General features: G+C 72.8%; 54 protein-coding genes and 1 tRNA gene (2 of these 55 only partly in view). 23 read left to right on the top strand and 32 right to left on the bottom strand.

The annotated features are described in order from the left end of the window. Positions 1 to 485 carry the 3' portion of an ABC transporter ATP-binding protein gene (locus Q6350_RS01920; RefSeq protein WP_304606714.1) on the top strand. The gene continues 295 nt to the left of window position 1, outside the view, so only the last 485 of its 780 coding nucleotides appear in the window; its start codon lies beyond the left edge, outside the window; it ends in the stop codon at positions 483 to 485. A gap of 126 nt (positions 486 to 611) precedes the next feature. Beyond that, positions 612 to 1109 carry an ATP-binding protein gene (locus Q6350_RS01925; RefSeq protein WP_305064887.1) on the top strand — a complete coding sequence of 166 codons (498 nt, stop codon included), beginning with the start codon at positions 612 to 614 and terminating at the stop codon, positions 1107 to 1109. Positions 1110 to 1258: 149 nt separating this feature from the next. On the opposite strand, the gene Q6350_RS01930 is transcribed toward Q6350_RS01925, so the two are convergent. The 3 genes from Q6350_RS01930 to Q6350_RS01940 all read right to left on the bottom strand — a co-directional run bounded on the left by Q6350_RS01930 (position 1259) and on the right by Q6350_RS01940 (position 4584). Beyond that, complete coding sequence (locus tag Q6350_RS01930; RefSeq protein WP_305064889.1) at positions 1259 to 2035, bottom strand: LPXTG cell wall anchor domain-containing protein; 777 nt, start codon at positions 2033 to 2035, stop codon at positions 1259 to 1261. A 282-nt stretch (positions 2036 to 2317) separates the two neighbouring features. Continuing rightward, positions 2318 to 3889 carry an LPXTG cell wall anchor domain-containing protein gene (locus Q6350_RS01935; RefSeq protein WP_305064891.1) on the bottom strand — a complete coding sequence of 524 codons (1572 nt, stop codon included), beginning with the start codon at positions 3887 to 3889 and terminating at the stop codon, positions 2318 to 2320. A 260-nt stretch (positions 3890 to 4149) separates the two neighbouring features. Continuing rightward, positions 4150 to 4584: a hypothetical protein gene (locus Q6350_RS01940; protein ID WP_305064893.1), complete on the bottom strand. Its 435-nt coding sequence runs from the start codon at positions 4582 to 4584 to the stop codon at positions 4150 to 4152. Between the two features lie 325 nt (positions 4585 to 4909). Between Q6350_RS01940 and Q6350_RS01945 the strand changes: the two genes are divergently transcribed. Continuing rightward, a complete protein-coding gene (locus tag Q6350_RS01945; RefSeq protein ID WP_370375354.1) occupies positions 4910 to 5911 on the top strand; it encodes an NAD-dependent epimerase/dehydratase family protein in 1002 nt (333 codons plus the stop codon). Positions 5912 to 5927: 16 nt separating this feature from the next. Beyond that, a complete protein-coding gene (locus Q6350_RS01950) occupies positions 5928 to 6647 on the top strand; it encodes an HAD hydrolase-like protein (RefSeq protein ID WP_304602622.1) in 720 nt (239 codons plus the stop codon). Positions 6648 to 6739: 92 nt separating this feature from the next. On the opposite strand, the gene Q6350_RS01955 is transcribed toward Q6350_RS01950, so the two are convergent. After that, complete coding sequence (locus Q6350_RS01955; protein ID WP_171246465.1) at positions 6740 to 9307, bottom strand: ATP-dependent Clp protease ATP-binding subunit; 2568 nt, start codon at positions 9305 to 9307, stop codon at positions 6740 to 6742. Positions 9308 to 9511: 204 nt separating this feature from the next. Between Q6350_RS01955 and Q6350_RS01960 the strand changes: the two genes are divergently transcribed. The 4 genes from Q6350_RS01960 to Q6350_RS01975 all read left to right on the top strand — a co-directional run bounded on the left by Q6350_RS01960 (position 9512) and on the right by Q6350_RS01975 (position 12583). Continuing rightward, a complete protein-coding gene (locus Q6350_RS01960) occupies positions 9512 to 10174 on the top strand; it encodes a hypothetical protein (protein ID WP_304606709.1) in 663 nt (220 codons plus the stop codon). A gap of 57 nt (positions 10175 to 10231) precedes the next feature. Then, a complete protein-coding gene (locus tag Q6350_RS01965; RefSeq protein WP_304606708.1) occupies positions 10232 to 11095 on the top strand; it encodes a universal stress protein in 864 nt (287 codons plus the stop codon). Between the two features lie 41 nt (positions 11096 to 11136). Further along, positions 11137 to 11715, top strand: coding sequence for an alpha/beta family hydrolase (locus Q6350_RS01970; protein ID WP_305064907.1), 579 nt, complete (start codon positions 11137 to 11139; stop codon positions 11713 to 11715). Between the two features lie 106 nt (positions 11716 to 11821). Then, positions 11822 to 12583, top strand: a complete 762-nt coding sequence (locus Q6350_RS01975; protein ID WP_305064909.1) for a hypothetical protein — start codon at positions 11822 to 11824, stop codon at positions 12581 to 12583. A 6-nt stretch (positions 12584 to 12589) separates the two neighbouring features. Here the strand turns inward: Q6350_RS01975 and def are convergent, their stop codons facing one another. Then, positions 12590 to 13276, bottom strand: coding sequence for a peptide deformylase (gene def / locus Q6350_RS01980; protein WP_304602627.1), 687 nt, complete (start codon positions 13274 to 13276; stop codon positions 12590 to 12592). Positions 13277 to 13436: 160 nt separating this feature from the next. Between def and Q6350_RS01985 the strand changes: the two genes are divergently transcribed. Both Q6350_RS01985 and Q6350_RS01990 read left to right on the top strand, forming a co-directional pair. Next, positions 13437 to 13895 carry a DUF6325 family protein gene (locus tag Q6350_RS01985; RefSeq protein WP_304602628.1) on the top strand — a complete coding sequence of 153 codons (459 nt, stop codon included), beginning with the start codon at positions 13437 to 13439 and terminating at the stop codon, positions 13893 to 13895. A gap of 30 nt (positions 13896 to 13925) precedes the next feature. Beyond that, positions 13926 to 14231: an SHOCT domain-containing protein gene (locus Q6350_RS01990; RefSeq protein ID WP_304602629.1), complete on the top strand. Its 306-nt coding sequence runs from the start codon at positions 13926 to 13928 to the stop codon at positions 14229 to 14231. A gap of 12 nt (positions 14232 to 14243) precedes the next feature. On the opposite strand, the gene Q6350_RS01995 is transcribed toward Q6350_RS01990, so the two are convergent. Then, a complete protein-coding gene (locus Q6350_RS01995; RefSeq protein WP_304602630.1) occupies positions 14244 to 15647 on the bottom strand; it encodes a glutamate decarboxylase in 1404 nt (467 codons plus the stop codon). Between the two features lie 98 nt (positions 15648 to 15745). Here Q6350_RS01995 and Q6350_RS02000 point away from each other — a divergent pair, with 98 nt between their 5' ends. Further along, on the top strand, positions 15746 to 16558 hold the full coding sequence (locus tag Q6350_RS02000; RefSeq protein WP_304602631.1) for a DUF4239 domain-containing protein: 813 nt from the start codon (positions 15746 to 15748) through the stop codon (positions 16556 to 16558). A gap of 14 nt (positions 16559 to 16572) precedes the next feature. Here the strand turns inward: Q6350_RS02000 and Q6350_RS02005 are convergent, their stop codons facing one another. Both Q6350_RS02005 and Q6350_RS02010 read right to left on the bottom strand, forming a co-directional pair. Next, a complete protein-coding gene (locus Q6350_RS02005) occupies positions 16573 to 16956 on the bottom strand; it encodes a DUF1622 domain-containing protein (RefSeq protein WP_304602632.1) in 384 nt (127 codons plus the stop codon). A 32-nt stretch (positions 16957 to 16988) separates the two neighbouring features. Continuing rightward, positions 16989 to 17657: a GAP family protein gene (locus tag Q6350_RS02010; protein ID WP_304602633.1), complete on the bottom strand. Its 669-nt coding sequence runs from the start codon at positions 17655 to 17657 to the stop codon at positions 16989 to 16991. Positions 17658 to 17778: 121 nt separating this feature from the next. Here Q6350_RS02010 and Q6350_RS02015 point away from each other — a divergent pair, with 121 nt between their 5' ends. The 3 genes from Q6350_RS02015 to Q6350_RS02025 all read left to right on the top strand — a co-directional run bounded on the left by Q6350_RS02015 (position 17779) and on the right by Q6350_RS02025 (position 19367). Next, a complete protein-coding gene (locus Q6350_RS02015; RefSeq protein WP_304606701.1) occupies positions 17779 to 18174 on the top strand; it encodes an ester cyclase in 396 nt (131 codons plus the stop codon). 19 nt (positions 18175 to 18193) lie between these two features. Beyond that, complete coding sequence (locus tag Q6350_RS02020; protein ID WP_305064912.1) at positions 18194 to 18691, top strand: DUF2127 domain-containing protein; 498 nt, start codon at positions 18194 to 18196, stop codon at positions 18689 to 18691. Positions 18692 to 19016: 325 nt separating this feature from the next. Next, positions 19017 to 19367, top strand: a complete 351-nt coding sequence (locus Q6350_RS02025) for an STAS/SEC14 domain-containing protein (RefSeq protein ID WP_304602636.1) — start codon at positions 19017 to 19019, stop codon at positions 19365 to 19367. 40 nt (positions 19368 to 19407) lie between these two features. Here the strand turns inward: Q6350_RS02025 and Q6350_RS02030 are convergent, their stop codons facing one another. Beyond that, positions 19408 to 20115, bottom strand: a complete 708-nt coding sequence (locus Q6350_RS02030; RefSeq protein ID WP_305064914.1) for a VOC family protein — start codon at positions 20113 to 20115, stop codon at positions 19408 to 19410. 284 nt (positions 20116 to 20399) lie between these two features. On the opposite strand from Q6350_RS02030, the gene Q6350_RS02035 reads away from it, so the two are divergent. After that, positions 20400 to 21683: an ankyrin repeat domain-containing protein gene (locus Q6350_RS02035; protein WP_304602638.1), complete on the top strand. Its 1284-nt coding sequence runs from the start codon at positions 20400 to 20402 to the stop codon at positions 21681 to 21683. A gap of 76 nt (positions 21684 to 21759) precedes the next feature. Here Q6350_RS02035 and Q6350_RS02040 read toward each other — a convergent pair. The 4 genes from Q6350_RS02040 to tmk all read right to left on the bottom strand — a co-directional run bounded on the left by Q6350_RS02040 (position 21760) and on the right by tmk (position 25660). Next, positions 21760 to 21832: transfer RNA gene (locus Q6350_RS02040), tRNA-Thr, on the bottom strand. 278 nt (positions 21833 to 22110) lie between these two features. Beyond that, positions 22111 to 23688, bottom strand: coding sequence for an alpha/beta hydrolase (locus tag Q6350_RS02045; protein WP_304602639.1), 1578 nt, complete (start codon positions 23686 to 23688; stop codon positions 22111 to 22113). 89 nt (positions 23689 to 23777) lie between these two features. Beyond that, positions 23778 to 24914, bottom strand: coding sequence for a DNA polymerase III subunit delta' (locus Q6350_RS02050; RefSeq protein WP_304602640.1), 1137 nt, complete (start codon positions 24912 to 24914; stop codon positions 23778 to 23780). Beyond that, positions 24911 to 25660: a dTMP kinase gene (gene tmk, locus Q6350_RS02055; protein ID WP_304602641.1), complete on the bottom strand. Its 750-nt coding sequence runs from the start codon at positions 25658 to 25660 to the stop codon at positions 24911 to 24913. The genes Q6350_RS02050 and tmk overlap by 4 nt, the downstream gene beginning before the upstream one ends. A 127-nt stretch (positions 25661 to 25787) precedes the next feature. Here tmk and Q6350_RS02060 point away from each other — a divergent pair, with 127 nt between their 5' ends. Then, complete coding sequence (locus Q6350_RS02060; RefSeq protein WP_171246481.1) at positions 25788 to 26186, top strand: pyridoxamine 5'-phosphate oxidase family protein; 399 nt, start codon at positions 25788 to 25790, stop codon at positions 26184 to 26186. A gap of 64 nt (positions 26187 to 26250) precedes the next feature. On the opposite strand, the gene Q6350_RS02065 is transcribed toward Q6350_RS02060, so the two are convergent. Both Q6350_RS02065 and Q6350_RS02070 read right to left on the bottom strand, forming a co-directional pair. Beyond that, complete coding sequence (locus tag Q6350_RS02065; RefSeq protein ID WP_304602642.1) at positions 26251 to 27321, bottom strand: Gfo/Idh/MocA family protein; 1071 nt, start codon at positions 27319 to 27321, stop codon at positions 26251 to 26253. Next, the gene (locus Q6350_RS02070) at positions 27318 to 27791 is read right to left on the bottom strand and encodes a MarR family winged helix-turn-helix transcriptional regulator (protein ID WP_305064918.1); all 474 of its coding nucleotides are present in this window, start codon (positions 27789 to 27791) and stop codon (positions 27318 to 27320) included. The genes Q6350_RS02065 and Q6350_RS02070 overlap by 4 nt, the downstream gene beginning before the upstream one ends. An 81-nt stretch (positions 27792 to 27872) precedes the next feature. Between Q6350_RS02070 and Q6350_RS02075 the strand changes: the two genes are divergently transcribed. Both Q6350_RS02075 and Q6350_RS02080 read left to right on the top strand, forming a co-directional pair. After that, on the top strand, positions 27873 to 28091 hold the full coding sequence (locus Q6350_RS02075; protein WP_304602644.1) for a hypothetical protein: 219 nt from the start codon (positions 27873 to 27875) through the stop codon (positions 28089 to 28091). Positions 28092 to 28107: 16 nt separating this feature from the next. Then, positions 28108 to 29175, top strand: a complete 1068-nt coding sequence (locus Q6350_RS02080; protein ID WP_305064920.1) for a hypothetical protein — start codon at positions 28108 to 28110, stop codon at positions 29173 to 29175. Positions 29176 to 29178: 3 nt separating this feature from the next. On the opposite strand, the gene topA is transcribed toward Q6350_RS02080, so the two are convergent. The 8 genes from topA to Q6350_RS02120 all read right to left on the bottom strand — a co-directional run bounded on the left by topA (position 29179) and on the right by Q6350_RS02120 (position 41743). Beyond that, the gene (gene topA / locus Q6350_RS02085; RefSeq protein ID WP_305064922.1) at positions 29179 to 31956 is read right to left on the bottom strand and encodes a type I DNA topoisomerase; all 2778 of its coding nucleotides are present in this window, start codon (positions 31954 to 31956) and stop codon (positions 29179 to 29181) included. A 152-nt stretch (positions 31957 to 32108) separates the two neighbouring features. Continuing rightward, positions 32109 to 33104: a phosphatase PAP2 family protein gene (locus tag Q6350_RS02090; RefSeq protein WP_304602647.1), complete on the bottom strand. Its 996-nt coding sequence runs from the start codon at positions 33102 to 33104 to the stop codon at positions 32109 to 32111. A gap of 75 nt (positions 33105 to 33179) precedes the next feature. Then, complete coding sequence (locus Q6350_RS02095; RefSeq protein ID WP_304602648.1) at positions 33180 to 34268, bottom strand: ABC transporter ATP-binding protein; 1089 nt, start codon at positions 34266 to 34268, stop codon at positions 33180 to 33182. Further along, positions 34265 to 35311 (bottom strand): ABC transporter permease, encoded by a 1047-nt coding sequence (locus Q6350_RS02100; protein ID WP_304606693.1) that lies wholly within the window; start codon positions 35309 to 35311, stop codon positions 34265 to 34267. Before Q6350_RS02100 ends, Q6350_RS02095 begins: the two co-directional genes overlap by 4 nt. A 3-nt stretch (positions 35312 to 35314) precedes the next feature. Then, positions 35315 to 36295: an ABC transporter permease gene (locus Q6350_RS02105; RefSeq protein WP_171246490.1), complete on the bottom strand. Its 981-nt coding sequence runs from the start codon at positions 36293 to 36295 to the stop codon at positions 35315 to 35317. Continuing rightward, on the bottom strand, positions 36292 to 37371 hold the full coding sequence (locus Q6350_RS02110; protein WP_304602651.1) for an ABC transporter ATP-binding protein: 1080 nt from the start codon (positions 37369 to 37371) through the stop codon (positions 36292 to 36294). Before Q6350_RS02110 ends, Q6350_RS02105 begins: the two co-directional genes overlap by 4 nt. A gap of 50 nt (positions 37372 to 37421) precedes the next feature. Beyond that, positions 37422 to 39116, bottom strand: a complete 1695-nt coding sequence (locus Q6350_RS02115; protein WP_304602652.1) for an ABC transporter substrate-binding protein — start codon at positions 39114 to 39116, stop codon at positions 37422 to 37424. Continuing rightward, on the bottom strand, positions 39113 to 41743 hold the full coding sequence (locus Q6350_RS02120; RefSeq protein ID WP_305064924.1) for a beta-glucosidase: 2631 nt from the start codon (positions 41741 to 41743) through the stop codon (positions 39113 to 39115). Before Q6350_RS02120 ends, Q6350_RS02115 begins: the two co-directional genes overlap by 4 nt. Before the next feature lie 98 nt (positions 41744 to 41841). Between Q6350_RS02120 and Q6350_RS02125 the strand changes: the two genes are divergently transcribed. Next, positions 41842 to 42501 (top strand): TetR/AcrR family transcriptional regulator, encoded by a 660-nt coding sequence (locus Q6350_RS02125; RefSeq protein WP_305064926.1) that lies wholly within the window; start codon positions 41842 to 41844, stop codon positions 42499 to 42501. Between the two features lie 12 nt (positions 42502 to 42513). On the opposite strand, the gene Q6350_RS02130 is transcribed toward Q6350_RS02125, so the two are convergent. From Q6350_RS02130 to Q6350_RS02140, 3 genes are read right to left on the bottom strand one after another with little or no spacing between them, the layout of a single operon-like run. Beyond that, entirely contained in the window at positions 42514 to 42849 is a 336-nt protein-coding gene (locus tag Q6350_RS02130) for a YnfA family protein (protein ID WP_171246494.1), read from the bottom strand. Between the two features lie 40 nt (positions 42850 to 42889). Continuing rightward, on the bottom strand, positions 42890 to 43684 hold the full coding sequence (locus Q6350_RS02135; protein WP_304602655.1) for a CAP domain-containing protein: 795 nt from the start codon (positions 43682 to 43684) through the stop codon (positions 42890 to 42892). 51 nt (positions 43685 to 43735) lie between these two features. Further along, on the bottom strand, positions 43736 to 44677 hold the full coding sequence (locus tag Q6350_RS02140; RefSeq protein ID WP_305064929.1) for a LysR family transcriptional regulator: 942 nt from the start codon (positions 44675 to 44677) through the stop codon (positions 43736 to 43738). Positions 44678 to 44809: 132 nt separating this feature from the next. Between Q6350_RS02140 and Q6350_RS02145 the strand changes: the two genes are divergently transcribed. Both Q6350_RS02145 and Q6350_RS02150 read left to right on the top strand, forming a co-directional pair. Beyond that, positions 44810 to 45571 (top strand): S9 family peptidase, encoded by a 762-nt coding sequence (locus Q6350_RS02145; RefSeq protein WP_304602657.1) that lies wholly within the window; start codon positions 44810 to 44812, stop codon positions 45569 to 45571. Between the two features lie 48 nt (positions 45572 to 45619). Beyond that, a complete protein-coding gene (locus tag Q6350_RS02150) occupies positions 45620 to 47044 on the top strand; it encodes a TrkH family potassium uptake protein (RefSeq protein ID WP_304606689.1) in 1425 nt (474 codons plus the stop codon). A gap of 17 nt (positions 47045 to 47061) precedes the next feature. On the opposite strand, the gene Q6350_RS02155 is transcribed toward Q6350_RS02150, so the two are convergent. From Q6350_RS02155 to Q6350_RS02165, 3 genes are all read right to left on the bottom strand, one after another. Then, on the bottom strand, positions 47062 to 48633 hold the full coding sequence (locus tag Q6350_RS02155; protein WP_305064931.1) for a methyltransferase: 1572 nt from the start codon (positions 48631 to 48633) through the stop codon (positions 47062 to 47064). Beyond that, positions 48630 to 49175 (bottom strand): hypothetical protein, encoded by a 546-nt coding sequence (locus tag Q6350_RS02160; protein WP_305064933.1) that lies wholly within the window; start codon positions 49173 to 49175, stop codon positions 48630 to 48632. Before Q6350_RS02160 ends, Q6350_RS02155 begins: the two co-directional genes overlap by 4 nt. A 147-nt stretch (positions 49176 to 49322) precedes the next feature. Further along, complete coding sequence (locus Q6350_RS02165; protein ID WP_304606686.1) at positions 49323 to 50180, bottom strand: hypothetical protein; 858 nt, start codon at positions 50178 to 50180, stop codon at positions 49323 to 49325. A gap of 125 nt (positions 50181 to 50305) precedes the next feature. Between Q6350_RS02165 and Q6350_RS02170 the strand changes: the two genes are divergently transcribed. After that, the gene (locus Q6350_RS02170; RefSeq protein ID WP_171246501.1) at positions 50306 to 50827 is read left to right on the top strand and encodes a DinB family protein; all 522 of its coding nucleotides are present in this window, start codon (positions 50306 to 50308) and stop codon (positions 50825 to 50827) included. Positions 50828 to 50909: 82 nt separating this feature from the next. Here the strand turns inward: Q6350_RS02170 and Q6350_RS02175 are convergent, their stop codons facing one another. From Q6350_RS02175 to Q6350_RS02185, 3 genes are all read right to left on the bottom strand, one after another. Further along, positions 50910 to 51698, bottom strand: a complete 789-nt coding sequence (locus tag Q6350_RS02175) for a nucleotidyl transferase AbiEii/AbiGii toxin family protein (RefSeq protein ID WP_305064936.1) — start codon at positions 51696 to 51698, stop codon at positions 50910 to 50912. Beyond that, entirely contained in the window at positions 51691 to 52356 is a 666-nt protein-coding gene (locus Q6350_RS02180) for a hypothetical protein (protein WP_304602663.1), read from the bottom strand. Before Q6350_RS02180 ends, Q6350_RS02175 begins: the two co-directional genes overlap by 8 nt. Before the next feature lie 272 nt (positions 52357 to 52628). Continuing rightward, positions 52629 to 54926 (bottom strand): sodium-translocating pyrophosphatase, encoded by a 2298-nt coding sequence (locus Q6350_RS02185; RefSeq protein ID WP_305064938.1) that lies wholly within the window; start codon positions 54924 to 54926, stop codon positions 52629 to 52631. A 204-nt stretch (positions 54927 to 55130) separates the two neighbouring features. Here Q6350_RS02185 and Q6350_RS02190 point away from each other — a divergent pair, with 204 nt between their 5' ends. Next, positions 55131 to 56142 carry the 5' portion of a carbon starvation protein A gene (locus Q6350_RS02190; RefSeq protein ID WP_305064940.1) on the top strand. It continues 713 nt past the right edge of the window, so only the first 1012 of its 1725 coding nucleotides appear in the window; its start codon is at positions 55131 to 55133; its stop codon lies beyond the right edge, outside the window.

Here is a 56142-nt window from a genome sequence, read left to right on the forward strand (position 1 = left end):
CCGACGCCCGCTGGACCGTCGACCGCGTGCTCGGCAAGGCCCTGACCGACGCCCGCAAGGCCGGCCGCCCCTCGGGCCGCACCGTCGAGGAGCTGCTGGCCGACGTCGCCCTCGAGCCGCGTTTCGCGCCCCGGCAGATCGGCACGCTCTCCGGGGGCGAGAAGCAGCGCGTCGCGCTCGCCTCCGCGCTGGCGACCCGCCCGGACGCCCTCCTGCTGGACGAGCCCCTGACCGCCGTCGACCCGGCGATGCGCGGTGAGGTCGTGCGCCGGCTGGGCGAGGCAACCTCGGCCCAGGGCACCGCCGTGCTGCTGGTGACCCACGACCTGGAGCTGGTGGAGCGACTCTGCCCGACGGTGCACGTGCTCGCCGACGGCACTTTCGTGACCTCCGGGAGCCTCTCGCAGGTGCTGGCGACCGCGACGCACCCGGTGGTGCAGGAGCTCGCCGAGGCGGCACCGCAGGCGGTCCAGCGGTTCCGCTGAGTCCGCCGACTCGGCGAAAGGCCGTCAGGCGGTCCCGTCCGGCGCATTGTAGGCTCGACGGCGGGTCAGTCTCGAAGTCCGCCAATCGTGAGGGGTAGCAATGCTCGTCCGGGGCGGTGTCACGGGATGACGAGCGGATCCCCGAACACGGTCATGGCCCGATGGGCGATCGACTCCCCGGAAGACCTCGCGCGTATCCGCACGGACCTCGACCGCGCCCTGCAACGGATGGAAGCGGTGGACTGCGACTGCTTCGCCCCCTCGGGTGCGAGCCCGGACCACGTGGTCCTCATCGCCAACGAGCTGGCGTCCAACGCGCTGGAGCACGCGGACGGGCCGGCACGGGTCGAGCTGCGCTGCGACGGCGCGACCGTCGTCGTCTCCGTGACGGACCAGCGCCCCGACCTCCCGCCCGTGCTCAGCCCGCACCGCGATCTGGGTGAGGGCGGATTCGGCCTCCAGCTGGCGCTGCGTGTCGCCGACGAGGTCGGCTGGTACCGCGACTCCGCCTGGGAGAAGCGCGTGTGGGCGCGGTTCACGCTGGCCGCGCGAGACCGGTCGCGGGGCGGTTCCGGGTCCGCACGCCACGCCGCGCCGGAGACGCGGACGCCCGTCGGCCGCTGACGAGCGACGGCTCGTCGCGGCGTTCTGCGTGCCGTCGGCCGTAGCACCCCCAGGTCACGTCTGGAACGCCGCGTCGCCCCGCTCCGAGGACAGACGGCGAGGGCCCGACCGGGAAGCTCCCGGTCGGGCCCTCGAAGAACGTCAGGCGATCAGGCCCGGCGGCGCATCCAGAGGAAGGTGCCACCGGCGGCGATCAGCGCGAGCGCCCCGATCGCGATGGCCGTGACCTCGGAACCGGTCTGCGGCAGCTCGTCCGTGGTGGGCTCCATGCTGTCGCCCGGGGACGGCTCGTCGGAGACGTCGGTCGAGGGCTCGGTGGACGGCTCCTCCGACGGCTCCGTCGACGGCTCGGTCGAGGGCTCCTCCGACGGCTCCATCGACGGCTCGGTCGAGGGCTCCTCCGACGGCTCCATCGACGGCTCGGTCGACGGCTCCTCCGACGGCTCGGTCGAGGGCTCCTCCGACGGCTCCGTCGACGGGGAGGGCGACATCGAGGGCGAGGGGGACACCGACGGCGACGTCGACGGGGCCGGCGAGTGCGACGGCGACGGCTCGATCTTGACCTCCAGGACGGAGACGTGGCTGATCTCCTGCACCTGGCCGTTGGTGTTGGTTGCCGGGGACTCGACCAGGTACTCCGCGACCGGCTGGTCGAACGTGATGTAGGTGACCCCGTCGTTCGCCGCCTTCACGCAGATCTTCTTGATCAGGGAGCCGTCGGACGCCGTGACCTTGTACGTCGTCTTGTCGATGTCCTCGGTCTTGATCCATCCGGTCTTCTCGTCCGGGCAGACCTGCTCGTCGCTGGTCGTGATGGTGGCGCCCGGCGTGGCCGTGGCCACGGGAAGCCCCACGAGGGCACCGAGGAGGAACAAAGCGGCGGCGGCGATCAACGCGATCGGCAAGCGGAATCGAGCAGCGGTCATCGCTGGTGTCTCACTCTCAGGCTGGTCGTGACGAGGCGGCGCTTGGCAGCCTAGGGGAGTCCGTGCCATGTCGGAAGGCCCGTCCGCGGACCGTTACCCCCTGGTGATATCGCGGACTCAGGACTTCTGTCCGTTCTGCCCGATCTTCCCGGCCCATCATGATCCGGGCCTCGGGGTCGCCGATCCGGGGGCCGCCGAGCGGATGCCGGACGAAGCCAGGTGCCGGACGGCAGAAGGCCCGCCCGGGGGGTCCCGGGCGGGCCTCCGTGCGAACCCCGCGGATCAGGCCCGGCGTCGCAGCCAGACGATGGCCCCGCCCGCGCCGATCAGCACGAGCGCGCCGATCGCGATCAGCGTGACCTGCGCGCCGGTCTGCGGGAGCTCGTCGGCGCCGGACTCGACCTCGTCGCCGGACACCGGCGTCGGGTCGACGGTCGGCTCCTCCTCGGGAGTCTCCGAGGCGTCCTCCGAGGGCTCGACGGACGGCTCCGGCGTCGGCTCGGTCTGCGGCGGCGCGGCGGCGCAGTTCGGCGTGGCCGGCGGGTAGACCAGGTCGACGGAGATCTCCGGGTTCACGACGAGCGTCGCCTCGATGTCCCCGCGCGTCCAGGCGTCGTTGCCGTTGGTCGGCACCCAGGTACCGTCCTCGAGCTGCGCCCAGCCCGGCCAGGCCGTCGGGGTCTCCCCGTCGTCCGCCACCGCGGCTCCGGGCCACAGCGTGCGACCGGACAGCGTGCCGTCCTCACCGAGGGTGCCGAGCTGAAGCGTCTCCGTGTGCGTCCCGTCGGTGAGCACGAGGGTCACGGCGCGCTCGGGAGACAGGCCGTCCGGGTCGGTCAGGACCACGTCGAAGGAGATCCACGGCGCGTTCGCGACGCACTCGCCGACGGCGACCGAGCCGGCCAGCGAGGGCTCGATCGGAGCGGACGTCGGCTCCTCCGACGGCTCCACGCTCGGCTCGACGGACGGCTCCTCGCTGGGCTCCTGGGAGGGCTCGACGGACGGCTCCTGCGAGGGCTCAGCGCTCGGCTCGACGGAGGGCTCCTCCGACGGCTCGACCGACGGCTCCTCCGACGGCTCCGTGCTCGGCTCGACGGACGGCTCCTCGCTGGGCTCGGCCGAGGGCTCGACCGAGGGCTCGACGGAGGGCTCGTCCGACGGCTCCGTGCTCGGCTCGACGCTCGGCTCCGGCGTCGGCTCCTCGCACTCCACGAGGCCTTCCCAGTGGTAGTTCGTGCCGTCGACCTGCACCCACTCGTAGGCGTAGCGGGCCCAGCCGGGCCACTGGTCGAGCGACGTCGGGTCGAAGCTCTCCACACCCGTCCACCGGCCGGTGTCGTGGTGGAAGTTGAACGTCTCCACCGCGTCGGTGTCGAGGTTGCGGACGCGGACGTTGACGTCGTTGCCGGACACGCCGTCCGGGTAGGTCACCGTCAGGCCGGCCTCGCAGGTCGGCGCGGGGTACGGCCAGCCACCGTCGTCCGCGACCTCGCGGATCGAGACGTGGCTGATGTCCTGGATGCTGCCCTTGCCGTTGTCCGACGGCGAGACGATCAGGAAGGTCTTCGCCGGGGGGTCCACCCGGAGTCGCTCGACGGTGCGCGCGGACTTCACGCACACCTCGGCGATGAGGTGGCCCTCGCTCGCCTCGGCGAGGTACTCGGTCCCGGTGAGGTCGTCGATCTTGGACCACTCACCGTCGGCGGGGCAGGTCGCCTGGCCGTTGCCGTTCCCGGCAACAGCGGCACCTCCCGCGGGCAGGGCGGCGCCGGGCAGGGCCACGAGGGCGCCGAGCAGCATCAGCACGGCGGCGGCGATCATGGCGATCGGTAGGCGTAGGCGGGCAGCGGTCATCGCTGGGAGCTCACTCTCGGGGGATCGGCGTGGAGACGGCCTGGGAAGCCTAGAGCACCCGTGACCTGCGACGGGACACCGACCGCACCCGGGGCCGGACCGTGCGGCCCCGTCCGACACGTCCCCTGTGCACCGCTGGCCCGCTTTTCGGCCTGTTCAGGGCTTCCTTGCCGGTTCCGCCTCCTGTTCACCGGCAGAACGAATTCACCCGGTGTGTCCTCGTCGGGGCGACCCGCGGTGCACGCCGGGACGCGAACGGTTCAGGAGTCGTCCGCGACGAACCGCTGCCGGGTCTCGGCGAGCAGGGGCCGGTCCGCGCGCAGCACGGCCGCGACCCACAGGATGCCGAGCAGGGCGAGCAGCGCCGGGGACATCAGCCACCCGACGGCACCGGCGAGCACGACGGCGACGAGCACCACGAGGGTCGACCGCGGCAGCCGTCCGAGGAAGTACAGGGCGAGCTTGGCGGTGTCCCGGGCACGGAAGGAGAAGAACGACGCGATCACGGTGGCCTGCACCAGCCAGAGCAGCAGGAGCACCGCGGCACCGATCCCGACACCGGTCGCCCAGGCGGGAGCCGTGCCGATCCCGGAGGCCACGGCGAGCGTCAGTCCCGCGAGCGCCAGCACGCTGGGCACCCACAGCACGAGGGCGTCCATCGCGTTGATCCGGTAGCCGCGCCCGAACGCCGCCACGGGTCCGAGACCCTCCTCGATCGCCTGTCCCCCAGCGCGAACGCCGCCGCGGAGAACGCCGGACCCACGAACACCAGCGCGAGCGCCACGAGCGCCGTCCCGGCCGCTCCGGCGCCGCGCAGTCCGAACAGCAGCACGGCCGGCGACACGGCGAGCGCGAAGAGGACACCGACGACCAGGAGCCGCACCGCGGTCGGGGTGTCGTCCGGGGACGAGGCGGAGGGTTCGGTCGAGGCCACGGCCCCACCGTACCCAGCCCGGCCACGGCCGTCGGTCAACCGTCGCCACCCGGCGCGGTGTGACGCCGTCGGGCAGCATGACCCCTATGACCCGCAACCCCCTCGACATCCTGTTCCTCGGCGGATCCGGCGTGATCAGCGCCGCGTCCGTCCACCGTGCCGTCGCCCAGGGGCACCGTGTCGCCGTGCTCAACCGGGGCCGGTCGACGCACCGCGAGCTGCCGGCCGAGGTCGAGCAGCTGACCGCCGACGTCTCGGACGACGCCGCCGTGGACGCGGTGCTGGAGGGCCGCGACTTCGACGTGGTCGCCCAGTTCCGCGCCTTCACCCCCGACCACGTCGCCCGGGACATCGCCCGCTTCACCGGCCGTACCGGCCAGTACGTGTTCGTCTCGAGCGCGTCCGCCTACCAGACGCCCCCCGCGCGGCTGCCGGTCACCGAGTCCACGCCGCTGCGCAACCCGTTCTGGCAGTACTCCCGCGACAAGATCGCCGGGGAGGACCTGCTCGTCCGCGCCCACCGCGAGAACGCCTTCCCCGCCACCGTGGTGCGCCCGAGCCACACCTACGACCGCACGCTGCTGCCCACGCTCGGCGGCTGGACCGACGTCGCCCGGATGCGCGCGGGACGGCCCGTCGTGGTGCCCGGGGACGGCACCAGCCTGTGGACCCTGACCCACACCGACGACTTCGCGGTCGGGTTCGTCGGTCTGCTCGGCCACCCGCTGGCGATCGGCGACACCTTCCAGATCATGGGCACCCACGCGCCCACCTGGAACCAGGTCTACACCTGGCTCGGGCAGGCGGCCGGGGTCCCCGACCCGGAGATCGTGCACGTCGCCTCCGAGACGATCGCCCACGTGCTGCCCGACGTCGGGCCAGGTCTGCTCGGCGACAAGGCGCACTCGATGCTGTTCGACTGCGTCAAGCTGCAGGCGCTGGTGCCCGACTTCGCGACGACGGTCACGTACGACCAGGCGGCGCACGAGCAGATCGCCTGGTTCGACGCCCACCGTGCCGCCCAGGAGGTCGACCCGGTGCTCGACGCCGGTTTCGACCGGCTCGTCGAGCATGCCGGGGCGATCTGACCGTAGGCTCACCGGCGTGACCCAGCCCCTCGTCCTCCTCGACCTCGACGGTACCCTGATGGACTCCGCTCCCGGGATCACCGCCTCGGTCGCCCACGCCTACCGCACGATCGGGCTGCCGGTGCCCGACGACGCCACGCTGCGCACGTTCGTCGGCCCGCCGGTCAGCGAGTCCTTCGCGGGCCACGGCGTCCCGGCGGACCGCGCCGACGCCGCGGTGGAGGCCTACACCGAGGCGTTCACCGCCGGCGGGATGTTCGACTGCTCCGTGTTCGACGGGGTGGCGGACGCGCTGGGCGAGCTGCGGGCCGCCGGGTACGAGCTCGTCGTGGCGACCAGCAAGCCCGAGATGTACGCCCGCCCGATCTGCGACCGCTTCGGGCTGAGCGACCTGGTCGACCGCGTGCACGGCTCCGCCGGCGACGGGAGCACCTCGACGAAGGCCGACGTCGTCGCCGCCGCCCTGGCCGGCTCCGGTCGCCTCTCCCCCGTCGACCCCGCCCACGGTCCGGTGCTCATGGTCGGCGACCGGGAGCACGACGTGCACGGGGCCGCCGCGCACGGCATCGACTGCCTCGGGGTCGCCTGGGGCTACGCACCGGACGGCGAGCTGCAGGAGGCCGGTGCCGTCGACATGGTCGAGGAGGTCACCGCGCTCGCGTTTGCCGTCACCGCTGCGATCACCGTGGACGCCGGCGCAGGTGTCGGCGTCGGCGTCCACGCGATCGGGGCCTGAGCCGGACGTCGGGCACGACGAAGGCCCCGGAACCCTCCACGGGTTCCGGGGCCTTCGCGGTGTCAGGCGGTGTCGCTCACGCGGTCACCGGGTCACTCGGCGCCGGCCTGCATCTGCCCGGTGGGCGGCAGGTCCTTGACCGAGACGCCGGACGGGGCGTCCAGCGCCGCCGACGCACCGACCGAGACGGGACCGCGGTCGTGCTCGGACTTGGGGACCCCGCGGAAGGTGAACTCCCCGAGGATGCCCTCGCCCTCGCCGTCGACGACGACCATCTCGCCCTGCTTGAGCTCGCCGAACAGGATCTTCTCGGACAGCGAGTCCTCGATCTCCCGCTGGATCGCCCGCTTGAGCGGCCGCGCACCGAGGACCGGGTCGTAGCCCTTCTCGGCGAGCAGCTTCTTGGCGGCCGTGGTCAGCTCGATCGCCATGTCCTTGTCGCGCAGACGGCGGTCCAGCTTGGCGATCTCGAGGTCGACGATCTCGATGATCTCCTGCTCGGAGAGCTGCGGGAACACGATCATGTCGTCGACACGGTTGAGGAACTCGGGCCGGAAGTGCTGCTTGAGCTCCTCGTTGACCTTGGCCTTCATCCGCTCGTACGAGGTGCCCAGGTCGCCGCCGGCGTTGAAGCCGGTCTGGACGCCCTTGGCGATGTCCCGCGTGCCGAGGTTGGTCGTCATGATGATGACGGTGTTCTTGAAGTCGACCACGCGACCCTGGGAGTCGGTGAGGCGACCGTCCTCGAGCACCTGCAGCAGCGAGTTGAAGATGTCGGCGTGCGCCTTCTCCACCTCGTCGAACAGCACGACGGAGAACGGACGGCGACGGACCTTCTCGGTGAGCTGGCCGCCCTCGTCGTAGCCGACGTAGCCGGGGGGCGAGCCGAACAGCCGCGAGACCGTGTGCTTCTCCGAGAACTCGGACATGTCGAGCTGGATGAGCGCGTCCTCGTCCCCGAAGAGGAACTCGGCGAGCGCCTTGGCCAGCTCGGTCTTCCCGACGCCGGTGGGGCCGGCGAAGATGAACGAGCCACCGGGACGCTTCGGGTCCTTCAGCCCGGCACGCGTGCGGCGGATGGCCTGCGAGAGCGCCTTGATCGCCGCGTCCTGACCGACGACGCGCTTGTGCAGCTCGTCCTCCATGTGCAGGAGCTTGGAGGACTCCTCCTCGGTCAGCTTGACCACCGGGATACCGGTGGACATCGCCAGCACCTCGGCGATCAGCTCGTCGTCGACCTCCGCGACCGTGTCGAGGTCGCCGGACTTCCAGGCCTTCTCCTTCTCGGCGCGCTTCTGCGTGAGCTGCTTCTCGGTGTCACGCAGACCCGCGGCCTTCTCGAAGTCCTGCTCGTCGATCGCCGACTCCTTCTCGCGACGCGCCTCGGAGATCTCCTCGTCGAGCTCCTTGAGCTCCGGCGGGGCGGTCATGCGGCGGATGCGCAGGCGCGCGCCCGCCTCGTCGATGAGGTCGATCGCCTTGTCCGGCAGGTACCGGTCGTTGACGTACCGGTCGGCGAGCTGGGCGGCCGAGACCAGCGCGGAGTCGGTGATGGACACCCGGTGGTGCGCCTCGTACCGGTCACGCAGGCCCTTGAGGATCTCGATGGTGTGCTCGAGGGAGGGCTCGTTGACCTGGATCGGCTGGAAGCGGCGCTCCAGGGCCGGGTCCTTCTCGACGTGCTTGCGGTACTCGTCGAGCGTCGTGGCACCGATGGTCTGCAGCTCGCCGCGGGCCAGCATCGGCTTGAGGATGCTGGCGGCGTCGATCGCGCCCTCGGCGGCGCCGGCCCCGACGAGGGTGTGGATCTCGTCGATGAACAGGATGATGTCGCCGCGGGTGCGGATCTCCTTGAGGACCTTCTTGAGGCGCTCCTCGAAGTCACCGCGGTAGCGCGACCCGGCCACCAGCGCACCGAGGTCGAGGGTGTAGAGCTGCTTGTCCTTCAGCGTCTCGGGGACGTCACCGCGCACGATGTCCGCGGCCAGCCCCTCGACGACGGCCGTCTTGCCGACGCCGGGCTCGCCGATGAGGACCGGGTTGTTCTTGGTGCGGCGGCTCAGCACCTGCATGACCCGCTCGATCTCCGTCGTCCGGCCGATCACCGGGTCGAGCTTGCCCTCGCGGGCCGCCTGGGTGAGGTTGCGGCCGAACTGGTCCAGCACGGCCGAGCCGGACGGCTGGCCCTCCTGGGGGCTCCCGGCGGCGACCGGCTCCTTGCCCTGGTAGCCGGACAGCAGCTGGATGACCTGCTGGCGCACCTTGTTCAGGTCGGCGCCCATCTTCGTCAGCACCTGGGCGGCCACGCCCTCGCCCTCGCGGATGAGGCCGAGGAGGATGTGCTCGGTGCCGATGTAGTTGTGGCCGAGCTGCAGCGCCTCGCGCAGCGACAGCTCCAGCACCTTCTTGGCGCGCGGCGTGAACGGGATGTGCCCGCTGGGGGCCTGCTGGCCCTCGCCGATGATCTCGGTGACCTGTGCGCGGACGCCGTCGAGCGAGATGCCCAGGGACTCGAGCGCCTTGGCCGCCACGCCCTCACCCTCGTGGATGAGGCCGAGGAGGATGTGCTCGGTCCCGATGTAGTTGTGGTTGAGCATCCGCGCCTCTTCCTGGGCGAGGACGACGACCCGACGGGCTCGGTCCGTGAATCTCTCGAACATGTGCTGCTCCTCATGCGGGCGGCATTCCTGCACCCCGTCGGTGTGACGGCGACAGCCTGACCGCTACGACTCTATTCGCTCCCAACTCACCGAACGGCCTCGGAATGCCCGTGTTCGCCAGGGGCGTGACGGCGTGGCCCGTTGCCGGTTCGCGCCGGGCGGGGAAAAGTGAGGGCAAGTGGCCACACGCACCGGGAGGTCCCCATGGACGACGGCGGGCACGACGCCGGGCACGAGAGCGCCGGCCAGGACACCACCCCGAACCCGCAGCACGCCGGTGACGTCGACCCGCGGATGGCGCGTTTCGCCGGGCGGGTCGGCGAGGTCGAGGACCCCCTGACCTGGGGTCTCGACCTGGAGGACGAGGCGCTGACGGGCTGCGAGGACGACACCGACCCGACGTCGGACCGGTTCGTGCGCTCCTACCGCACGTTCGCCGGCGAGTCCCTCGAGGTCGAGACCCTCCGGACGGCGGTGGCCGAGGACGCGGTCGAGGACGTGGTCCGCGCCGCCGCCAGCGGAGCCCTGGCGGCACCCCTGCACGCCGACATCGCGGCGCCCGTCGAGCCGGACGCCGAGCCGGCGCCGCGGCCCGGCCGGGACTTCGCCGACGACTTCGCGGACTACCGCAGCGCGATGCGGGCGATCGTGGCCGAGGTCGACGCGGTCGAGCTGGAGCACGACACGTTCGACGTCGACGGGCACCCGGTCGCCGCCACCGAGGTGCAGGTGCGCGACGTCGTCGCCGTGCACGTCGCGACCCCGGGACGCGGTCTGGTGATCACCGGTCCGGCCGACCTCGTGGACCGCGTGACCGTCGTGACGCGACCGATCCGGTCGCTGCTGCATCCGCCCGAGCGCCGCTGAGCCTCCCTGGCCCGCCGTCGTCGTGCCTGGTCACGACCACCGTCCTACCGTGGGTCCATGGACGGCATCGTGGTCGGGGTCAACGGGTCGGTCGAGGCCGACGAGGCGCTGGACTGGGCGGCGGCGGAGGCGATGTCGGCACGCCTGCCGCTGGTCGTCGTGATGGTCGCCCGCGAGCGGGACGAGGAGTCGCTCGGCGCCGTGCTGGCCGAGCGCGAGGCGGAGGCCGCGGAGATCCTCGGACGCGCCCGCGAGCGCCACGGCGGTGAGCTCGAGGCGGAGGTCCGGGTGGTGCACGGCCCGGAGCCCGAGGCGCTGATGGCGGCGGCCGACGACGCGGAGATGCTGGTGCTCGGCCGACGACGGCGCAACCGCCTGGGTCGCCGGCTGCTGGGCTCGGTCTCGACCACGGTGGTGGAGCACAGCCGGATCCCGGTGACCGTCGTGCGCCGCCCCGAGGACGGCGACCAGAGCGGCCCGGACCAACCCTCGGACAGGCCGCGGGTCGTCGCGGGCGTGGACACCTCCGGCCACTCGGTGGCCGCGCTCGTGCACGCCGCCCGGGTGGCCGCACGCCTGGGGGCGGTGCTGGAACCGGTGTTCGCCTGGCAGATCACGACGCTCGCGCCGCTGCCGGGCTCGTGGGGATGGGCACCCCCGATCGACGACTACGAGCGCTTCGCACGGGAACGCCTGGAGGACGTCATCCGTGCGGTCGAGCTGCCGCTGTCGCCCGACCGGGTCCGGCCACGGGTGGTGCACGGCCAGGCGGCGAAGGTCCTCATCGAGGCCTCGGCCGGTGCCGACCGGATCGTGGTCGGCACGCGCGGCCTCGGCGGGTTCGACCGCCTGGTGCTGGGCTCGACGGCGCGGCAGGTGCTCGACTACGCGAGCAGTCCCGTGACCGTGCTCCACGGCTGAGCCGGCACGCGCCGAGGACACGACGGGGTCACACTGGCCCCATGCCCACCGCGACCACCCCCGCAGGCCTGCTGCTCACCCCCGGTGCCGGTGCGGACCGCGAGCACCCGACCCTGCGCGCCGTCGAGGACCGCCTGGCCGCCCACGACCCACCGCTGCCCGTCGAGCGCGTCGACTTCCCCTACCGCACCGCCGGGAAGCGCGCCCCGGACCGACCTCCCGTCGCGATCGCCCACGTCCGGGCCGAGACCGAGGCACTGGCCGCACGGCTCGGCGTCCCGACGGACCGCCTCTTGCTCGGCGGACGCTCCTACGGCGGCCGGATGTGCTCGATGGCCGTCGCCGAGGGCCTGCCCGCCGCCGGGCTCGTGCTGCTCAGCTACCCGCTGCACCCGCCCGGGAAGCCCGACAAGCTGCGCACGGAGCACTTCGGGGAGCTCGACCTGCCCGTGCTCTTCGTCTCCGGCGACCGCGACCCCTTCGGCAGCCCCGAGGAGCTCGCCGAGCACACCGCGGCGATCCCCGGCCCCGTCACGCGGACGACGCTGCGCGGCGCCCACGACGTCAAGGCCGTCGACGACGTGGCGGACGCCGTGGCGGAGTGGGTCGACTCCCTCTGAGGTCGAGCCACGCCGATCGCCGGCACGAGTGCCGGGAACGACGATTGTTCCCCTAGCATGTGGGTCGCCGTCCGGCGCGAGCCGGTCCCAGCGTCGGAAGGTCCACGTGCGTAGCGCCCACCTCGTCTCCCGTGTCGTCGTGAGCATCGTGCTGGCCGGTGCCGCGGGCGGGATCGGCTCCTCCGCCGTCGCCGCCGACGACGACCTGGACGTCACCACCGACGGCGTCACCTACCGCGACCGCGACCAGCGCGCGCACGAGGACCAGGTCACCTACGCCATCCGCAGCCTGGACGAGTGGCGGTTCGAGTGGCTCACCGAACCGATGTCGATGGGCCGTGCCGGCGAGGTCCCGTTCACCAAGGCGCCCGGCGCCATGCCCGACGGCTACTGCGTCACGTACGTCCGGGTCCCCGGCGTCGGCGAGTTCCGCGAGAGCTCCGGAGGCCAGCGGTGCACCGGCACGTCCACCGCGCGGCCGCCGTCGAGCTCCGACCAGACCACGACGGCGCCCCAGGAGCCGAAGGACGAGCCGGCCCCCGAGCCCGAGCCGACCTCCGCCGAGCCCACGCCGGAGGAGGAGACCCCCTCCCCGACGCCGACCCCGTCGCCCAGCCGGAGCGCGGCGGCGTCGCCGTCGGCCACACCCTCGCCGACCTTCACCAAGACCGGCCCCACGCCGTCGCCGTCGGCCGCCCCGCTCGCCGACGGTCCGGCCGGCGGTGAACCCGGCGACAGCGACCTGTGGAGCGCCCAGGACCGCATCCTGGACGGTGAGACCTGGGCCGCCATCGGGTTGGGTCTGGCCGCGGTCGGCGTCGCGGTCGGTGGCGCCGTGGCCCTGCGGGCGCGGTTCCGCGCCGACTGAGGTCCCTCAGCGACCTCCGGCCGGCTGCTCGGGATAGTCCGCCGGGCGCTTGCCCAGCTCCAGGGCGATCTCCCGCCGGTCCGCCAGCACGCCCTCGCGCTCCTCGTCGCGCTGACGCAGCGCGTCCCGCTGCAGGTCCCGGGACAGGTGGTCCCAGTACAGGACGCCGTCGAGGTGCTGGCACTCGTGGATGAACGCCCGCGCCAGGTAGCCGGTGGCGTCGAGCTGCACGGGGCCTCCGTGCTGGTCGACGCCCCGGACGCTCGCCCCCGCGCGCCGCGCGAGCGGCTCGTAGGCACCGGGCACCGACAGGCAGCCCTCGTCCTCGGTGACCAGCTCCGCGGTGTCGTCGATCTCGAGCACCGGGTTGACCACGTGACCCACGTGGCGGTCACCCCGGTCGTCCGTGAGGTCGTAGACGAAGACGCGCAGGTCGACCCCCACCTGCGGCGCGGCCAGGCCCACACCCTGCGCCACCTCCATCGTCGCGAACAGGTCGTCGACCAGCCGCGCGAGCTCCGGCGTCGAGAACTGCTCGACGCGCCGCGCCGGGCCGTGCAGCACCGGCTCCCCGATCTCGGTGATGCGCAGCGCGCGACCGCGCCGCGCCTCCGGCACCTGGGCCGGGTACGGGTCGACGGGCTCACCGAGCAGGTAGGTGGTGGGGCGCCGACGCCCGAAGGTCCAAGGCATGCCCCCGAGGGTACCCGTGGCCCCCGTGCGCGTCCGGGTGTGCGACGTCGCCCGCGCGGCGTGATCATGGACGCAACGGACGCGGTCGGACGACGCTCGAGCGCGGCGACGGACGGGAGGTTGCGCAGATGGCCGACGACACGCACCAGAGGATCTCGACGTGAGCGACGCGGCGGCGGCACCCGGATCGGACGAGGTGCTGATGGGGCCCGTCGACTACCTCGTCATCGAGTTCCGTGGCGACCGCATGACCGGTGAGGGCTGGCCGATCCTCGTCGACCTCGTCGACCGCGGCGTGATCCGCATCCTGGACCTGGCCTTCCTGCGCAAGGCCGAGGACGGCTCGGTCAGCGGGCTCGCGCTGGAGGACCTCGGGGCGGACGGTGTCGAGCTCGAGGTCTTCGAGGGCGCCCGCTCCGGGCTGCTGGGGGACGACGACCTGGCGGAGGCTGCTGCCGCCCTCGAGCCCGGCAGCGCCGCCGGGGTGCTGCTGTACGAGAACACCTGGGCGGCGCCCTTCGCCGCGGCGATGCGACGCAGCGGCGGCGAGCTGGTCGCCTTCGGCCGCATCCCCCTGGACGTGCTGCTCGACGCCGTGGACGGCGAGGACGCATCGTGACGACCCGACCCCGATCCGAGGAGATCTGACATGCCCGGACTGCTCCGCGGCGTGGCGCGGACGGCGGCCATCGCCGGCACCGCCACCGCCGTCTCGAACCGCGTCTCCCGACGGCAGGCCAACCGGTGGGCGAACCAGGCGTACGCGCAGGAACCACCGCCGCAGTACAGCGCCCCACCGACGCCGCCCCCGGCACCCGCACCGGCTCCGGCCGCCGCCCCGGCGGGCGCGGACGACATGCTCGCCCAGCTCGAACGGCTCGGGAAGCTCCGCGACGCCGGGGTCCTCACCGACGCGGAGTTCGCCCAGCAGAAGGCGAAGATCCTCGCGGGCTGACGTGTCGCGCGGTCAGTGCCGGAACGACTCCGTGTGACTCGGGTCGTGCGGGAGCTTCGTCTCCAGGCTCTCGAGGAAGTCCGTGGACCGTGCGAGGTCGGCGAGGAACATCTCGGCCATGTCGCGTGACAGACCGTTGCGGACCACGACCCGCAGCCCCGCGACGTCGGTGAGGTCTGCCGGCAGGGTGTAGGCGGGGACCTGCCACCCACGCTCGCGCATCTTCGCCGAGACGTCGTACACCGTGTAGTTCGTGACCTCGGGCCTGAGCCGGAAGAAGAAGACCGGCAGCTCCGAGCCGTCGGACAGGAGCTCGTAGGGTCCCATCCCGGCGATCGCCCCCGACAGGAACATTGCGGTGTCCCGTGCTGCCTGCTGGATCTGCCGGTAGCCCTCCCGACCCAGGCGGATGAGGTTGTAGTACTGGGCCACGACCTGCGCACCGGGCCGCGAGAAGTTCAGGGCGAAGGTCGGCATGTCCCCGCCGAGATAGTTGACGTGGAACACGAGGTCCTCCGGGAGGTCCTCCGGCGTGCGCCAGACGATCCAGCCGACCCCGGGGAACACCAGCCCGTATTTGTGCCCCGAGGAGTTGATGGAGCGCACCCGCGGCACGCGGAAGTCCCAGCGCAGGTCCGGGTCGAGGAACGGCGCGACGAACCCGCCGGACGCCGCGTCCACGTGGACCGGGACGTCCGGCCCACCGGAGGCGGCGAGCTCGTCGAGCGCGTTCGCGATCTCCTCCACGGGCTCGTACGACCCGTCGAAGGTGGACCCGAGGATCGCGACGACACCGATGGTGTTCTCGTCGACGAGCTTGACGGCCTCCTCGGCGTTCAGCTGGAGCCGGCCCTCCTCGATCGGTGCGTAGCGCGGCTCGACGTCCCAGTAGCGGCAGAACTTCTCCCACACGACCTGCACGTTGATCCCCATGACGAGGTTGGGCCGGTCCGTCGGCAGCCCGGCGGCACGACGGCGCTCGCGCCACCGCCACTTCAGGGCCAACCCCCCGAGCATGACGGCCTCGCTCGATCCGGTCGTCGACGTGCCCGTCGCCTCCTCACCCTCGGGCGTGTTCCACAGGTTGGCGATCATCCGGACGCAACGGCCCTCGATCGCCGCGGTCTGCGGATACTCGTCCTTGTCGATCATGTTCTTGTCCGAGGTCTCCGCGAACAGCAGCCGGGCCTCGTCGTCCATGTACGTCGTGACGAACGTGGCCAGGTTCTGGCGCGAGTTGCCGTCGAGCATCAGCTCGTCGTGGATCATGCTGTACGCGATCGGCGGATCCATCCCGTCGTCCGGGATCACCTCCGCCGGCATGCCGTGCGTCGCCCGCGGGCGCGCGTAGAGCGGAGCGATCGCGAGCCGCTCGAACTCCTGCAACTCTGAGGACTCGGACGAGTGAAGGGCCATGGAAACCACCATGAACCTTCCCGACCGGGCTCGCACCGGTGCACGTGGTCGAGGGCACGGGTCGAGCACGCGTCGTCGAGCGGGGAGGACGTGAGGTCATGTCGTGGGGTCCGGGTGTCAGTGCCGTCATCATCATCCTCGTCGGGCTCGTCGCGGGCACGATCACGATCGTCGTGCGCCGTACGGCCCCCCGGCTCGGCTCCGTCGAGCCGGCCCCCTGGTCCGCGACCCTCTCCTACGTGGCGACCGCCTACGGCATCGTGATCGGCTTCTCCATCCTCTACCTGTTCGGGGCGTACGCCGGGGCCCGCAGCGCCGTCGGCGACGAGGCGACCTCGATCGGCACCGCCTTCGAGGAGGTGCAACTGTTCGACGAGGCCGCGCCGGACGTGCAGCACGCGCTGATCTGCTACGCCCGGGCGGCGTCGGCCTACGACTGGCCGGCGATGCAGGAGGGCACGTCCGCCCCGGAGGTCGACGACGCCTACGCCGACCTCGTCGCCTCGCTGGGGCAGGCGCAGGAACCTCCGCAGGGAACCTTCGGGCCCGCCACGGCCACCAACGTCCTCGTACAGATCGGGTCCATCTCGACCGCCCGCGAGACCCGCCTCGTCGCGGCCACCACCGTCCTGCCCGTGCTGCTGTGGGCACTGGTGCTGGGAGGTGGGCTGCTCGTCGTCGCGCTGATCTTCGCCGTGACGCTGCCCGCTGCACGACGCACGCAGTCCGTGCTCGTCGGGCTCGCCGCGTCGTTCACCACCGTGCTCGTGCTCCTGGTCGCAGCGTTGAACAGTCCCTTCTCCGCCGGCTCCGGACGGGTGTCCCCGGCGCTGATCGACCAGACGACGGTGTCGATGGAGCAGTCGGCCCCGGATCTCGCCGGACGTCCCTGCCCGGCCTCGGGCGGGTAGCCCTGGTCCCCGGCTCAGTCCTGCAGCGTCCCCCGGCCGCGCTGCCACGGCCACCGCCCGTGCAGCTCGACCATGAGGGACCAGGACAGGAAGGTCCGCACCACTACCAGCAGCCCCAGCGCGGCGACGTTCTGCAAGGTCGGCTCGAGCGTGACCGTCCGGATCACGTCCGCGGCGATCAGCAGGTCCAGTCCGAGCAGCAGGCCCCGGCCCACCGACTGCTTGACGCGCTCGACGGCGTCGCGCACCCCGGCGGTCCGCCACGTCCTGGCCCCGGCGACGAACGCCGCCACGACGGCGACCGTGATGACCGCGATCGCGACGACCTCGATCCAGATGGAGATGTTCTCGGCGAGGCTCCAGTCGCCGATGGCCGGTACCGCCTCCACGTCGTCCATCCGGGCCTCCTCCCGTGGGGTCACCTCGCCGATCAGGTCAGGATCTGGAGCGCGTCCCCGAGCAGGCTGACGCCGAAGACGACCAGGAGCACCGCCATCACCGTGGCGTTGTTCGCGATCAACCACGTCTTGGTGCGGTCGAGCGCGGGGGCGAGCCGTCGTCCCGCGACCAGGTAGCCGAGCACGGGCAGCGTCACCGTCAGCGTGGCCAGGGCGGTGAACACCGCCACCGACGCCACCGTCCCGCCGGTCGACAGCGACAGCGCGCCCAACGAGGCGCCGGCGGCCGCTGCGAGCAGGAGGTTCTTGGGGTTCACCGCCGACAGCGCGACCCCGAGGCCCGCGGCGGCGACGGGGCGGAGCTCGTCGATGCGCGACATCCAGCCCGGGACGGGCGGTTCGTCGTCGGGGCCCGGCCGCCCGGCCCACTGACGGCCGGCCGTCAGCAGCAGGAGCGCACCCAGCACGAGCTTGACCCACCCCGCGGTGGTGCCCGGCTCACCGCTGTCGGTCCCGAGCCCCGGGATCAGCAGGACGAGCGTGACCACGCCCGCGACGCCGACGATCCAGGCGAGCATGAACACGAGGCTGTTCACGCGGGCACGCCTGCTGAAGAGCATGAGGATCACCGCCGCGACCGGCAGCGGGCTGATCGCGATACCGACCGCGTAGCCGATCGTGACGCCGACCGCCTCACCCATGCCGCCCACCTCCGCGTGTCACCGGCGGTCTCACGGTATCCGCACGCCCGGTCCCCCGCAGAGCAGCCCCGGCACCATCCTCTCGACGCCTGGCGACGAGGTCGTTGCTAGCGTGACGTGGATGGACCGGGCAGGGATCGTGCGCGCCGTCTTCGACCAGGGATGGAACGAGCAGCGCTTCGACGCGCTCACCCCGGCGCTCGGGACGTTCGAGCTCCACGTGGGCGGTCAGCACCGGACGACGGACCTTGCCGAGCTCGAGGCGATCGTCGGCGCCTGGCACGAGGCCTTCGCCGACCTCCGGTTTGACGTGCACGCCGTGACCGCCTCCGACGACGTCGCGGCGGTCCACGCGACGCTCCACGGCACGCATCGCGGCGCGTGGCAGGGCCTCGCGCCGACCGGACGCACGATCGACGTCGAGCACATGTTCTTCTTCCGGTTCGACGGTCCGCGCATCACCGACGTGTGGGAGCTGCTCGACCGCCCGGCGCTCGACGCGCAGCTCGGGCGCTGACCGAGCGATGCGCGACCGGGTGCTGGACCTCGTCTTCCTGGTCGGCGTGCTGCTCAAGGGGGTCGACGGCGTCGTCGAGCTGATCGTCGGCGTCGTGCTGCTGATCGTGACGCCGGCCCAGCTCCGCGACGCCGCCGACGCCCTGACCGCGCCCGAGCTCGCCGAGGACCCGCACGACCTGCTCGCACACGTCCTGCTGCGGGGCGTCGAGAACCTCGACGCCGGGACCGCGTCGTTCCTGGCCGCGTACCTGCTGATCCACGGGGTCGTGAAGATCGGCATCGTCGGGGCGCTGGTGCTGGGGACGCGACGGGTCTACCCCTGGGCCGTCGCGGTGCTGCTGGCATTCCTCGGCTACCAGGTCTACGAGCTCGTGGTGCACCCGACCGTCGTCGTCGCCCTGCTGACGGTCTTCGACGCGCTGATCGTCCTGCTGACGTGGCGGGAGTGGCGCGAGGGCCGCACGCTGCGCGAGACCCTGCGCAGCACCACGGACTGGCTCACCGCCCGCGGGTGACCGCGGGTGATGACGCCCCGGCGACGTCTACCGCGCCCTTTGGACGAAGAACAGAAAGCCGAAGAACGGCGGTGTTGAACAGACCCGAGGTGTTCGTCTCCTGGTACTCCCGCGCGAACCCGTCGTCGTGGTCTGCCTGCATGGGTGCCTCCGTCAGCGACCCGACAACCAGGGAAGACGCCACCGTAGCGCGCGGACGACGAGGCTCACCCGCGCGTCCTCACCCCTCCACGACCTCTCCACCGGACACAGGTCGCGTGGCCCGAGAAGGTGCGGGCCGGGCGGATCGCGGTGACGCTGGCCGTGGCCGTCGGAGGAGGACGACATGATCGAGAGGATCGCCCGCAGCGACGACGCGGTGCTCGGCTACCGGGTCGTCGGGGACGTCACCCGCGAGGACTACGAGGAGCTCGTGCCGGCGGTGCAGGCCGTCGTCGACGAGCACGGCAGAGCGCGGCTGCTGCTGGACCTGACCGACTTCCGGTGGGAGAAGGCCGAGGCCTGGGGTGCCGACCTCCGGTTCGGTGAGCACTTCCGGCACGTCATCGAGCGGATGGCCGTCGTCGGGGATCACGGCTGGGAGAAGTGGCTCGCGCGTCTCGCCGAACCGTTCTACGCGCAGGACGCACAGTTCTTCACGGACCAGGACGCCGCCTGGGACTGGGTCGCCGAGTAGGACGCCGACGAGCGCTGCCTGGCCGGAGCGGGTCGCCGGCTCAGTCCGGCGGTGCGGCGGACACGTCGACGCACACGGTCGCGGTGTTGCCGTCCTGGTCGGCGACCACGGTGATCCCCGGGGCGTCGCTGTCGTCGACGACGGTCCCGCCCACGGCGACGGCGGCGGCGACCCGCTGCTCGGCCACCTCGGGTGCCACGTAGACCTCGACGTGCAACCGCTGCCCCGCGGTCTCCTGCTCGCCAGAGCTCCCGAACCACAGGTTCGGCACCCGTCCCGTGGCGTCCCGGACCTCGTCGCTGGGAGATCCGTGGCCCTGCGCCTCCGCGTCCCCGGTCAGCAGGGCGGCCCACACCGGGGCGATGGTCCCGGAACGGGCGGTGTCGAGGCCGAGCTCGATGACACCGACCGCGGTGGGGTGGGCATCGACCCCGTGCTCGGCGGCGATCTCGGAGATCCGTCGGGCGAGGTCGACGTCGCGCTGGGTCACCCACTGGACGACGTGCTCGGTGCCCTCGTCGTCGCGGAAAACGGCGTCGTCGCTCATCAACCGGAGGTCGACGTGCCCCGCGCCGATCGACACGCTCAGGTGGTCACCGATCGGGTCGCCCACCGCGCCCAGCGCGACGACGAAGCGCACGCCGGTGTCGAAGTCGGCGGTCAGGTAGCGGGCGTGCAGCCCCTGAGCCAGCTTGCGCCAGTCGGTCAAACCGGCCCGGGCGATCTCGTCACCCGTGAGCATGTCCATGCCCAGCGACGATATCGACGGTGTCGCCCGGTCGCCCGCCGTCACCAGGAACCGGCAACCCCGGGACGGCACCACGACCGGGAGTCGCGGGGGGTCGAGGAGCTCCTACGCCGTCATCAGGTCGACGGTGAGATCGCCGACGGACGGACGACCATCGTCGTGCAGGTGGAGGGTCACGGCGGTATACAAGCCGAAGGACCGGCCCTGGGCCGGCACGACGTCGACCGCCGCGCCCTCGCGTCCGGCCGTCACGCGACGGGAGCACCTCGAAGGAGAGGGTGGCCGTGAAGAAGCTCGCCAAGGCAGTCCGCGCCGACGACATCGAGCTGGTCCGGCGACTGCTCGACCAGGGTGAGGACGTCAACCAGCAGGACCGCATGACCCATGCGACGCCGCTGCACCTGGCCACGGTCACCCGCGACCCCGACATGGTCCGGCTGCTCCTCGACCGGGGCGCCGACGTCACGGCCGAGGCGAAGCTGATCGGCACCCCGCTCCACTGCGCCGAGGATGCCCGGACCGTCCGAGCCCTCGTTCGGGCCGGCGCGGATGTGGACGTCCGCACGAGCAAGGGCCGCACGCCGCTGCACGACGCCGCCGAGGGTGGCCGTGCGGAGGTGGTCTCCACACTCGTCGAGCTCGGAGCGGACGTCAACGCGTTGTCGGAGAAGCGCATGAGCCCCCACGACGTGGCGCGGCAGGCGGCGGAGATCAGGCCGGAGAGCGCGCGGGAACCGTTCCACGAGGTCGTCCGTCTCCTCGAAGCCGCCGGTGGCGAGCCTCGCCGGGACACCATCCGTGAGAGCGGCGCTCACACCAAGGAGGAGATCGAGCGGCGCAAGGCCCTCACGAGTCTGCGCGACGAGCTGGGGGTGGCCGTCCAGCAGGGCAGGGTCGACGAGGTGTCCCAGCTCGTCATGGACGACCGCTTCGCCGAGGTCGCCCGGGACGACGACCACGGCATCGACTGGCTCCTCGGCCTGGCGCTCGCGGGTGACACCGGACGGGCGCGTGCCACCGACGTCATCCCGTTCGTCTACGCCATGGCCGGACGCCGTATGACAGCCGACCAGGCGCGGATCGCCCTGCGCCTGGTCGAGCTGGGCGCCGACGTGAATCGCCGCTACGAACTGGCGCTGAACTCTCAGGGCAGCGCGGACATCTGGAGCCCCGTCCAGTACCCGCCGATCACCGTCGAGACCTGGGGCCACGGCACGTTGATCGGCCAGGCTCTTGCCGTGCACCCCTTCAGCAAGTCCCGCACCGGGCCGACGCCGCTGTTCCTGGCAGTGGTCAACGACTCGCCCGAGCTCGTCGACGCCATGATCGCGGCGGGGGCCGACCCGGACGTGCGCACGAGCTTCGACGAGACGCCGTTGCACTGGGCCGTGCTGTTCGTCGCCCCCCGGGCTGCCGAACGCCTGCTCGAAGCCGGCGCCGACGTCAATGCCCGCACGACGGGCAAGCAGACGCCGTGGACGTGGGCCCAGCGCCGGCGGCACAAGAAGGCCCGTGAGGGTACGGCCGAGATCACGAGGCTGCTCGAGGCCCACGGTGGTCATGCCTGAGCTGCGGGGCGATGCACGCACGGAGAACGACGAAGCCCCAGGCGGGGCGCTTGGCCTGACCTGGGGCTTCGGAGGGAGCCGCCTGTCGGAATCGAACCGACGACCTATTCATTACGAGTGAATCGCTCTACCGACTGAGCTAAGGCGGCGTGCCGTGCACGACCGGGACAGGTCCCGATCAGCGGGCGAGGCAACACTACCCGACGGTCAGGCCGGACTCCAAAGCGATCCGTGGAGCGACGTCGTCGGGTCGGTCACACTCTATGAACGGCCCGACGCACGCCGTCCTGACTCGCGGCAGACCGCCCTGACTCGCGGCAGGCCACGCTGACTCGGCGCGGAGTGTGCTGACTCGCGGGGAACGATCCTGACCCGCGGAAGATCGTCCTGACTCGCGGGGAACGATCCTGACTCGCGAGGAGTCGGGTCAGCAGGTGAGGCCGTCCTCGGGCACCGTGCCCTCGATGAGGTAGTTCTCCACGGCGTCGGCGATGCAGTCGTTCGACCGGCCGTAGGCGGTGTGCCCCTCGCCCTCGTAGGTGACCAGCACCCCCGAGTCGAGCGCGTCGGCCATCCCCTCGGACCACACGTACGGCGTCGCCGGGTCGTTGGTGGTGCCGATGACGACGATCGGGTCGGCCCCGGGCGCCGCGACGTCGTACTCCTGCTCGGCCGGCGGGTAGGGCCAGTCGGCGCAGGAGAGGCCGCCGTACCCGAAGAAGGAGCCCATCGTCGGGGCGGCCTCCTCGATCTCCTTCGCCTCGGCACGCATCGTCTCGACGTCCGTCGCACCCGCGCTGTCCAGGCAGTTGATCGCCGTGAACGCCTCGGTGGAGTTGGTCGCGAAGGACCCGTCGGCGTTCCGGTCGTTGTAGAAGTCCGCCAGGTACAGCAGCGTGTCCCCGGTGCCGGCGTTGATCGCCTCGTCGAGGGCCTGGGTGAGCACCGGCCAGCTCTGCTCGGCGTACAGCGTGACCGCGACCCCGTAGAACGCGAGCGTCTGGGTGACGTCGCGGTCCCCGCTGGTCGGATACGGGTTGTCGTAGGCGCGGTCGAGGACGTCGCGCACCTGCTGCATGCCCTCGTCGACCGACCCGGTCAGCGGGCAGTCCGCGCCCGCCTGGCAGTCGGTGACGTAGGCGCGCAGCGCGTTCTCGAACCCGACCGCCTGCCCGGCGGAGATCTCGTCGGCGTCGAGGGTCGGGTCGATCGCGCCGTCCAGGACCAGTCGGCCGACGCGGTCGGGGAACAGCCCCGCGTAGGTCGCACCCAGGCTCGTGCCGTAGGAGAACCCGAGGTAGTGAAGCTGGTCGTCGCCGAGCACCGCGCGCAGCAGGTCCATGTCCTTCGCGGCGCTCTGGGTGTCGACCTCGCCGAGCAGCTCCCCGGTGTTCTGCTCGCACGCCTCGGCCCAGGCGGCGGCCGACTCCCGCGCGTCCTCGAGACCGGCGTCGGTGGTCAGGTCGTAGTCCTCGCTGAGGTACTCGTCCTTCTTGGCGTCGTCGAAGCAGGTGACCGCCGTCGAGTCCTGGACCCCGCGCGGGTCGAAGCCGACGATGTCGAACGACTCGCGCAGCGGCTCCCCGAACGAGCCGTTCTCCACGAAGTCGGTCCCCGACCCGCCGGGTCCACCGGGGTTGACCAGCAGGGAGCCGACCTTCTCCCCCGTGGCCCGCGTGCGCACGAGCTCCAGCTCGATGCTGCCGGCCTCGGGGTCGTCCCAGGACAGCGGCGCCGTCGCCGTCGCGCACTCGAACCCGCCACGGCAGCCGGACCACTCCAGGTCCTGGGCGTAGAAGTCCTCGAAACCCTCCGGGCCGCCGGCCACGGGGTCGGAGCCCGCCTCGACGGTCGCCTCGCCCACCGGGGTCGCGGTCTTGGCCGGCGCGTCGGCCGTGCAGCCGGCGAGCGCCAGCGCGGCGGCGGTCACCCCTGCCAGCACGCCGGTCCGTCGGCCGGCGGGGACGTCGGGGTACGGGCGGGGGTGGCGGGCGGGGAACTTCACCCGGACAACCTACCGGCCGCGTCGAGCCCGGCCCGGCACCTTCACCGAACCTCCTCCGGCGCGTCGTCGCTGATGACAGGAAGGGGCCGTCAGCCCTGGGGACGCAGTGCGATCGCCATCGCCTCGACGGCGAGCAACGGCGCCACGTTGCCCTCCAGCCGCTCCCGCGCCTGACCGATCGCGTCCATGCGACGCACCGTCTGCTCGGGAGTCGAGTCGCGGGCCAGGCCGCGCACCGTGTCGGCCTGCTCGCCGTTGACCGGCTCGACGTCCGCGCCGAGCTGGACGACCAGCACGTCGCGGTAGAGCGAGAGCAGGTCGACCATCGCCCGGTCGAGGACGTCGCGCTGGCTACGGGTCGCCCGGCGCTTCTGGTCGTCCTCGAGCTGCTTGACCTGCGACCGGAGCTTGGGCGGGACGGTCTCTCCCTCGGCCACGCCCAGCGCACGCAGGAGCTCGGACTTCTCGGCGGCGTCGCGTTCGGTGGTCGCGGCGGCCGCCTCGGCCTTGGCGACCTCCACGAGGTCGGCGGCGGCCAGCACGGCGTCGGGCACCCCGCGGATGCGGCGCGCGATCCGGAGCACGTCCGCCCGGCGCTGCCGAGCCTCCGGGTCCCGCGCCAGCCGGCGTGCCATCCCGACGTGGGACTGCGCGGCCTGCGCCGCCTGCAGCGCCACCGCGGGGTCGACCCCGTCGCGGCGCACCAGCAGGTCGGCGACGTCCCGGGCCGGGGGCACGCGCAGCGCGACGCTGCGGCACCGCGAACGGATCGTCGGGAGGACGTCCTGGCTGCTGGGTGCGCACAGCACCCACACGGTGTGCGCCGGCGGTTCCTCGATCGACTTGAGCAGCACGTTGGTCGTGCGCTCGACCATCCGGTCGGCGTCCTCGACGACGATGACGCGGTAGCGGCCGGCCGACGGCGTGCGCGACGCCGTGGTGATGAGGTCGCGCACCTCGTCGATCGCGATGACGACCTTGTCCGTGGCCACGACCGTCAGGTCCGGGTGGGTCCCGGCCAGGGTGGTCGTGCACGCGCGGCAGCGCCCGCACCCGCCCTCGGGGCACTGCAGCGCGGCGGCGAAGGCGCGCGCCGCGACGGACCGGCCCGACCCGGGCGGTCCCGTCAGCAGCCATGCGTGGGTCATCGCGCTCGGGTCGGTCGCGGCGCGCCGCAGCACGCCCACCGCCTCGGGCTGGCCGACGACGTCGTCCCAGACGGTCACGACGTCCCCTCCTGGTCCGTGCGGGCGTGCTCGGGCCCGACGTCGGAGGGATCGGCCGACGCCCACCTGCGCACGGCGGCGACCTCGGGGTCGGCCAACCGCACGGCCTCGCCGACGACGGGGGTCAGGTCCAGGCGCGAGGCGACGTCCACGCGGATCTGCGCCTGGATGTCGTCGACCGTGCCGGTGGCGTCGATCACGAGCCACCTGCCCGGGTCCGCGCTCGCCCGACGCAGGAACGCGTCGCGGGTGCGGCGGTGGAAGTCGAGTCCGGCCCGCTCGAGCCGGTCGGGCTGTCCCTCGCGGCGCGCGGCGGCGGTGGCGGGATCGACGTCGAGCAGCACCGTGACGGCCGGCAGCAGTCCGTCGGTGGCCCACAGCGAGAGGTTCTCGACCTCGTCCTGGGACAGCTCGCGCCCTCCCGACTGGTAGGCGACCGAGGAGTCGAGGTACCGGTCGGTGACGACGACGGCGCCGCGTTCCAGCGCCGGCCGGATCACGGTGGCCACGTGGTGGGCCCGGTCGGTGGCGTACAGCAGGGCCTCGGTGCGGGGGTCCACGTCGCCGCCGTGCAGCACGGCCCGGCGCAGCTCCGCCCCCAGGGCCGTGCCCCCGGGCTCGCGGGTCAGCACGACCTCGCGCCCGGTGACCGTGCCGAGCCACTCCGCGAGCAGGCGGGCCTGCGTCGACTTGCCGGCGCCGTCACCGCCCTCGAAGGACACGAAGTACCCGGGTGCGCTGCTCACGCCCACACCCTAACCGGGCCGTCCCACATGGCTCGTGCTGTGGTATTGGTCGCATCAGGGGGTCCTCGGCACGCAGGACCCCCCCGGTAGCGGGACGATAGGGACACCACGACCGAAGGGGACGACGATGACCGACGACGGAACAACCACCACGCTCACCCCGGACGAGTGCTGGGCCGTGCTGGCCGCGCAGCCGATCGGCCGCCTCGCCACCGCCGTCGCCGGCGAACCGGAGATCTTCCCGGTCTCGCACGCCGTCGCCGACGGACACGTCTACTTCCTCACCCGTCCGGGCAGCAAGCTGGTCGAGGTGACGGTCAACAACCGTGTCGCCTTCGAGGCGGACGAGTGGCGCTTCGACACCGCCTCGAGCGTCGTGCTCAAGGGCACCGCCGAGGTCCTGGAGAAGGACGAGGACATCGCCGCCGCCGAGGCGACCGAGCTCGTGCCCTACCTCGACGACGGCAAGAACGTCTGGGTCCGGATCACGCCGACCGAGATGAGCGGCCGCCGGCTCACCCGGTGACCGGCGGGCGCCGCCAGGCCCGCCGCGGCGGCCCCGGCGGTCGCTGGCTCCCCGGCGGTCGCGCTCACTCGCCGGGGTAGACGACCCCGAGCTGGGCGCGCGCGTCGTCCAGGATGCTCATCACCTCGAGGGTGTGCTCCCACGGCATCCGCGGGCTCTCGGTCCGCCCGGCCGCGAGGCACCGGGCGACCTCGGCGGCCTCGTACGCCTTGCCCTCCCCCGCCGGGGAGGTGAACGACCAGGTGGTGCCGTCGTCCCGCACCACCCGGAAGCCGGTCGGGGTGAAGAACCACTCGGGGATCTCGATGTGGCCGCGCGTGCCGATGATGCGGGCGCCGGCCGCGCCCTTGGCGGTGGAGGACGTGTGCAGCACCGCCTGGGCGCCGGACTCGTACCGCAGGATCATGCTGACGTGGTCGTCGACGCCCGTCTCCGCCAGCGTCCCGCGGGCGACGGTCTCGGCCGGCACGCCCAGCAGGTCGTGCACGAGGGTGATCGGGTAGATGCCGAGGTCCAGCAGCGCACCCCCCGCCAGCTCCGGGGCGAACAGCCGGTGCGTCGGGTCGTAGTCCCGGTAGATGTCGAAGTCGGCCAGCACCGTGCGCACCTCGCCGATCTCGCCGCGGGCGATCGCCGCGCGGATCGCCGCGACGTGCGGCAGGTAGCGGGTCCACACCGCCTCCAGCAGGAACACCCCGGCCTCGCGCGCGGCGTCGAGCAGCGCACGCGACTCGGCCACCGAGCGGGTGAGCGGCTTCTCCACGAGGACGTGCTTGCCGGCGGCGATCGCGAGGCGGGCGTGCTCGAGGTGGTGCGAGTGCGGGGTGGCGACGTAGACCACGTCGACGTCGTCGTCCGCCACCAGGTCCTCGTACGACCCGTGGGCCCGCGCACCCGGTGCATGGGCGTCGGCGAAGGCCTGGGCCTTGTCCACCGAGCGGGAGCCGACGGCGGTCACCCGCGACGCCGTGCGGTCCCGGACGCCGTCGGAGAAGGACCCGGCGATGTTCCCCGCACCGAGCACCCCCCACCGGATCGCCGGGGCGGCCATCAGGTCGGGCACGGTGCCGGCGAGGTCGTCGGCGGTGAGACGGGCGGCGTAGGTGGACGGCGTGGCGGCGGTGCGATCGGTCATGGGTCCACCGTAGGCGCGGCGTCGCGGTGGGCGGCGGCGATCACCGCCGCGGAGGCGGCGCGCACCCGCTCGAGGTCGTCGAGGCCGAGCCCCGAGGCCGCCACGACACGACCCGGCACCTCGACGGCCTCGGACCGCAGGGCCCGGCCGGCCTCGGTGAGGTGCACCTCGACCACGCGCCCGTCCGCGGCGGACCGTCGCCGCTCGAGGAGTCCCTGCTGCTCCAGGCGCTTGAGCAGGGGCGAGAGCGTGCCCGGGTCGAGGTACAGCCGGCCGGCGAGCCCGGTCGCCGTCGTGGTGCGCCCTGCACCGGCGTCCTCCCACAGGCCCAGCAGGACGAGGTACTGCGGGTGGGTGAGACCGAGCGGCTCGAGCACCGGGCGGTACAGCGACACCATCGCCCGGGACGCCGCCGACAGCGCGAAGCAGACCTGCGTCTCGAGCGCGAGGGGATCCACCGGTCGGTCCATGCGCTCAGGGTAGGCCGAGCCCTCCGGTCCGACATATAGTTGGTGCACCAATCTTTGGTGGGCCACACATCAGGAGACGCCGTGGGACTGTTCCGCCGCCGCCCGGACGACGACCGCACCTGGGGCATGCGGTTCACCGAGTCGTTCCTGCCGGTCTTCGGGCCGGCGTCGATCCGCAGGACACCGCCCGTGCCCCCGAGCGCCGAGGACCTGGCTCGCGAGGCCCGCCTGCACAGCACCTACGAACAGGTCACCGGGGCCGACGGCCACCGTTACGTCGTCGAGCGCCACCCCGACTGACCGCGCGGGGGCCGCCATGACGACGCCGCACGCTGCCGTGCCGATCTCGTTGCGCCTGGGACAGGTCCCCGCCATGCTCAACGCCGAGCTCGCCGACGACCCCGTCTACGACGGCTTCGAGCTCCAGCGGTTCGACGACCCCGACCACGGCACCGGAATGCTCGCGTTCCTCACCCGCCGGGCGGACGGCACCGTCGACTACGCCGTCCAGCGTGGCCTGCGGCTGGACCGCGCCCGCTACGGCATCGGCGGCGGCATCCGGTCGTGGCGCGAGATCGACTTCGACCGGGACCGGCTCGAGGTGAGCGTCGCCGGCACGGTGGCGCAGGTGCGGTTCGCCGACGCCGACGGCCGCGTGGTCGAGATCGACGTCGACGACCGCGCTGCCGGCCCCCGGCGGCCGGCAGCGCTCCTCGCGCCCCTGGGTGCCGCGATCCGGCAGCCGGCCTCGCTGATGCTCGTGTGGATGCCGAGCTTCGACCTGCTGCGCGCGGTCCCGGGTCACGACCCCGTGGTCCGCATCGGGGGCCGGGACGTGGCGACCGGCCGGCTGCCCGCAGGCCGCCTCCACGGCAGGCTGCTGGTCAAGACCTCCGGCCGGCTGTGGGTGCTGGAGCTGAACCGCGACGGCGATCCCCCGGCCGTCGCGGGCGGGCCCGGGGAGGCCGCTGCCACCACCGACGGTGACGCGCTGCGGGGCGTCCGCGCCACCGCGGACGGACATGCCGCGCGGGTGCTCTTCCGCCCGCCCCTGCCGGACCCGGGCGAGCTCGCCGACGGCGACGCCCGTCACGGTGCGTGGCGCGTGCTGCTCGACGACGCGCTGCTCACGGGCGGCACCTGGAGCGTCGAGGTCGTCGACGGTCGCGCGGAGGTCGAGCTCGCGGTGACCCGGCGGTGGCGTCCACGCCGACTGCCGTGGCTGATGCGCCTCGTCACCACGGTGCTGCCGGTCTTCCGCACCTGGCCCACGACGTACGCCTGGCACGCCTCGGTCCCCCTCGACGGCGGCCCCGCGGCGACCGCCTGGCGCCGGACGGCGACCGCGGGAGCGGCGGCCTACCGGCGGGCGACCGGCAGCTGACCGCTACTTCTTGGTCGTCGACGGCTTCTTCGCGGCGGGCTTCTTGGCGGCCGGCTTCTTCGCGGTCGACTTCTTGGCCGACGTGCTGCGCTTCTTCGGCCCCTGGGCCCGCTTCTCGGCGAGCAGCTCGATGGCCCGCTCGGCCGTGATCGACTCCGGGGTGGCGTCCCGCGGGAGCGTCCGGTTGGTCTCGCCGTCGGTCACGTACGGACCGAACCGCCCGTCCTTGACCACGATCGGCTTGCCGCTGGTCGGGTCGTCGCCGAGCTCGCGCAGCGGCGGGGTCGCCGTCCGGCCCCGGCCACGCTTCGGCTGGGCGAAGACCTTCAGCGCCTCGTCGAGGGTGATCGTGAAGAGCTGCTCCTCGGACTCGATGGACCGCGAGTCCGTGCCCCGCTTGAGGTACGGCCCGTACCGGCCGTTCTGCGCGGTGATCTCCTCCTCGGTCTCCGGGTCGGTGCCCACCACGCGCGGCAGCGACAGGATCCGCAGCGCGTCCTCCAGCGTCACCGTGTCCAACGACATGGTCTTCAGCAGCGACCCGGTGCGGGGCTTGGGCTGGGCGGCCTTCGCCTTCTTCTGGGCTGCCTGGGAGAGGTTCGGGTCGATCTCGGGCAGGTCGAGCTTCTCGGTGACGAACGGTCCGAAGCGGCCGTTCTTCGCCACGATCTCGTGGCCCGACTCCGGGTCGACACCGAGCACGCGCCCGTCGTCGGCACCGGCCTTGAGCAGCTCACGCGCCTTCTCGACCGTCAGCTCGTCCGGGGCCACGTCGTCGGGCACCGAGGCCCGCGGCGCCTTGCCGTCCTTGCCCGGCTCCGCCCGCAGGTCCTCCAGGTACGGCCCGTACCGACCGACCCGGACCCGGATGCCCTCGCCGATCTCGACCGAGTTGATGACCACGGGGTCGATCTCCCCGAGGTTCTCCACCAGGTCGCGCAGGCCCCACTGCTCGTCGCCGCCGGAGCCGTCCCCGAAGTAGAACCGCGTCAGCCAGGCCAGGCGCTCCCGGTCACCGGACGCGATCTGGTCGAGGTCGGCCTCCATCTCGGCGGTGAAGTCGTAGTCGATGAGCCGGGCGAAGTGCTCCTCCAGCAACCGCACGACGGCGAAGGCCAGCCACGTGGGCACCATGGCCTGGCCCTTGGTGCGCACGTAGCCGCGGTCCTGGATCGTCGAGATCGTCGCCGCGTAGGTGGACGGGCGCCCGATCCCGAGCTCCTCGAGCGCCTTGACCAGGGACGCCTCCGTGTAGCGCGCGGGCGGGCTCGTCGAGTGCCCCTCGGCCGCGATCTCCGTCCCTGCCAGGGCGTCGCCCTCGGCCATGCGCGGCAGCCGGCTCTCCTTGGGGCCGGCGGGCGCGGAGCCGCCGCCCTCAGGGGTCTCGACGTCCGTCGACTCCTCGTAGGCGGCGAGGAAACCGCGGAAGGTGATGACCGTGCCCGACGCCGAGAAGACGGCGTCGCGACCGGCCCGGTCACCGGCGCCGTCCCCGAGACGGGCGCCCAGCCTGACGGACGCCGTCGACCCCTTGGCGTCGGCCATCTGCGAGGCGACGGTCCGCTTCCAGATGAGCTCGTAGAGCTTGAACTGGTCCCCCGAGATCTCACCGGCCACCTGCGCCGGGGTGCGGAAGGAGTCGCCCGCGGGACGGATCGCCTCGTGCGCCTCCTGCGCGCCCTTGTTCTTCGAGGCGTACAGCCGCGGCGCACCGGGCACGTACTCGGAGCCGTACAGCTCGGCGGCCTGGCGCCGGGCGGCGTCGGTCGCCTCGGCGGACAGCGCCGGCGAGTCGGTGCGCATGTAGGTGATGTAGCCGTTCTCGTACAGCGCCTGCGCGGTGCGCATCGTCTGCCGCGAGGCCATGCGCAGCTTGCGCGACGCCTCCTGCTGCAGGGTCGAGGTGGTGAACGGCGCGGCGGGCTTGCGCGAGTACGGTTTGGTCTCCAGGGACCGGACCGTGAAGGCCGCCTCGTCGAGCCCGGCGACGACCGCCCCCGCGGCGGCCTCGTCGAGGTGTACGACGCCGGTGCGCACCTTGAGGCGGCCCAGGTCGTCGAAGTCGCGACCCGTCGCGACCCGGTCGCCGTCCAGACCGGTCAGGCGGGCGCGGAAGAGCTGGCCGGCGTCGTCCCCGGACTCGGGGGCGAAGGAGCCGGTGACGTCCCAGTAGTCGGCGGTGACGAAAGCCATGCGGTCCCGCTCGCGCTCGACGACCAGCCGCGTGGCCACGGACTGCACCCGGCCCGCGGACAGCCCCTGGCGGACCTTGCGCCACAGGACGGGCGAGACCTCGTAGCCGTAGAGGCGGTCGAGGATCCGGCGGGTCTCCTGGGCGTCGACGAGGTCGTCGTCCAGGTCACGGGTGTTCTCGAGCGCCCGGGTGATGGCCTCGCGGGTGATCTCGTGGAACACCATCCGCTTGACGGGCACCTTGGGCTTGAGCTCCTCGATGAGGTGCCAGGCGATGGCCTCGCCCTCGCGGTCCTCGTCCGTGGCGAGGTACAGCTCGTCGGCGTCCTTCAGCGCGGCCTTCAGCTCCCGCACCTTGGACTTCTTGTCGGCGTGCACGACGTAGTAGGGCTCGAAGCCGTTGTCGACGTCGACGGCGAACTTCTTGTACGGCCCCTTCTTCATCTCCGCCGGCAGCTCGGACGGCTGCGGGAGGTCACGGATGTGGCCGACGCTGGCCTCCACGACGTAGTCGTCGCCGAGGTAGCCCTGGATCTTGCGAGCCTTCGTCGGGGACTCGACGATCACGAGCTTGCGGGCCTGAGGCATCCGTTCCTGCTTTCCGACGGTGATGGCGGGACGCGGCGCCGGGAGCGTCGCGTCCTGTCACGGTACGACACGCTCGACGACGGCGGAACTCTACCGAGGCACGCCCGGCCCGGCGCACGGCGGTCCACAGGGCCACCACCGGGCGGCGGCGCTCAGTCCCGCGGTCGTGCCGTCGCCTGACGCATCAGGAGGAGCAGCGCGAACGTCACCGCGGTGGCGGCGAGGACGCCGAGGACCCCGACCGCGTAGGCGGTGACGTCCTCGCCGATGGGCACGCTGGCGGCGTCGACGAGCCGCACGCCGCCCGCGAGGGCCACCGTGCCGGCGACCAGGGCGCTGAGGAGCAGGAGTCCCGCGACCACGGAGGAACCGGGCGACGACAAGGCGTTCGGCCGGGCCTCGCCCGTGGGCAGTCGGTGCCGGCGCGGGGCGACGTCGAGCGACGAGGACGGCGTCAGGGCGCACACGAGGGCGCCCCAGGCGAGCACGACGAACAGGGCCGCGACGACGTCGGACGGCCGGTGCCACTGCCCGACGAGCGTGGCCACACCCGTCGCGGCCGTGTACGAGGCACCCAGCAGCGCGACGACGGCCCGCCAGGCCCGCGGGGTGGCGAAGAGCAGCGCGACCGAGACGGAGGCCGCCACCGTGGTGTGCCCGCTGGGCAGCGTGTTGCCGCTGTACCAGCCCGGCAGCAGGTCGGGGCGCGTCAGCAGGTAGTGCTTCAGCACCTGGGTGGTGAGGTTGGCCCCGCCGACCAGGGCCGCGACCTGCAGCGCCACGACCCACCGTCGACGGACCACCGCGACCAGCATCGCGGCGCCGATCCCGGCCACCACGAACGCCACCGACACGACGTCGAGCACGGGCTCGGCCACCCGCCACAGGCTGTCCTGCCCGTAGAGCGCGCCGTCGCGGGCGAGGTCGTCGAGCTGCTGACCGGGCAGGGTCGTGACCAGCACCCGGTACGTGAGCCAGACCCCGAGCGCGGCCACGAGCGCGATCACCGCCGCCGCGGCCTGGGCCAGCGGACGGGTCTCGGGCTGCGGAGGTGCGGCGACCTGCGCCACCGGCCGCGATCCCTGTGCGGTCGTCGCGCCCGTCGGCCGGGGCGGCGCGACCGGGACCTCGTGGAAGTCGCCGTTCATGCAGGTCAGGATAACCAGTCCGTGTGATGTTCCGGTGGACGGCCGGTGCACTCTCCGGACGGCGACGCGTCCGGGTCAGCGGGACAGGTCCGGGGGCAGGCCGTGGGCCCCGGCCGACGCCGGGTCGTGCAGGTGGCAGGCCACGCGGCGCGCCGCTTCCTGCGCGCCCCGGTCCCCGAGCGCCGTGGCGGTCAGACCGGGCCGCACCTCCCGGCACACGTCCATCGCGTGCGCGCACCGGGGCGCGAACGGGCAGCCCGGCGGCAGCCGGTGCATGTCGGGCGGGGCCCCGGGGATCCCCGTCAGCTCACGGCGCTCGCCCCGCAGCGGCGGGAAGGAGTGCAGCAGGGCCGACGAGTAGGGGTGCCGGGGCCGACGGTAGATCTCCTCGGCACCGGCGTCCTCGACGATGTCGCCCGCGTACATGATCGCGATGCGGTCGGCGATCTCGATGAGGAGCGACACGTCGTGGGTGATGAAGACGACGGAGAAGCCGAGACGCTGCCGGAGGTCGGCGATCTCCTCGACGATCTGCCGCTGCATGACCACGTCCAGCGCCGTCGTGGGCTCGTCCATGACGAGGACCTGCGGGTCCAGCGCGAGCGCCATGGCGATCATGACCCGCTGACGCATCCCGCCGGAGAGCTGGTGCGGGAAGTCGCGCAGCCGGTCGGCGTTGATCCCGACCATCTCCAGCAGCGACGCGGCCTGGTCCCAGGCCTCCCGCCGGCGCATGCCCGGACGGTGCGCCAGGATGCCGTCGGCGATCTGCCGGCCGACGCGGTAGACGGGGTTCAGCGAGTTCATCGCCCCCTGGAACACGATCGCGGTGTCCCGCCAGCGCGAGGCGCGCAGCTCGGCGTCGCTCTGGCGCAGCACGTCGGTGCGTCGTCCGTCCCGGTCGGTGAAGTGCACGCTGCCGGAGGTGATGAGCCCGGGGGGCGGCAGCAACCGGGTCGCGGCGTAGGCGAGGGTCGACTTGCCGCAGCCGGACTCGCCGGCCAGGCCCAGGACCTCGCCGCGGTGCAGCGTGAGCGAGACGTCCCGCAGCACGTGGGTGGCGTCGTCGACGTAGCCGTAGTCGACCGAGAGGTTCTCGATCTCGAGCACCGGCTCGCCGACCGCCCCCGTCGGGGCGGGCACGTCGAGGGTCGAGGCGGTCATGAGCGCTCCTTGCGGGTCGGGCCGGCGGCGGCGCCGGCACGGGGTCGTGCCCCCGGTGGCGTGCGCAGGACCGGCGTGAAGCCGATCCGCGGACGGATGCGCCGGCGCCGCAGGACGCGGGCGTTCATCCCGGTGCTGCGCAGGCGCGGGTTGACGAACTCGTCGATGCCGAAGTTGACCAGCGTCAGCGCCATGCCGAGCAGGGCGATGCAGAGGCCCGCCGGGACGAACCACCACCAGGCGCCGCGCTGCAGCGCGAGGTTGTTCTGCGCCCAGAACAGGATGGTTCCCCAGTTCCAGTCGGAGACGGGCGTGATGCCGATGAACGCCAACGTCACCTGGGACATGACGGCGAACGTCACGGTGCCCACGAACCCGGCGGCGATGATCGCGGTGAGGTTGGGCAGCACCTCGGCGAGCACGAGGCGCCAGGTGCGCTCGCCGTTGGCCCGCGCCGCCTCGACGAAGTCGCGCTTGCGCAGCGAGAGCGTCTGGGCGCGCATCACCCGGGCGCCCCACGCCCAGCCGGTGGCCCCGATGACGAGCGCGACGGTGACGCCGCCGGCGGTGGGGAGCTGGCCGGCGATGATGATGATCAGCGGCAGCTGCGGGATGACGAGGAACACGTTCGACAGCGCCGAGAGCGTCTCGTCCCCGGCCCCGCCGACGAACCCTGCCGTCACGCCGACGACGACGCCGAGCACGGTGGCCGACACCCCGGCGATGAGCCCGACCACGAGGACCCCGCGGGTACCCACGACGATCTGGGACAGGATGTCCCGCCCCGTGTGGTCGGTGCCGAGCCAGTGCGTCCACGACGGCGGCTGCAGCAGGTCCACCGAGACCTGGTTGGGGTCGTAGGGGGCGATCCACGGCCCGACCACGGCCAGGACGCCGAAGAAGAGCAGGATGCCGATCCCGGTGAGGGCCTTGCCGTTGCGCAGGAACAGGAACCGTTTCGGTCGGCGCGGGTCGCGCGTCCGGTGTTCGACGGCGGGTTCGACGACGGTCTCGGACTCGACCAGCGACGTGTCCTGGGCCATGGGTCACCCCTCCTGACGGGCGCGCGGGTCGAGCGCGGCGTAGACGAAGTCGGCGATGATGTTCGCGCCGAGCACGGCGAGCGTGATGACGAGGAAGCAGCCCTGCATCAGCGGGTAGTCCTGGGTGTTGACCGCCTGGAACAGCGTGTAGCCGATGCCCTGGTAGGAGAAGACCATCTCCATGATCAGGGTGCCGCCGACGACGAACCCGAGGGACAGGGCGAAGTTGGAGACCTGCGGCAGGATCGCGTTGCGCGCGGCGTAGCCGACCATCACGGTGCGTTCCGGCAGGCCCTTGGCGTGGGCGACGGTGACGTAGTCCTCCGAGGAGACCGTGACGACCATGTTGCGCATCCCGAGGATCCAGCCGGCGATCGAGGACAGCACCACCGTCAGCGCGGGCAGGAAGCCGTAGTAGATCACCGAGCCCACGAACTCCCACGACCACGCGGGCACCATGCCGCGGTCGTAGCTGCCCGAGGAGGGGAACCAGCCGAGCGTCACCGAGAACACGGTGATCGCGATGAGGCCGAGCCAGAAGTACGGCACCGCGGAGAAGAAGGTCGTGATCGGCAGCAGGGCGTCCGCCCAGGTGCCCCGGCGCCACCCGATCGCGACGCCGATCGACGTCCCGAGGACGAAGGCGATGATCGTGGCGATCCCCACCAGCCCGATCGTCCACGGCAGCGCCTGCTGGACGATCTCGGCGACCGGCGTCGGGAAGAACGTGAACGACAGCCCGAGGTCGCCGCGCAGCAGCAGACCCCAGTAGTCGACGTACTGCTGCCAGATCGAGGAGCTGGTGTCGAGGCCGAACAGGACCCGGATGGACTCCTCCGCGTTGGAGTCGATCCGTCCCTGCATGCGCCCCATGAGGGCCGTCACCGGGTCGCCCGGCATCAGACGCGGGATGAGGAAGTTGATGGTCACCGCGGCCCACGCGGTGATCAGGTAGAAGATCGTGCGGCGGACGGCGAACCTCACGGGGTCCCTCCTTCGTCGGTGCGCCGGCCGTAGGCGTCGAGGACGTCGCCGAGGCGCGGGCGGTCGGCACGGTCCGCGTACCCCCAGCAGGCGACCGCGCGTCCCGCGGCGACCTCGATCAGCGCCGGCGTCTCGGTGCGGCACACGTCGGTGGCGAAGGGGCAGCGGGGGTGGAACCGGCACCCGGCGGGCGGGTCGACGAGGCTGGGGGCCTCGCCGCGAGCCCCGTGGGCCCGGGTCGCGAGGTCGTCCGGGTCCGGCGCCGAGCCGATGAGCAGCTGGGTGTACGGGTGCCGCGGGTCCTGGGTGACCGACTCGCTGTCACCGGTCTCCACGACCCGCCCGGCGTACATCACGGCCGTCCGGTCGGCGAAGTAGCGGGCCGAGGCGATGTCGTGCGTGATGTAGAGGATCGCGATGTCGAGACGGTCGCGCAGGTCCTGCAGGAGGTTGAGGATCCCGAGCCGGATCGAGACGTCGAGCATCGAGATCGGCTCGTCGGCCAGCAGCACCTCGGGGTCGGCGGCCAGGGCCCGGGCGATCGCGACGCGCTGCCGCTGACCCCCGGAGAGCTCGTGCGGGAACTTGTCGATGTACCGCTCGGTGGGGCTGAGCCGGACCCGCTCGAGCAACCGCTCGATCGCGGTCTCCAGCTCGGCGCCGCGCAGCCTGCCCTGGTGGATGCGCACGCTGCGCGAGAGCGTGTACCGCACCGTGTGGACCGGGTTCAGCGAGCCGAACGGGTCCTGGAAGATCATCTGGACGCGCCCGACGTAGGCCCGGAATCCTCGGCGACGACGCACGGTCGCGTCCCGGCCGTGCAGCTCGAGGCTCCCGGCGGTGCGCGGCATCAGCTGGGCGAGCAGGCGGGCGATGGTCGACTTGCCGGACCCGGACTCGCCGACCAGGGCGACGACCTCGCCGCGGTGCAGCGTGAGGTCGACGTCGTCCACGGCGTGGACGACGGCGCCGCGGCGGCCGCGGACCGGGAAGTGCTTGGTCAGGCCGACGGCGCGCAGGACCGGGACGTCGCGCTCCGTGGCGGCCGGGGACGGGTCGGTTGCTGAGGTACTCATGCGGTCACCTGGGTGGGAAGGGACGGCGGGACGGGACCGCGACGTCCTGGTCAGTCCGTCGCGGGCTCGAGCTCGAGCAGGATCTGCAGCGCCTGCGAACCGGTCGGCTGCGGCTGGTTGTACGGGTCCTCCTCCGAGGGCCAGCCGACGTAGTTGACGGTCGAGTACTGCGCCGTGGCCGGACGTGCCCACAGGGCGATGGCGGGGACGTCCTCGACGAAGTGCTGCTGGATCGTCGCCAGCGCCTCGGAGCGCTCGGCGTCGTCGGTCGTCGCGGCGTAGGTCGCGAGCGCCTCGGTGACGTCCTCGTTCCGGTAGCGGCCGAAGTTCCACGACGCCGGCTCGCCGAGCGGCTCGTACTGGGCACCGTCCATCATGTTGGAGTACAGGTCCCAGGGGGTGGCGCCGCCGTCGGTCCAGTGCAGCGTGGCGTCGAAGTTGCCGGGCGGGACGATGTCGGCGAACCAGCCGTCCGCGTTCGCGGGCTGGACGGTGGCCTCGGCGCCGAGCTCGGCCGCGGCGTTCTTGATGAGGTCGAGCGCGGTGAGGTAGTCGTTCCAGCCGGCCGGGTTGGTCAGCTCGAAGGTGACGGGCTCGCCGTCGGGATCCACGAGCTGCTCGCCCACCCCGGTGTACCCGGCGTCGGTGAGGACCTGCTTGGCGCCCTCGACGTCCGCGGACAGCTCCTCGCCGGCGAGCTCGTCGCTGATGAACTCCTCACCGGCGGGCAGCGGCAGCCCGGTGACGCTGGTGATGGGCGGGTTGACGCCGGAGGTGGCGACGTCGGTGATCGACTGCCGGTCCAGGGCCATGTTGAGCGCCCGGCGGAAGGCGACGTCGTCGAACGGCTTCTCCTCGTTGTTGACGAAGAGCGCGTCGATGCCCAGCCCGGCCGCCGCGTACTGGTGGTAGTGCTCCGGGTCGGCGGCGATGTAGACGTTCTCGTAGTCCGCGATGAACGTCCAGCCCCACTGCGCCTCACCGGTGGTGAGCGCCGTGGTCAGCGCGTTGTTGTCGTTGTACGAGGAGTAGCGGATCTCCGGCACGGACAGCTCGCCGCCCCAGTAGTCGTCGCGGGCCACGACGGTCGCCGCCTGCGGGGTCCAGGACTCCAGGGTGTACGGGCCGGTGCCCACCGGTTCGGTGTTGGTGTACGTCGTCGGGTCCTCGACGTCCGCCCACAGGTGCTCGGGCACGATGAGCATGTCGGCGAGCTTGGCCGTGTTGACGTACTGCGGGGACCCGAAGGTCACGGTGACGGTGGTCCCGTCGGACTCGACGGACTCGATCGGCAGGGCCGAGGTGTTCAGCCCCTCGTGATCCTGGCGGAGCTGGATCGAGAAGGCCACGTCCTCGGCGTCGAACGCCTCGCCGTCGGACCAGGTGACGCCCTCGCGCGGCGTGACGACGGCCTGGGTGTAGTCGTCGTTCCACTCGATGGACTCCGCGAGCCAGGGCTGCGGCTCCTCGGCGGGCTTGGCGTCGTTGGCCATCATCAGCGGTTCGTAGATGACGAAGGCGTAGCCGAGGGACAGGGCGGCCGAGCCGGTCGCGAAGGGCGACTGGTTCTCGGTCTGGGTCCCGTTCGGCATGCCGACGGTCAGGACCTCGCCGGTGGCCGCGGCGGTCTGGTCGTCGGCCGTGTCGGCGCTGGTGTCGGTGTCGCCACCGCCGCCGCACGCCGTCGCCAGCAGAGCGACGGCGGCGACCCCGGCGAGCGACGCGGAGAGCTTGCGGATTCTCACGGTGTGCCTCCTTGCACGTGTTCTTCGGTGGAGCGTTCCTGGGGGGACGGTCGGTCGGTGGCCCCGTGGACGGGGACGTCCACGGGCCACCGCAGGTCACGGACGGAGCGGCCGGCCACGAGCCGGTAGGTGCCCGACGGCGTGGTCCAGCCCGCGTGGGCGTCCCACGTCTGCAGTGCGCGGCGCGGGACCGTGACGTCGACCTCGGCGGTCCCGCCCGGCGCGACGTCGACGACGGCGAACCCGCCGAGCCAGCGCACGGGCCGGGCCGGGTCACGGACGGCGGTCCCGGCGGGCGGCTCGACGTACACCTGGACGACCTCCCGGCCCGACCGCGGCCCGGTGTTGCGCACGCGGACCCGCACCACGGCACCGGCCGTGGGGTCCACGGGCGGGTCGAGGAGCTCGGCCGCCTCGTACGACCACGTGGTCCAGCCGAGGCCGTGCCCGAAGGGGGCGGCCGGCTCCGGGCGCGAGGCCGCGCCGTCGGTGTCGCGCCGGCGCTCCCACGCCCGGTAGCCGACGTCGAGCCGCTCGGTGTAGTCGACGACGCCGTCGGCCGGCACGGCGTGCGGCACCGGGACGTCCTCGGCGCGCGCCGGCAGGGTCCAGGGCAGCCGGCCGGACGGCTCGGTGACCCCCGTGAGCACGTCGGCGAGCGCGGCCCCGGCCTCCTGCCCCGGCAGCCAGCCCCACAGCACCGTGGGCACCTCGGCGAGCCAGGGCAGGAGCACGGGGGCGCCCGCGTTGACGACGACGACGGTGCGCGGGTTCACGGCCGCCACGCGGCGGACGAGCTCGTCCTGGTTGCCGGGCAGCCCGAGGTCCGTGCGGTCGAACCCCTCGGACTCGACCTCGTGGGTGGTGCCCACGACGACCACGGCGACGTCGGCGGCGCGGGCGGCCTCCTCGGCGGCGTCGAGCTCCTGCTCGGCGGAGGGTCCGGGGCGCCGGTGCACGAGCTGGGCGCGGACGAACCGGTCGTAGCCGACGGGGTGGACGACCTGCAGCTCGGCGACGAGCTCGGCGGACGACCCCGTGACCCGCGCCGTGGCGGCGACCGGGTGGTTGTGGGCCGAGGCGAGGATGACGTCCTCGGTGGCGACGACGTCACCGGCGGCGATCTCGTGGCCGTCCAGCACGACGCGGTGCACGCCGACCGTGCCGACCCCGATCTCGTGGACGCCCTGCTCGGCCACGTCGACCCGTGCGCTCAGGCGCACGGTGACGTCCTCGGCGTGCAGGTCGGTCATCCAGCCGTCCCACCGCGTCCGCGTCTCGGCACGGCGCACCGCACCGGTCCGGTCGAGCACCTCGAGACGCATCCCCGGTGCTCCGGTGACGGGGTCCGTGCACCGGTCCAGGTCCAGGGGAGGCGGGTTGCGCAGCGCCCGGGACCCCGCCACGACGTCGAGGTGCGACCCCTCCGGCAGCGCCTCGGCGAGCGCGGGGGCCGGGTAGGACAGCCGGTCGGGGACGACGAACGAGGAGCCCCCGCCCTGGAAGAACGGTTCGACGGCGGCGGCCCCGAGCAGCGCCACGCGCAGCGGCGCGCCGTTCTCGACGCCCGGCAGCGGCAGGAGCCCGGCGCGGTCCTGCAGGACGACGGTGGAGCGCCCGGCGAGCTCGCGCAGGAACGTCTCGCGCGCCTCGGGCACGGCGAACGCCGGGGCCGGTCGCGAGGCTCGACCTTCCGGGACCGCGGCGTCGTCGCCGGGCGGCGTGAGGCGGCCGACCCGGTGCGCGAGCCGCAGCAGACGCCGCACCTTGTCGTCGAGGTCGGCCTCGGTGACCGCCCCGGTCTCGAGGGCCGCGCCCAGGCCGTCGCCCCAGGCGCCGTCGGGACCGGGCATCTGCAGGTCGAGCCCGCCGCGGACTGCCGGCGCGACGGAGCGGGTGGCGACCCAGTCGGAGACGACGAGCCCGTCGAACCCCCACTCGTCCTTGAGCACCCCGGTCAGCAGCGGCCGGTGCTCGAGCACCTGTGCGGCGGTGGTGCCGTCGTCGACGCCGCTGTAGGCGCCCATGACGCTCCACGCGCCCGCCACGACGAGCCGTTCGAACGGCGCCAGGTAGACCTCGCGCAGCGTGCGGGGGTCGACCCGGGCGAGGTAGCGGGTGCGGTCCGTCTCGGAGTCGTTCGCGACGTAGTGCTTGACGCACATGCCGACGCCGTCCTCCTGGGCGGCCGTGACGACCGCGACGGCGACCTCGGCCGTCAGGTGCGGGTCCTCGCTGTAGCACTCGAAGTGCCGGCCGGCGACGGGGGTGCGCTGGAGGTTCACCTGGGGTGCCAGGACCAGGTGCACCCCGTGGCGGCGGGCCTCGGCGGCGAACAGGCGGCCCACCCCGCGGGCCGCCCCGACGTCCCAGGTGGCGGCGAGCGCGGAGGGGGCCGGCAGCATCGCGGAGCTGGACGAGCCGTCGGGCCGGCGCACACCGACCGGGCCGTCCGACATGACGACGGGCGCGAGCCCGATGCGCTCGATCCCGCGGGTCGACCACATGCCCGCACCGACGACGAGGGAGACCTTCTCCTCGGCGGTCAGGCGGGTGAGGAGCCCGTCCAGGACGGTCTCCTCGGTGGGTGTCCCGACGGTCGTCGGGAGGGCGGTCGGCGATGACACGCGATGTCTCCTGTTCCGGCGCGGCTGTGCGTCGCGTCACAGTGAACCATACTTACTTACTTGTTAGTAAGTGGATTGGATCACAGTATGGTGACGTCATGAGCCAGGCCACACCTCCCCGGTCCCGCCGCGTCCCCCGTGCCGAGCGGCGCGAGGAGATCCTGGCGGCCGCCGCCCGCGTGTTCGGCTCCAAGGGGTACCGCGCCGGCTCGCTCGCCGAGGTCGCGGAGCAGGTCGGCATCACGCACGCCGGGGTGCTGCACCACTTCGGGAGCAAGGACCGGCTGCTGTGGGAGGTGCTCGAGTACCGCGACCGCGTCGACGTCGAGCACCTGGAGGGCCAGCACATCCCCGGCGGGATCGAGCTGTTCCGGCACCTGGTCACCACGGCCCGTCGCAACGCCGACCGCCGCGGCATCGTGCAGGCCTACACGGTCCTGACCGGCGAGGCCGTCACCGACGGGCACCCGGCCGCGGACCGGGCACGGACCCGCTTCGGGGTGCTGCGCGAGGACATCGCGTCGGCGCTGCGCACCGTCGCGGACGAGCGCGGCATCGACCTCGCGGAGCAGGACGCCGTCCGGGCGGCCAGCGCCGTCATCGGGGTGATGGACGGACTGCAGACCCAGTGGCTGCTCGACCCGGAGGTCGTCGACCTGGCCGAGTCGACCGCGTTCGCGATCGAGGCGATCCTCCGGGCCGTGCTGCCCGGGGTCGAACCGCTGCCGGACTCCCCCGGGACGCCCGGGGCACCGTGACGGACGCGCGCGTCAGGCCGGGCGTGGCGCGTACATGATCACCGCGACGCCGACCAGGCAGACGAGGGCGCCGATCACGTCCCAGCGGTCCGGGCGGAACCCGTCGACCGCCATCCCCCAGACCAACGACCCGGCGACGAACACCCCGCCGTAGGCGGCCAGGATGCGGCCGAAGTGGGCGTCCGGCTGCAGCGTCGCGAAGAACCCGTACAGGCCGAGCGCGATCACCCCCGCACCGATCCAGAGCCAGCCCCGATGCTCGCGGACGCCCTGCCACACCAACCAGGCGCCGCCGATCTCGAACAGGGCGGCGGCCACGAACAGGACGACGGATCTCAGCACGGTCATGATCCAGTCTCCCGCCGTCGGCGGCCGAGGGCGCGAGCTCTCAGCGGCCGAAGACCTGGGTCCACCACGGGCCGCCCTGGCCGGGTTCCTTCCCGAGGCCGTGACGCGTGTGCGAGCACTCGAGGATGTTCGCCCGGTGGCCGGGGCTGTCCATCCAGGCCTGCACGACCGCCGCCGCGTCCGGCTGACCGACGGCGATGTTCTCGGCCGCCAGCCCGCTCACGCCCGCGGCGTCCGCCCGGTCCCAGGGGGTCAGACCGTCGGGGTCGGTGTGGTCGAAGTAGTCGCGCACGCGCATGTCCTGCGAGTGCGCCGTCGCGAGCGCGTCGAGCTCGGGGTCCTGCCGGAGCGGTCCGCACCCGGCGTCCGCCCGCTCCGCGTTGACGAGCTCGAGCACCGCGGCGGCCGCGGCGCCTGCCGGGCCCTCACCGTCCGCGTGACCGGAGCCCTCGCCCCCCGGCTTCTCCGAGGCCGCCCGGGGGTCGGGTGTCGGCGACGGGGCGGGCTGCACCCGCACCGCGGGGGCGACCTCTTCCGTCGAGCGTTCGCCGTCCACGACGATCGCCGGCCCGAGGTTCGCGGCGACGTCCGGGGACGGCCCCGGATCCCCCGGCCCTGCGGCGTCCGTCACGCCGGGGGGACCCACGGGGCGGACGAACGACGGCCCGGCCGGCGCCGCCGCGGTCGATCCCGCGGGATCCGCTCGTTCCGGACCCGACCGGAGCGCGTCAGGGGCGACCCCGGCCAGGACGGCCAGCAGGCCCAGGCCGATGACGAACGGGACACCGAGCCGAACGGGCGAACGCCACGAGGGCACGGCATGTCGAGGGCTCATCACCGCCGCACGCTACCGGTCGCCAGGGCCGATGCCCAGGGTCGATGCAGCTCAGCGCTGCGCGAGATGCCGCTCGTAGGCCGGGGTGCGCCGGACGGCCTGGCGGTGGGCCTCGTGCGCGGCCGCACGCACGGCCTCGACGTCGAACCGCTTCTCGGCGTCGCGACGCCAGCCGACGTACTGGGTCCAGGCGAGAGGCTCGCCCTCGAGGGCCACGGGCGTCACCCCCGGCTGGTCGAGCAGCAGCGGCTGCACCAGCGCGACGGCGTGGTTGTCCCGCACCTGCTCGATGGCCGAGGCGCGCTCGGTCTCGCTGACCTCACGCGGGGTGAAGCCGGACCGGACGCACGCCGCCACGAAGCACCGCTCGAAGCACCCCTCCCCCGGTGCCGAGAGCCAGTACTCCTCCGCCAGCTCGCCGAGCGGGACGACCTCGTCGTCGGCCAGCCGGTGCGCGTCGGAGAGCAGCACGAACACCGGGTCGGTGAACAGCCGGGTCCACACCACGTCGCCGTCGGTGGGCAGCACCTCGTTCTCGCAGGCGCCGACGAGCGCCAGGTCGAGGTCACCGGCCGCGAGCCGCCGGGTCGCCTCCTGCGCCGACCACGCCGTGAACGACGTCAGCGCGATGCCGGTCAGGTCGGCGCGCAACCGGTTGAGGAAGATCCCGCCCAGCACCGTGGCGACGGTCCCCACCCGGAGCGCGGTCACGACGTCGGTCCGGCCGCTGACGTGGCGGCGCACGTCCTCGCCGAACGCGTCCATGGCCGGCAGGAGCACGCGGGCGTGCCGGAGGACGAGATCGCCCAGCGGGGTGGGCCGGGCACCGCGGCGGTCCCGGACGAACACGGAGCCGCCGAGGGCGTCGTCGATCCGGTTGAGCTGCGCGGTCAGGGCAGGTTGCGCCATCCCCAGCGCGGCGGCCGCGCGGGTCACGCTGCCGTGCTCCGCGACGGCGGTCACGAGCCGGAGGTGGCGGAGGTCGATCTCCATACCGGGATGGTATACCGGGCATCCTGTCGGGGGGATGGATCTGCGGAGTGTGCCTGGTCACCAGGCGGACGCAGCCGCGGGCGACATAGGCTCCTGGGGCAATGGTGCCGCACGACGGCAGGAGGAGTCATCATGGCGGAGCGCGTGACGTTCGCGAGCAGCACCGGACCGATGCTGGCCGGCATCATCGACGAGCCGGAGGGGGAGGTGCGCGGCTGGGGCGTGTTCGTCCACGGCTTCACGCTCGGCAAGGACTCCCCGGCGGCAGCGCGCATCTCCAAGCAGCTCGCGGCCGAGGGCATCGGCATGCTGCGGTTCGACAACCTCGGTCTCGGCGACTCCGAGGGTGACTGGGGCGACGGCTCCTTCACGATCAAGGTCGCCGACGTCGTGCGCGCCGCCGAGTTCATGGCCGACCGGGGCACCCCGGTCGAGCTGCTCGTGGGCCACTCCTGGGGTGGCGCCGCCGCGATCGCCGCCGCGCCCGAGATCCCCGGCGTCCGGGCGGTGGCCTCCGTGTGCGCACCCTTCGACCCCAGCCACGCCGAGAACCACTACGACGACCTGGTCGACCAGGTGCTGGAGGAGGGCAACGCCGTCTGGCAGGTCGGCGGCAAGCGGCTCAACCTCAAGCGCGGCATGGTCGAGGACGTCCGGGACGCCGACCTGGAGCACCGCATCTCCGAGCTCGACACCCCGCTGATGATCATGCACTCGCCCACCGACCAGGTCGTGGGCATCGAGAACGCGAGCAAGATCTTCGCCGCGGCCCGCCACCCGCGCAGCTTCGTCTCCCTCGAGGGGTCCGACCACCTGCTCACGCGACCCGGTCAGGCGCAGCGCGCCGCCCGGATCATCAGCGCCTGGGCGAACCAGTACCTCCGCGAGGACTGACCACCGGACCGGTGCGGGGCGGGCCGGACGGTGCCACAGTTGTCCTTCGTGCAGTCACGCATCCTGCGGCTCCTGGCCGACCGCCGCCGTTCCCCCGAGGTCTCCCCGGCGAGCCTGCGCCGACGGCCCGCGCGAGTGGTCGCCGCCGGCTTCCTCGGCGCCATCGCCGCCGGCACCCTCCTGCTGAGCCTGCCCGTCGCCGCGACGGGGCGGACCGCCTCGGTCGTCGAGGCGTTCTTCACCGCGACCTCGGCCGCCTGCGTGACGGGGCTCGTCGTCGTCGACACCGAGACCTTCTGGTCGCCGTTCGGGCAGGCCGTCATCCTCGTCCTCATCCAGATCGGCGGCTTCGGCGTGATGACGGTGGCCAGCCTGCTCGGGCTGCTGCTGTCCCGGCGCATGGGGCTGCGCACCCGGCTCGTGGCCGCGGAGTCGACCCACACCATCGGGCTCGGCGAGGTCCGCCGCGTGATGATCGGCGCGCTGCAGTTCACCGTGATCGCCGAGGTGCTCGTGGCGACGGTCATCACGCTCCGGCTGCGCATCGGCTACGGCGAGTCCGTCGCCCACGCCACCTGGTCCGGCCTGTTCCACTCCGTGTCGGCCTTCAACAACGCCGGGTTCTCGCTGTACGGCGACTCGCTGATGCGGTTCGTCACGGACCCCTGGGTCTGCCTGCCGATCAGCGCGGCGGTGATCATCGGCGGCATCGGGTTCCCGGTGCTCGTCGAGCTCACCCGGCGCACCACCTCCGGCGACCGCCCCGTGCTGCTGCTGCGCCGCCCCGGGCGCTGGAGCGTGCACACCCGCCTGACGCTCCTCATGACCGCCGTGCTGCTGGCCGTCGCCACCCTGTTCTTCCTGGCCGTCGAGTGGGCCAACCCGCGCACGTTCGGCCCGCTGGACGTCCCCGGCAAGATGCTGGCCGCCTTCACCCAGGCCGTCATGCCGCGCACGGCGGGGTTCAACAGCATCGACACCGAAGGCCTGAACCACGGGTCGTGGTTCTTCACCGACATCCTGATGTTCATCGGGGGCGGCAGCGGCGGCACCGCCGGCGGGGTGAAGGTCGGCACGCTGGCGGTGCTGGCCGTCGTCCTGTGGGCCGAGCTGCGCGGCGACCCCGACGTGACCGCCTTCGACCGGCGGCTCGCCCCCTTCACCCAGCGGCAGGCCGGGACCGTCGCGCTCGTCGCGATGGCCGCCGTCGTCGTCACGACCCTCGCCATCACCGTCACGGTGCCGCCGGAGGTGGTCCCGCTGGACCGCGTGCTGTTCGAGGTCGTCTCGGCGCTGAGCACCACCGGTCTGTCCACCGGCATCACCGGCGACCTGGAGCCGTGGCACCAGTGCCTGCTGGCCCTGCTGATGTTCCTGGGACGCCTCGGCCCCATCACGCTGGGCACCGGGCTCGCGCTGCGCGAGCGCCGACGGCTCTACCGGCGGCCCGAGTCCGCCGTCGTCATCGGCTGACCGGCCGTCGCGGCGGATCAGCCGGCGGGGGCCGGGGCCAGGAACCCGTCGCGCACGAGGTCGCGCACGACGGGCAGCAGCTCGGCGGCGAGGTCGTCCGCCGGCACCTCGAGCAGGGCGCCGAGCGCGCCCAGGATCTGGCCGACGGTCAGCTCGCCGTCGCAGACACCGACGAAGGCCGCCAGGCCGGTGGACGCCTGGACACCGCGGCCCAGCCCGTCGCCCTGGCGCACGATCACCACGTTCGGGTCGCTCGCGCCCGGGGTGAGGTACCGCTCCTCGGTGACGTCGCCGGCCACGACGAGCCGCTCGGTGGCCAGCTCGGCGTCCGAGCGCACCGCCAGCCAGTCGTGCGCGGCCAACGACGCCGCGACGTGCCCGCCCAGCGGCTGCCGCAGCGCACCGTGGTGCTCCTCCAGGCGCCGCAACGTCGGGCGGTCGTCGGCGGCGGGCCGCCGGAGCGTGACGAGGCCGAAGCCGACGCCCTCTACGTCCCGGGAGGCGAAGTCGTCGAGCCAGGCACCGTAGGCCGCGGCCCAGGCCTCGGGCTCCCGGTCCGGCGTCGTGCCGCCGTCGCGGATCCAGGTCTCGGCGTACTCGGCGGGGTCGAGCAGCTCCCGCTCGATCACCCAGCCGTCCAGACCGGACGCGTCGAGCCAGGCCCCGACCCGGTCGGTCCAGTGCTCGCCGCGACGGCGCTCCCAGTTGACGAGCATCTGGGCCACACCGCCCGGGGACAGCACCTCGCCGACGCCGGTGATCAGGTCGCGCACGAGGTCGTCGCCGGCCCGACCGCCGTCGCGGTACTCGAAGGCGCCCAACGTCTCGGAGACGACGGCACCCGCCGCGCCCGCGTGCGGGGTGATGACGAACGGCGGGTTGGACACCACCAGGTCGAAGCGGTCGTCCCGCACCGGGTCCAGCATCGAGCCGGCCCGCAGGTCGAGGTCGGCCCCGGGGGCGTTCAGCGCCGCGTTGAAACGCGTGAAACCCAGAGCGCGCTGCGAGACGTCGGTGGCCACCACCGCCTCGGCGTGCCGGGCCGCGTGCAGCGCCTGGATGCCGCACCCCGTCCCGAGGTCGAGCACGCGCGAGACCGGGGTGCGGACCGTCACCTGGGCGAGCGTCGTCGACGCCCCGCCCGCACCGAGCACGTGGTCGGCGGCCAGCCGACGTCCGGTCGCGAGCTCGCCGAGGTCGCTGGCCAGCCACCACTGCACGGGACCGCCCGCGTCCGTGGCGGCATAGGGACGCAGATCGCAGAGGGCCCGGACCGCGTCCGCGACACCCGACCCCGCGGCCTCGACCAGACCCAGGGCCTGGGCGCCGGAGGTGCCGACGCCGGGCAGGGCCGCGTCGATCGCACCCCGCGTGACCTCCCGGCCGAGCAGGAACAGCCGGGCCAGCGCCGCCCGCGGGTCTGCCGCGTGCCGGGCGAGGACACGGTCCGCGGGGACGGTCTGCTCGCGGTGCAGCGCCGCGGCGGCCAGCGGGCCGAGCAGGTCCTCGACCCCGTCGACGGTGTAGTCCACCCGCTCCAGCGCCGACCGCAGCGCGGCCGGGTCGCCGGACGCCGACGGAACCGTCACCCGCGGCACCCGCCGTCGAGGTACTGGGTCACCTGGTCGTGGGCGACGGCCGCTCGGGCGGTGTCGGCCTCCGAGAAGGTCAGCGTCATCACGGAGGCGACCTCGTCGGCGTCGTCGGTGTCGACGTCGGCGAGCGCGCCGACGGCGCTGTCCAGGTAGCTGGTCATCCCCGGCCAGCCCTCGACGTCGGGCGCCTCGACCGACGAGATCGCCCGGTAGGCCTCCCGGAAGCCGGACACCAGCGCCCGGGGGTGCTGCTCGTCGATGCCGGCCAGGGCGCGGTTGGTGTCCGCCCAGACCTGCTGCAGCTCCAGGCACTCCTCGTCCACCGACGGGGAGGGCGCGGGGGACTCGTCGTCGCCGTCGTCGTCGCCGTTGCTCATCACGAGGTCGGAACCGATCGAGATGGCGGGCATGGGCTCGGCCGACGCCGACCCGTCCGACTCCTCGCCGCCGCTGCAGGCACCGGCGGCCAGCACGGTCGCGAGCGTCGCCGCGGCGGTGGCGGCGGCTCGGCGGGAACGTCGACGGATGGTCAGCATCGACCCATGGTGACCCACGCCCGGGGCCGTGCGGAAATCGGGCGCGCCGCGCGTGGGCGCCGCGCGCGCGATCTTCCGGGCGTTCCCGGCAAGCCGGGCCGGACCCGGCGGACGACGATCAGACGGTGGCTTTGCCCGTCCGGGACCTCACCCGTCCGTCGCCCCGCAGTCGGAGGCGAGATGCTTCGTGACCCGCTCCGACGCCGCCGCCATGGCGGCCGTGTCCAGCTCGGCCATCGCGCCCGCGACGGCCGCCTCGACCTCGGAGGCCTCCGCCTCCTCCGCGGCGTCCGCCACGACGGTCACGTAGGTGGCGACGGTGGACCAGTCGGCGGCCACCTCGGCGGGAGGCGTCAGGCCCGTGAGAGCGTTGCGTGCCGCGACGAAGCCGGTGCGCAGCGACTTCGGCGACTCGAGGTCCATCTGCACCTGGGCGGCGGCGGCACGCGACCACGCGACCTGGGCCGCCGCGCAGGTCTCGGGCGCGGTGGTCAGCAAGGTGGCGTTCGCCTCGGATCCTCCGCCCGGCCCGCTGACGGCGTCGAACCCGGCACCCGCGCCCACGCCGGCGATCAGCGCGGCGGCGGTGACGACGAGCAGGGAGCTGCGTCGGGCGAACCGGCCGCCGGGACGGCTCCTGGCCAGCACGACCCCGCGTCGGCTCATCCCGGCGGCACGATGGGCCACCTTGTCCGCGGCGTCGCGACCGGCGTCGGCGGCCCGCTGCCGGCGGCCCCCGGACCCCTGAGCGGCCGCGTCGTCGCGCTTGCCGCGACCCCCGGCCCCGCCACGCTTCCCGCGCCGCGTGCCCTTCTCCCCTCCCGGGGAGGACGACTGCGGCCCCGCTGCGGAGCGGCCACCCAGCACGTCGTCGAGGGCCGGCACGTCGGTGCCGACGGTCGCAGAGGCCCAGGGCGGGGCCACCGGGACCTCCGGGCCGCCGTGCTGCCCCGCGTCGTCCCCGTCCGGATCGGGGACGTCGTGGTGCACGTCGGTCGGCCTCATGTCGGCGAACAGTACCGGGTGACCCCCGGGCACCGAGATCGAGTTGCCCGATCCTTGCCTTGGTGACCTTGACCTGGGACCCGGTTGACCGCCAGATTGTGCGAGTGACATCGACGACGACGGGCATGTGGGTAGCACCCGAGAAGGATCCGCGCGCCACCGGTATCGATCCGGTCGGCGAGAAGGAGACGCTCTGGGAGTACCTCTGCCGCTACCGGATGACCCTCGTGATGAAGTGCGAGGGTCTCGACGCCGACCAGCTGGCGCGGCGCAGCGTCTACCCCTCGTCGCTCTCCCTGCTCGGGCTCGTACGCCACCTGGCCAACGGGGAGCACCACTGGTTCTCCCGCGTGCTCGGCGGCTCGACGGCGGACGCCCCGTTCGAGCGGCCCGGCGTCGAGGACGTCGAGTTCGACGAGGCGGTCGGCACGCCGGAAGCCGTGGCGGAGGCCTGGGAGGCGTGGCACGCCGCGGTCGACGCGGCCGACGAGCTGATGATCGAGGAGGACCTCGACCGGGAGGTGCCGTTCGACGACGGCACCGTGGAGGTGCGCGACGTCGTGATCCACATGGTCGAGGAGTACGCGCGGCACATGGGTCACGCCGACCTGCTGCGCGAGTGCATCGACGGGCGCGTCGGGCTCTGACCTGCGAACACCGTCGTCACAGGCATGCAGCGCATGCCTGTCGTCCTCCCTCCGGGGAGATGCGGCTGCTGCGAGCGTCGTGTCAGGTCGCCGGCGGGTCGGCGGCGAGGATGCGGAGCGCGGCCTGACCGTCGTTCCGGCGTGTCTCGGGAAGGAGACGCCACTCACGGGCGCCGTCGGGGAGGGCTCGTGCCAGTGTCCGGATCCTTGAGCGATCGGACCCCGCGAACCGTTCGCGCTCGACGAAGGGGTCCTCGATGCAGGCGAGGAGGAGCGCCGCGTCCTGGAGATGTCGTCCCGTGTCCCGGGAGTCGGTGCGGTAGGCGGCGGCCTTGAGGATCGTGGCGCCGATCGCCGACGGGACGCTGATCGTCGTCGACCCCTCGGTGCCGATGGTGAGGCGGGCGTCGACCGTCCGCCTCAGTGCCTGCGTCCCGCCCTCGATCGCCACCATGTCTCGGCCCCGCAACGGCTCCACGACACGAGGTGGAGCATGGTCGGCGATCAGGACGTCGACGACGTCGTCGCCTGCCGTGAGGACGTCGACCGTGTCCTCGCTCCGCCGGAATCGGTGAGCCGTCGTGTTGCGCTCGTCGATGGATGTCACCAACCCGTAGCCGATCGACTCGAGGGCACGCGCTGTCTCCGCGACGACGCCAGGGGTGGTCTCGACATGCACGATGATGTCGACGTCGTTCGTCGGGCGCACGATGCCGATCCCCTGATGCACACCGTGGAGCTGGGCCATCAGACCGCCGACGAGTGTCCACCGGTCACCCGGCAGGACCGCGGCGAGCTCGGCGACGTTGCACCACGGTGGACCCCACCCACCGGGCGGGCTGGGGATGTCGAGCAGCGGACGATCAGGCACGGTACTCCCCCAACGCTCGCTCCAACGCGTCGCGCCCGGCACTGCGCTCCCGCACGTCGAGGGACTCCGCCAGGTCGACGGCGGCCAGCAGAGGACCTCGGTCGGCGAGCCGGCGGACCACGTCGAGCCTCATGGCCGTGGCCCGCAGCGTGACAAGTCCGTCGTCGTCCCGGGCAAGTCCGTACCGACCGACGAGGCCACCGAGAGCCGACTCCGCGACATAGCCGTCGACGGCATCGGAGGACGCCAGCCCGAGGCGCGACTCGGCCTCTCGCTTGTGCACCACCTCGTGCCGGAGGTGACGCAGGGCGCTGGAGTGCGCGGCGTACCGGAAGACCTGAGCTCTCCCCCGCGATCTCTCGATCAGCTCGTCCACGGAGATCTCGCGAAGACGCTTCGCCAACCGTGACCGCTGGCTCACGCCCAGCCAGTCCGGCTGGTCGCCCTCCAGCAGCGAGATCGCCGCCCATGCCGTGGAGCTCGACCACGCGCGCGTGTGCGAGTCGATGCGCACGGCCAGATGCCTCTCGACGGAGGTCGCATCGACGAGGCCGCGCGCGACCTTCCGCAGCTCGCCGCGCGTCGCCAGGTTCTGGACCTGCCGCACCGAGACGCCGAGCCTCTCAGCGGCCTCCGAGACCGCCATGAACCCGCCCATGACAGAAAGTTTCGCCTTCGCGAATATTTCTGTCAACGCTCGGGCGTCGGCGGCACCGGCGATTCCCGTCGGCCGGCCACGGGGTTCTGCTCGATGGTGGTCGCCGCCTTCGCGGGCGTCGACGCACCGAACGATGCGGTCGGGACGCCGGCACGTGTCACCGTCGGGCAGATGACCTCTGGGCTCCTCCGCCTCTGCGAGGTACCCGAGACGCCGACGCTGCCGGCCGCAGGACCGAAGCCTTGCGACCGGCAGCGTCGGCGCACGAATCGTCAGCGGGACGAGACCGGTGCCGGCTTCTCCTCGACGTCCGAGGTCTCCCCGTCGACGCGGGCTGCCCGCAGCCGCGACAGCACGACCGCACCCATGGCGATGGCGGCCGCCACGCAGGCGATGGCGATGCGCAGCGTGTGGTTCGCGTCCTCACCGGCCGACAGCATGACCACCGCCGGGGCGATGAGCAGCGACACGAGGTTCATCACCTTGATCAGCGGGTTGATCGCCGGTCCGGCGGTGTCCTTGAACGGGTCCCCGACGGTGTCACCGATGACGGTCGCGGCGTGCGCCTCGGACCCCTTGCCGCCGTAGGCACCGTCCTCGACGATCTTCTTCGCGTTGTCCCAGGCACCACCCGAGTTCGCCAGGAAGATCGCCATGAGCACGCCGGCGCCGATGGTGCCCGCGAGGAACCCGGCCAGCGGACCGACGCCGAGCCCGAACCCGACCGCGATCGGGGCGAACGCGGCCAGCAGGCCGGGGGTGGCCAGCTCACGCAGGGAGTCCTTCGTGCAGATGTCCACGACGCGGCCGTACTCGGGGCGCTCCTCGTAGGTCATGATGCCCGGGTGCTCGCGGAACTGGCGGCGCACCTCGTACACGATCGCACCGGCCGCCCGCGTCACCGCGTCGATGGCCAGCCCGGAGAACAGGAACACGGTGGCCGCACCGAGGATGACGCCCACGAGGGTCACCGGGGAGATGATCTCGTAGCTGAGCATCGAGGCCACGAGTCCGTCGGTGGCCACGACCACGCCGCCGAGCGCCGTCTCCACCGCGTCGGCGTACGAGCCGAACAGGGCCGTCGCGGCGAGCACGGCGGTCGCGATGGCGATGCCCTTGGTGATGGCCTTGGTGGTGTTGCCGACGGCGTCCAGGTCGGTCAGCGTCTGCGCACCCTGCTCGTCGACGTCGCCGGACATCTCGGCGATGCCCTGGGCGTTGTCGCTGACGGGCCCGAACGTGTCCATCGCGACGATGACCCCGACCGTGGTGAGCAGACCGCAGCCCGCGAGCGCCACGAGGAACAGCGACAACCAGATCGACCCGCCGGCCAGCAGGAACACGCCGCAGATCGCGGCGGCGATGATGCCGGCGGTGTACACCGCGGACTCGAAGCCGACGCCGATGCCGGACAGGATCACCGTGGCCGCCCCGGTGCGGGAGGTCGCGGCCACGTGCTCGGTCGGCTTGGAGTCCGTGCCGGTGAAGTACCCGGTGATCCACAGGATGATGCCGGCCAGGACGATGCCCACGAGCACGGCCAGCGAGGCGACCACGCGCGGGTCGGAGGTGACGCCGGCGAGGTCGGCCGTGCCGCCCATGCCCTCGAAGCTGTCCGGCAGGTAGACGAAGGCTGCGACGGCGGCCAGCGCCGCCCCGACCACCGCGGAGATGTAGAAGCCCCGGTTGATGGCAGTAAGCCCGGACTCGTCACCGCGGACGCGGGTGATGAGGACGCCCAGCAGGGCGACGAAGGCACCGATCGCTGTGACCACCAGCGGGAAGACGAGCCCCTGCTCCCCCATCACGGCCTTGCCGAGGATGAGCGCGGCCACCAGGGTCACGGCGTAGGACTCGAAGAGGTCGGCGGCCATGCCGGCGCAGTCGCCGACGTTGTCCCCCACGTTGTCGGCGATGGTCGCGGCGTTGCGCGGGTCGTCCTCCGGGATCCCCTGCTCGACCTTGCCGACCAGGTCCGCGCCGACGTCGGCCGCCTTCGTGAAGATGCCGCCGCCGACACGCATGAACATCGCCAGCAGCGCGGCGCCGAAGCCGAAGCCCTCGAGCACCGCGGGCGCGTCGCCCCGGTAGACGAGGACCACCCCCGCCGCACCGAGCAGGCCGAGCCCGACGACGGACATCCCGACGACGCCACCGGTGCGGAACGCGATCCGGGCGCCGAGCGCACGGCCCCCGGGCAGGGCGGCGGCCGCGGCGACGCGCACGTTGGCGCGCACCGCCAGCCACATGCCCAGGTAGCCGATCGCGGCGGAGAAGCCCGCGCCGACGAGGAACGCGACCGAACGGCCGATGCGCACCCCACCGTCGCCGGGCAGCAGGAACAGCAGCGCGAACACGACGACGGCGAAGATGGCCAGCGTGCGGAACTGCCGGTTCAGGTAGGCCGAGGCACCCTCCTGGACACCGCGCGCGATGTCCTGCATGGCGGCGGTCCCCTCGTCGGCCGCGAGGACCTGGCGGCGCAGCGTTCCTGCGCAGACCAGCGCTGCCAGGGCGATCACCGCGATGACTGCGACGATCGTCAGACTGTCGGACCCGAGTGTGAGCATCCGTCCTCCTCGACGTTCTGCCACGCCCCGCCCGGTCGCCGGTGACCGCACGGGAAGCCTGTGAGAGCCCGTCGTCGCCGTTGACGACGGGATGCGCGCGAGTCTACTCATCTGTGATGCCTGTCACGAAATGGTGGGTGACCGGGGCACCGTCCGGCCATAGGATCCGGCCACGACGTCAATGACGACTGATCGGAGCCACACGTGAACTCCCTTGTGCTGATGGTGGTGGGCCTCGCCATGGTCCTCGCCGGGTACTTCCTCTACTCGAAGTTCCTGGCCCGCCACATCTACCGCCTCGACGAGAACTTCCGGACGCCGTCCCACGAGATGCGGGACGGCGTCGACTACGTCCCGACGAACAAGTTCGTCCTGTGGGGCCACCACTTCACCTCGGTGGCCGGCGCGGCACCCATCGTCGGACCCGCGGTCGCGGTGATCTGGGGCTGGCTGCCCGCGTTCCTGTGGGTGACCCTCGGGACCGTGTTCTTCGCCGGGATGCACGACCTCGGCGCCCTGTGGGCCTCGGTCCGCAACAAGGGCCGCTCGATGGGGATGCTGTCCGGCCGCTACATCGGCTCGCGGGGGCGGGCGCTGTTCCTCGTGGTCATCTTCCTGCTGCTGCTCATGGTGATCGCCGCCTTCGCGACGGTCATCAAGAACCTGCTCATCTCCACGCCGACCTCGGTGATCCCGGTCTGGGGCGCCATCGCCGTGGCCGCGATCATCGGCCAGATGATCTACCGCTGGAAGATCAACCTGCCGGTCACCACCCTGATCGGCGTGACCGCCCTGTACGGGCTCATCCTGCTGGGCGACCGCTTCCCCGTCGTGCTGCCCGACTCCGTGCTGGGCATGTCCCCGGCGACGTTCTGGATCGTGGCGCTGTTCCTGTACGCCGGGATCGCCTCGCTGCTGCCCGTGTGGGTGCTGCTGCAGCCGCGCGACTACATCAACGGCGTCCAGCTGTTCATCGGCCTCGGCATCCTGTACCTGTCGGTGCTGCTCGCCAGCCCCGCCGTCGTCGCCCCCGCCGTCAACCAGAACGTGCCCGAGGGCACGCCGAGCATGGTGCCGCTGCTGTTCGTGACGATCGCCTGCGGCGCCATCTCCGGGTTCCACGGCATGGTCGCCTCCGGCACCTCCGCCAAGCAGCTGGACAAGGAGACCGACGCCCGGTTCGTCGGCTACTTCGGCGCCGTCGGCGAGGGCCTGC

Origin of the sequence: Isoptericola sp. b515, assembly GCF_030588125.1 — a bacterium.
Lineage (GTDB): Bacteria > Actinomycetota > Actinomycetes > Actinomycetales > Cellulomonadaceae > Isoptericola > Isoptericola sediminis.

Coding starts and splice junctions, on each gene's coding strand:
- Q6350_RS02165 (WP_304606686.1), bottom strand. CDS start 50,180: ATGAGGCCGACCGACGTGCACCACGACGTCCCCGATCCGGACGGGGAC.
- Q6350_RS01970 (WP_305064907.1), top strand. CDS start 11,137: ATGCCCACCGCGACCACCCCCGCAGGCCTGCTGCTCACCCCCGGTGCC.
- Q6350_RS02145 (WP_304602657.1), top strand. CDS start 44,810: ATGGCGGAGCGCGTGACGTTCGCGAGCAGCACCGGACCGATGCTGGCC.
- Q6350_RS02100 (WP_304606693.1), bottom strand. CDS start 35,311: ATGGCCCAGGACACGTCGCTGGTCGAGTCCGAGACCGTCGTCGAACCC.
- Q6350_RS01955 (WP_171246465.1), bottom strand. CDS start 9,307: ATGTTCGAGAGATTCACGGACCGAGCCCGTCGGGTCGTCGTCCTCGCC.
- Q6350_RS02140 (WP_305064929.1), bottom strand. CDS start 44,677: ATGGAGATCGACCTCCGCCACCTCCGGCTCGTGACCGCCGTCGCGGAG.
- Q6350_RS01935 (WP_305064891.1), bottom strand. CDS start 3,889: ATGACCGCTGCCCGCCTACGCCTACCGATCGCCATGATCGCCGCCGCC.
- Q6350_RS02060 (WP_171246481.1), top strand. CDS start 25,788: ATGACCGACGACGGAACAACCACCACGCTCACCCCGGACGAGTGCTGG.
- Q6350_RS02160 (WP_305064933.1), bottom strand. CDS start 49,175: ATGCTGACCATCCGTCGACGTTCCCGCCGAGCCGCCGCCACCGCCGCG.
- Q6350_RS01960 (WP_304606709.1), top strand. CDS start 9,512: ATGGACGACGGCGGGCACGACGCCGGGCACGAGAGCGCCGGCCAGGAC.
- Q6350_RS02000 (WP_304602631.1), top strand. CDS start 15,746: ATGTCGTGGGGTCCGGGTGTCAGTGCCGTCATCATCATCCTCGTCGGG.
- Q6350_RS02170 (WP_171246501.1), top strand. CDS start 50,306: ATGTGGGTAGCACCCGAGAAGGATCCGCGCGCCACCGGTATCGATCCG.
- Q6350_RS02180 (WP_304602663.1), bottom strand. CDS start 52,356: ATGGGCGGGTTCATGGCGGTCTCGGAGGCCGCTGAGAGGCTCGGCGTC.
- Q6350_RS02090 (WP_304602647.1), bottom strand. CDS start 33,104: ATGAACGGCGACTTCCACGAGGTCCCGGTCGCGCCGCCCCGGCCGACG.
- Q6350_RS02005 (WP_304602632.1), bottom strand. CDS start 16,956: ATGGACGACGTGGAGGCGGTACCGGCCATCGGCGACTGGAGCCTCGCC.
- Q6350_RS01930 (WP_305064889.1), bottom strand. CDS start 2,035: ATGACCGCTGCTCGATTCCGCTTGCCGATCGCGTTGATCGCCGCCGCC.
- Q6350_RS02130 (WP_171246494.1), bottom strand. CDS start 42,849: ATGACCGTGCTGAGATCCGTCGTCCTGTTCGTGGCCGCCGCCCTGTTC.
- Q6350_RS02065 (WP_304602642.1), bottom strand. CDS start 27,321: ATGACCGATCGCACCGCCGCCACGCCGTCCACCTACGCCGCCCGTCTC.
- Q6350_RS02025 (WP_304602636.1), top strand. CDS start 19,017: ATGATCGAGAGGATCGCCCGCAGCGACGACGCGGTGCTCGGCTACCGG.
- Q6350_RS02080 (WP_305064920.1), top strand. CDS start 28,108: ATGACGACGCCGCACGCTGCCGTGCCGATCTCGTTGCGCCTGGGACAG.
- Q6350_RS01965 (WP_304606708.1), top strand. CDS start 10,232: ATGGACGGCATCGTGGTCGGGGTCAACGGGTCGGTCGAGGCCGACGAG.
- Q6350_RS02030 (WP_305064914.1), bottom strand. CDS start 20,115: ATGGACATGCTCACGGGTGACGAGATCGCCCGGGCCGGTTTGACCGAC.
- Q6350_RS01990 (WP_304602629.1), top strand. CDS start 13,926: ATGCCCGGACTGCTCCGCGGCGTGGCGCGGACGGCGGCCATCGCCGGC.
- Q6350_RS02125 (WP_305064926.1), top strand. CDS start 41,842: ATGAGCCAGGCCACACCTCCCCGGTCCCGCCGCGTCCCCCGTGCCGAG.
- Q6350_RS01925 (WP_305064887.1), top strand. CDS start 612: ATGACGAGCGGATCCCCGAACACGGTCATGGCCCGATGGGCGATCGAC.
- topA (WP_305064922.1), bottom strand. CDS start 31,956: ATGCCTCAGGCCCGCAAGCTCGTGATCGTCGAGTCCCCGACGAAGGCT.
- Q6350_RS02095 (WP_304602648.1), bottom strand. CDS start 34,268: ATGACCGCCTCGACCCTCGACGTGCCCGCCCCGACGGGGGCGGTCGGC.
- Q6350_RS01995 (WP_304602630.1), bottom strand. CDS start 15,647: ATGGCCCTTCACTCGTCCGAGTCCTCAGAGTTGCAGGAGTTCGAGCGG.
- Q6350_RS01945 (WP_370375354.1), top strand. CDS start 4,910: ATGACCCGCAACCCCCTCGACATCCTGTTCCTCGGCGGATCCGGCGTG.
- Q6350_RS02185 (WP_305064938.1), bottom strand. CDS start 54,926: ATGCTCACACTCGGGTCCGACAGTCTGACGATCGTCGCAGTCATCGCG.
- def (WP_304602627.1), bottom strand. CDS start 13,276: ATGCCTTGGACCTTCGGGCGTCGGCGCCCCACCACCTACCTGCTCGGT.
- Q6350_RS02015 (WP_304606701.1), top strand. CDS start 17,779: ATGGACCGGGCAGGGATCGTGCGCGCCGTCTTCGACCAGGGATGGAAC.
- Q6350_RS02135 (WP_304602655.1), bottom strand. CDS start 43,684: ATGAGCCCTCGACATGCCGTGCCCTCGTGGCGTTCGCCCGTTCGGCTC.
- Q6350_RS02010 (WP_304602633.1), bottom strand. CDS start 17,657: ATGGGTGAGGCGGTCGGCGTCACGATCGGCTACGCGGTCGGTATCGCG.
- Q6350_RS02070 (WP_305064918.1), bottom strand. CDS start 27,791: ATGGACCGACCGGTGGATCCCCTCGCGCTCGAGACGCAGGTCTGCTTC.
- Q6350_RS02110 (WP_304602651.1), bottom strand. CDS start 37,371: ATGAGTACCTCAGCAACCGACCCGTCCCCGGCCGCCACGGAGCGCGAC.